Annotated in this window: 43 protein-coding genes (1 of these 43 running past the window's edge); 22 read left to right on the top strand and 21 right to left on the bottom strand. The window is 59.8% G+C overall.

Going from position 1 to position 57,671, the window contains the following annotated elements; genetic code table 11:
* The 7 genes from ROI90_RS15785 to ROI90_RS15755 all read right to left on the bottom strand — a co-directional run.
* Nucleotides 1–1,486, bottom strand: partial view of a xanthine dehydrogenase family protein molybdopterin-binding subunit gene (locus ROI90_RS15785; protein WP_315999323.1) — the 5' portion only. It extends 854 nt beyond the left edge of the window; the window shows 1,486 of its 2,340 coding nt (coding positions 1–1,486); its start codon is at nt 1,484–1,486; its stop codon lies beyond the left edge, outside the window.
* A gap of 61 nt (nt 1,487–1,547) precedes the next feature.
* Entirely contained in the window at nt 1,548–2,534 is a 987-nt protein-coding gene (locus tag ROI90_RS15780) for an FAD binding domain-containing protein (RefSeq protein ID WP_315999322.1), read from the bottom strand.
* Nucleotides 2,535–2,648: 114 nt separating this feature from the next.
* Nucleotides 2,649–3,269, bottom strand: a complete 621-nt coding sequence (locus ROI90_RS15775) for a (2Fe-2S)-binding protein (protein WP_315999321.1) — start codon at nt 3,267–3,269, stop codon at nt 2,649–2,651.
* A gap of 361 nt (nt 3,270–3,630) precedes the next feature.
* Nucleotides 3,631–4,545 carry a helix-turn-helix domain-containing protein gene (locus ROI90_RS15770; RefSeq protein WP_315999320.1) on the bottom strand — a complete coding sequence of 305 codons (915 nt, stop codon included), beginning with the start codon at nt 4,543–4,545 and terminating at the stop codon, nt 3,631–3,633.
* A 151-nt stretch (nt 4,546–4,696) separates the two neighbouring features.
* Complete coding sequence (locus ROI90_RS15765; RefSeq protein ID WP_315999319.1) at nt 4,697–5,548, bottom strand: aldo/keto reductase; 852 nt, start codon at nt 5,546–5,548, stop codon at nt 4,697–4,699.
* Nucleotides 5,549–5,750: 202 nt separating this feature from the next.
* Nucleotides 5,751–6,239: a cupin domain-containing protein gene (locus tag ROI90_RS15760; RefSeq protein WP_315999318.1), complete on the bottom strand. Its 489-nt coding sequence runs from the start codon at nt 6,237–6,239 to the stop codon at nt 5,751–5,753.
* A gap of 1,398 nt (nt 6,240–7,637) precedes the next feature.
* On the bottom strand, nt 7,638–8,933 hold the full coding sequence (locus ROI90_RS15755) for an MFS transporter (protein WP_315999317.1): 1,296 nt from the start codon (nt 8,931–8,933) through the stop codon (nt 7,638–7,640).
* 303 nt (nt 8,934–9,236) lie between these two features.
* Between ROI90_RS15755 and ROI90_RS15750 the strand changes: the two genes are divergently transcribed.
* From ROI90_RS15750 to ROI90_RS15740, 3 genes are all read left to right on the top strand, one after another.
* Nucleotides 9,237–10,253, top strand: coding sequence for an NAD(P)/FAD-dependent oxidoreductase (locus ROI90_RS15750; RefSeq protein WP_315999316.1), 1,017 nt, complete (start codon nt 9,237–9,239; stop codon nt 10,251–10,253).
* A gap of 92 nt (nt 10,254–10,345) precedes the next feature.
* A complete protein-coding gene (locus tag ROI90_RS15745) occupies nt 10,346–10,672 on the top strand; it encodes a 2Fe-2S iron-sulfur cluster-binding protein (protein ID WP_315999315.1) in 327 nt (108 codons plus the stop codon).
* A gap of 141 nt (nt 10,673–10,813) precedes the next feature.
* Nucleotides 10,814–11,653 (top strand): hypothetical protein, encoded by an 840-nt coding sequence (locus tag ROI90_RS15740; protein ID WP_315999314.1) that lies wholly within the window; start codon nt 10,814–10,816, stop codon nt 11,651–11,653.
* A 100-nt stretch (nt 11,654–11,753) separates the two neighbouring features.
* Here the strand turns inward: ROI90_RS15740 and ROI90_RS15735 are convergent, their stop codons facing one another.
* Together ROI90_RS15735 and ROI90_RS15730 are read right to left on the bottom strand one after the other, a co-directional pair.
* The gene (locus ROI90_RS15735) at nt 11,754–12,203 is read right to left on the bottom strand and encodes a hypothetical protein (protein WP_315999313.1); all 450 of its coding nucleotides are present in this window, start codon (nt 12,201–12,203) and stop codon (nt 11,754–11,756) included.
* A 150-nt stretch (nt 12,204–12,353) separates the two neighbouring features.
* Complete coding sequence (locus tag ROI90_RS15730) at nt 12,354–18,659, bottom strand: alpha-2-macroglobulin family protein (protein WP_315999312.1); 6,306 nt, start codon at nt 18,657–18,659, stop codon at nt 12,354–12,356.
* 322 nt (nt 18,660–18,981) lie between these two features.
* Between ROI90_RS15730 and ROI90_RS15725 the strand changes: the two genes are divergently transcribed.
* Nucleotides 18,982–19,788 (top strand): outer membrane beta-barrel protein, encoded by an 807-nt coding sequence (locus ROI90_RS15725; RefSeq protein ID WP_315999311.1) that lies wholly within the window; start codon nt 18,982–18,984, stop codon nt 19,786–19,788.
* Between the two features lie 8 nt (nt 19,789–19,796).
* Here the strand turns inward: ROI90_RS15725 and ROI90_RS15720 are convergent, their stop codons facing one another.
* The gene (locus ROI90_RS15720; RefSeq protein WP_315999310.1) at nt 19,797–20,369 is read right to left on the bottom strand and encodes a DinB family protein; all 573 of its coding nucleotides are present in this window, start codon (nt 20,367–20,369) and stop codon (nt 19,797–19,799) included.
* A 126-nt stretch (nt 20,370–20,495) separates the two neighbouring features.
* On the opposite strand from ROI90_RS15720, the gene ROI90_RS15715 reads away from it, so the two are divergent.
* Nucleotides 20,496–21,473, top strand: a complete 978-nt coding sequence (locus ROI90_RS15715) for a hypothetical protein (protein ID WP_315999309.1) — start codon at nt 20,496–20,498, stop codon at nt 21,471–21,473.
* 91 nt (nt 21,474–21,564) lie between these two features.
* Complete coding sequence (locus tag ROI90_RS15710; RefSeq protein WP_315999308.1) at nt 21,565–22,620, top strand: ComEA family DNA-binding protein; 1,056 nt, start codon at nt 21,565–21,567, stop codon at nt 22,618–22,620.
* 75 nt (nt 22,621–22,695) lie between these two features.
* Here the strand turns inward: ROI90_RS15710 and ROI90_RS15705 are convergent, their stop codons facing one another.
* Nucleotides 22,696–23,475: an XRE family transcriptional regulator gene (locus ROI90_RS15705; protein WP_315999307.1), complete on the bottom strand. Its 780-nt coding sequence runs from the start codon at nt 23,473–23,475 to the stop codon at nt 22,696–22,698.
* 204 nt (nt 23,476–23,679) lie between these two features.
* On the opposite strand from ROI90_RS15705, the gene ROI90_RS15700 reads away from it, so the two are divergent.
* The 8 genes from ROI90_RS15700 to ROI90_RS15665 all read left to right on the top strand — a co-directional run bounded on the left by ROI90_RS15700 (nt 23,680) and on the right by ROI90_RS15665 (nt 35,345).
* Entirely contained in the window at nt 23,680–24,087 is a 408-nt protein-coding gene (locus ROI90_RS15700; protein WP_315999306.1) for a CesT family type III secretion system chaperone, read from the top strand.
* 46 nt (nt 24,088–24,133) lie between these two features.
* Nucleotides 24,134–24,838 carry a PspA/IM30 family protein gene (locus tag ROI90_RS15695; RefSeq protein ID WP_315999305.1) on the top strand — a complete coding sequence of 235 codons (705 nt, stop codon included), beginning with the start codon at nt 24,134–24,136 and terminating at the stop codon, nt 24,836–24,838.
* 67 nt (nt 24,839–24,905) lie between these two features.
* Nucleotides 24,906–25,565 (top strand): OB-fold-containig protein, encoded by a 660-nt coding sequence (locus ROI90_RS15690; RefSeq protein WP_315999304.1) that lies wholly within the window; start codon nt 24,906–24,908, stop codon nt 25,563–25,565.
* 181 nt (nt 25,566–25,746) lie between these two features.
* Complete coding sequence (locus tag ROI90_RS15685; RefSeq protein WP_315999303.1) at nt 25,747–27,915, top strand: flotillin family protein; 2,169 nt, start codon at nt 25,747–25,749, stop codon at nt 27,913–27,915.
* Nucleotides 27,916–28,083: 168 nt separating this feature from the next.
* The gene (locus tag ROI90_RS15680) at nt 28,084–28,506 is read left to right on the top strand and encodes an endonuclease domain-containing protein (RefSeq protein ID WP_315999302.1); all 423 of its coding nucleotides are present in this window, start codon (nt 28,084–28,086) and stop codon (nt 28,504–28,506) included.
* A gap of 39 nt (nt 28,507–28,545) precedes the next feature.
* Nucleotides 28,546–33,540, top strand: coding sequence for a DNA repair ATPase (locus ROI90_RS15675; protein WP_315999301.1), 4,995 nt, complete (start codon nt 28,546–28,548; stop codon nt 33,538–33,540).
* 5 nt (nt 33,541–33,545) lie between these two features.
* Entirely contained in the window at nt 33,546–34,733 is a 1,188-nt protein-coding gene (locus ROI90_RS15670; protein WP_315999300.1) for a hypothetical protein, read from the top strand.
* Between the two features lie 75 nt (nt 34,734–34,808).
* Complete coding sequence (locus ROI90_RS15665) at nt 34,809–35,345, top strand: pyridoxamine 5'-phosphate oxidase family protein (protein ID WP_315999299.1); 537 nt, start codon at nt 34,809–34,811, stop codon at nt 35,343–35,345.
* A 152-nt stretch (nt 35,346–35,497) separates the two neighbouring features.
* On the opposite strand, the gene ROI90_RS15660 is transcribed toward ROI90_RS15665, so the two are convergent.
* Nucleotides 35,498–35,662 carry a hypothetical protein gene (locus ROI90_RS15660; RefSeq protein ID WP_315999298.1) on the bottom strand — a complete coding sequence of 55 codons (165 nt, stop codon included), beginning with the start codon at nt 35,660–35,662 and terminating at the stop codon, nt 35,498–35,500.
* Between the two features lie 345 nt (nt 35,663–36,007).
* Between ROI90_RS15660 and ROI90_RS15655 the strand changes: the two genes are divergently transcribed.
* Nucleotides 36,008–36,859, top strand: coding sequence for a hypothetical protein (locus ROI90_RS15655; RefSeq protein ID WP_315999297.1), 852 nt, complete (start codon nt 36,008–36,010; stop codon nt 36,857–36,859).
* Nucleotides 36,860–36,941: 82 nt separating this feature from the next.
* On the opposite strand, the gene ROI90_RS15650 is transcribed toward ROI90_RS15655, so the two are convergent.
* On the bottom strand, nt 36,942–37,853 hold the full coding sequence (locus ROI90_RS15650) for a hypothetical protein (RefSeq protein ID WP_315999296.1): 912 nt from the start codon (nt 37,851–37,853) through the stop codon (nt 36,942–36,944).
* 139 nt (nt 37,854–37,992) lie between these two features.
* Between ROI90_RS15650 and ROI90_RS15645 the strand changes: the two genes are divergently transcribed.
* The gene (locus ROI90_RS15645) at nt 37,993–38,184 is read left to right on the top strand and encodes a cold-shock protein (protein WP_315999295.1); all 192 of its coding nucleotides are present in this window, start codon (nt 37,993–37,995) and stop codon (nt 38,182–38,184) included.
* An 80-nt stretch (nt 38,185–38,264) separates the two neighbouring features.
* Here the strand turns inward: ROI90_RS15645 and ROI90_RS15640 are convergent, their stop codons facing one another.
* Nucleotides 38,265–38,756, bottom strand: a complete 492-nt coding sequence (locus ROI90_RS15640) for a gliding motility lipoprotein GldH (protein ID WP_315999294.1) — start codon at nt 38,754–38,756, stop codon at nt 38,265–38,267.
* Between the two features lie 9 nt (nt 38,757–38,765).
* Nucleotides 38,766–40,337 carry a PSP1 domain-containing protein gene (gene ricT / locus ROI90_RS15635; RefSeq protein ID WP_315999293.1) on the bottom strand — a complete coding sequence of 524 codons (1,572 nt, stop codon included), beginning with the start codon at nt 40,335–40,337 and terminating at the stop codon, nt 38,766–38,768.
* A gap of 404 nt (nt 40,338–40,741) precedes the next feature.
* On the opposite strand from ricT, the gene ROI90_RS15630 reads away from it, so the two are divergent.
* Nucleotides 40,742–41,545 (top strand): M57 family metalloprotease, encoded by an 804-nt coding sequence (locus ROI90_RS15630; protein ID WP_315999292.1) that lies wholly within the window; start codon nt 40,742–40,744, stop codon nt 41,543–41,545.
* Nucleotides 41,546–42,099: 554 nt separating this feature from the next.
* On the opposite strand, the gene ROI90_RS15625 is transcribed toward ROI90_RS15630, so the two are convergent.
* From ROI90_RS15625 to rsfS, 6 genes are all read right to left on the bottom strand, one after another.
* Nucleotides 42,100–44,709, bottom strand: a complete 2,610-nt coding sequence (locus ROI90_RS15625; RefSeq protein WP_315999291.1) for a S8 family serine peptidase — start codon at nt 44,707–44,709, stop codon at nt 42,100–42,102.
* 215 nt (nt 44,710–44,924) lie between these two features.
* On the bottom strand, nt 44,925–45,779 hold the full coding sequence (locus ROI90_RS15620; RefSeq protein ID WP_315999290.1) for a hypothetical protein: 855 nt from the start codon (nt 45,777–45,779) through the stop codon (nt 44,925–44,927).
* A gap of 64 nt (nt 45,780–45,843) precedes the next feature.
* Nucleotides 45,844–46,632 (bottom strand): UDP-2,3-diacylglucosamine diphosphatase, encoded by a 789-nt coding sequence (locus ROI90_RS15615; protein ID WP_315999289.1) that lies wholly within the window; start codon nt 46,630–46,632, stop codon nt 45,844–45,846.
* Nucleotides 46,607–47,269, bottom strand: a complete 663-nt coding sequence (locus ROI90_RS15610) for a LutC/YkgG family protein (RefSeq protein WP_315999288.1) — start codon at nt 47,267–47,269, stop codon at nt 46,607–46,609. Before ROI90_RS15610 ends, ROI90_RS15615 begins: the two co-directional genes overlap by 26 nt.
* Before the next feature lie 572 nt (nt 47,270–47,841).
* On the bottom strand, nt 47,842–49,956 hold the full coding sequence (gene ftsH / locus ROI90_RS15605) for an ATP-dependent zinc metalloprotease FtsH (protein WP_315999287.1): 2,115 nt from the start codon (nt 49,954–49,956) through the stop codon (nt 47,842–47,844).
* Between the two features lie 99 nt (nt 49,957–50,055).
* Entirely contained in the window at nt 50,056–50,451 is a 396-nt protein-coding gene (gene rsfS, locus ROI90_RS15600) for a ribosome silencing factor (RefSeq protein ID WP_315999286.1), read from the bottom strand.
* A gap of 93 nt (nt 50,452–50,544) precedes the next feature.
* Here rsfS and ROI90_RS15595 point away from each other — a divergent pair, with 93 nt between their 5' ends.
* From ROI90_RS15595 to rlmB, 5 genes are all read left to right on the top strand, one after another.
* Nucleotides 50,545–51,258: a biotin--[acetyl-CoA-carboxylase] ligase gene (locus ROI90_RS15595; RefSeq protein WP_315999285.1), complete on the top strand. Its 714-nt coding sequence runs from the start codon at nt 50,545–50,547 to the stop codon at nt 51,256–51,258.
* 235 nt (nt 51,259–51,493) lie between these two features.
* Complete coding sequence (locus tag ROI90_RS15590) at nt 51,494–51,970, top strand: T9SS type A sorting domain-containing protein (protein WP_315999284.1); 477 nt, start codon at nt 51,494–51,496, stop codon at nt 51,968–51,970.
* A 266-nt stretch (nt 51,971–52,236) separates the two neighbouring features.
* Nucleotides 52,237–55,227 carry a glycosyltransferase family 117 protein gene (locus ROI90_RS15585; RefSeq protein ID WP_315999283.1) on the top strand — a complete coding sequence of 997 codons (2,991 nt, stop codon included), beginning with the start codon at nt 52,237–52,239 and terminating at the stop codon, nt 55,225–55,227.
* A gap of 95 nt (nt 55,228–55,322) precedes the next feature.
* Nucleotides 55,323–56,534, top strand: coding sequence for a GWxTD domain-containing protein (locus ROI90_RS15580; RefSeq protein ID WP_315999282.1), 1,212 nt, complete (start codon nt 55,323–55,325; stop codon nt 56,532–56,534).
* Nucleotides 56,498–57,535 carry a 23S rRNA (guanosine(2251)-2'-O)-methyltransferase RlmB gene (gene rlmB, locus ROI90_RS15575; protein WP_315999281.1) on the top strand — a complete coding sequence of 346 codons (1,038 nt, stop codon included), beginning with the start codon at nt 56,498–56,500 and terminating at the stop codon, nt 57,533–57,535. The genes ROI90_RS15580 and rlmB overlap by 37 nt, the downstream gene beginning before the upstream one ends.
* The last annotated feature ends 136 nt before the right edge of the window (nt 57,536–57,671 follow it).

Genomic DNA, 57,671 nt, shown 5'->3' with positions numbered 1-57,671 from the left:
CCGCTACCTGCGTGATGATGGTGTAGGTGCCCGTGCCCAGGTCGGTGGCTCCGGCTTGCACCACGGCGCGGCCGTCGGCGTAGAGGCGCACGCGGGCATTACCCTGCGAGCTGTGCACCGGGTAGCTGGCCGTGGCCATGCCGTAGCCCACCAGGTACTTACCGTCACGGGTCTGGCCGTTTTTGGGGTTGCGCTTGCTCCAGCCGAACAGTTCGGCCCCGCGCTGGTAACACTCTTTCAGGCTCTTGCTCGACCACGGATGGCCGTTGGTGGGGTCCTTTTCGGCATAATTCAGCAACCGCACCTGAATCGGGTCGAGGCCAAGCTGGTACGCCAAATCGTCCAGGGCGCACTCGATGGCGAACGAGCCAGGCATGTCGCCAGGGGCGCGGGTGGAGGTCGGCGTCATCACGTTGGCCCGGCCCAGGCGGTACGTGCCCTCGAAGGTAGGGCAGGCGTAGAGCATGTTGATGATGCGGCCGTTGGTTTCAGCCCAGTCCTCCCAGGGCGAAGTCGTCGACGTTTTCTCATGCACCAAGGCCAGGAGCTTGCCTTCTTCGGTGGCTCCCACGCGCAGGGTCTGCTCCTGCTCTTCGCGCAAACCCATGCCCGTAAACTGCTGGGGCCGGGTGAGTACCAGCTTCACCGGCCGGCCTACCGCCTTGGCTGCCAGCGGAGCCAACACCACGTGAGGCCATACCCAGGCCTTGCAACCGAAGCCGCCGCCGAGGTATTTGGTTACCACGCGCACCTGCTCGGTGGAGAGGCCCAGCATGGCAGCCAGGGTTTTCTGCGTCTCCGACACGCCCTGTGTGGTGTCATAAACAGTCAGGCGGTCGGGGCCTTCCCAGTGGGCAATGGTCGCGCCCGGCTCCATGGGATTGTGATGGGTGGTGGCGTGAGAGTAAGTAGCCGTCAGTTGCACCGGCGCACCAGCAAACGCGGCCTGGGCGTCGCCGCGCTTAGTAACACCGGGCTGGTAGCCTCGGATGGTTTTCGGCACGTAGATTTCAGCCTTGGGGTCTTGGTAGGAAGCCACGGGGGGCTCCGGCACAATGGTCACCTTCAGCAGAGCGGCCGCGTGCTGGGCGTGCTCCAGCGTATCGGCTACCACCACGGCCACCGGCTGCCCGGCGTAGTACACCTGGTCCGATTCCAGCGGGAAAAAGCTCATCGGCGAGGAGGCGAAGGCCCGTCGGTCGTCGGGGTTATTGGGCGACTTCGCCAGTTTGGGTAGGTTCTGGTGGGTCAGGATGGCCAGCACACCCGGTTGCTGCTGGGCGAGGCTAGTATCAAACCCGGTAACGCGCCCCTTGGCTACGTCGCTGGTTTTGAGCACGGCATGTACTAGGCCCGGAATGCGGTTGTACTCGGCTGAGTACTTGGCCTGGCCCGTCACTTTGGCCCAACCATCCACGCGGTTGAGGGGCTGACCTACGACGCTTGGTGTCGCGTTAGTGTCAAAGAATTGGGGTTCCGTATCCATCGGGAGAGCGTAAGGCTTAGAGAAGAAACGAGTAAAGCACGCAGTAACCGGCCAGCTGGGACTAGCCAGCCGCCACCTGCTGGAGGGCGCGCACGAGCGTGTTTTGCGCCAGCTCAACCTTGAAGCGGTTGTGCTCCCGGGGCCGGGCTCCCTGCAGGGCGGCCGCAGCGGCAGCCCGGAATGAGGCATCCGTCGCCGGCTGGCCGACCAACGCCCGTTCTGCTTCGCGGGAGCGCCAGGGCTGGGCCCCTACCCCACCCAGCGCCACGCGGGCCGAGCGAATCGTACCTGCCTGTACCTCCAGGCCCACGGCGGCCGAGGCCAAAGCGTAGGCGTAGCTGCTCCGCTCGCGCACTTTCAGATAGGCGGAACGTTGCGCGTGCGGGGCAGTGGGGATAGTCACGGCCACAATCAACTCGCCGGGCTCCAGCACCGTTTCCAGGTGCGGCGTGTTGCCGGGCAGCCGGTAGAAGTCCGTGATGGGCACGCGGCGCTGCTTGCCTTTGGCGTTTTCCAGCGTGAGCACGGCATCGAAGGCGGTCAGCGCCACCGACAGGTCACCCGGGTAGGAGTTGGCAATGCACGATTCGCTCACGCCCAGGATGGCCAGGTTGTGGTTATCTCCGTCCAGGGCAGGGCAACCAGAGCCGGGTACGCGTTTGTTGCACGGGAAAGCCGGGTCGCGGAAGTAGCCGCAGCGGGTACGTTGCAGAATGTTGCCGCCGATACTAGCCATGTTACGCAGCTGGGGCGAGGCAGCCAGCAGCAAGGACTGGGACACGGCCGGAAACTGCTGCACCACCAATGGATGCTCACCCACGGCGCTCATGCTTTCCAGCGCTCCGACACGCAAGCCGTCCTTGGCCTGCTCAATGCCTTTGAAGGGCAGCAGGTTAATATCGACGAGCTGCGGGTGTTCCTGCAGGTTGGCCTTCATCAGGTCCAGCAGCGTGGTGCCGCCCGCAATGTAAGCAGCGGCGGGAGTATCCTTACGCAGGGCCGTCGCCTCTTTCGTCGAAGCGGCCTGGATGTAGCTGAAGTCGTTCATCCTCTCAAGTGTGAAATGGTGAAGTTGTGAGCTTGTGAAAGGTGAAGCGGGCGTTTTACAGTGTCTGAACTCTCCATTGAGAACTCACAACTTCACCATTTCACAACTTCACATTTACGCTTTGCCAGCCACGTCGCGCACGGCGGCCAGAATGTTGGGGTAAGCCCCGCAGCGGCACAGGTTGCCACTCATCCACTCGCGGGCCTGGGCATCGGTGCTGGCGTGGCCTTCCTGTACGCAGGCGACGCCCGACATGATCTGGCCCGGCGTGCAGTAGCCGCACTGAAAGCCGTCGTGCTTGATGAAGGCTGCCTGCATCGGGTGCAGTTGTTCTCCCTGGGTCAGGCCCTCAATAGTCGTGATTTCCTTGCCCTGGCTCATTACGGCCAGGGTCAGACACGACAGGGTACGCTGGCCGTTGACATGCACAGTACAGGCCCCACACTGGCCATGGTCGCAGCCTTTCTTGGTACCCGTCAGGTCCAGCCGCTCGCGCAGGGCATCCAGCAGGGTCACGCGGGGCTCCACACGTACGGAGTGGGCCTTCCCATTCACCCGTAGTGTGATGTCGGTGGCACCCTGGATAACTTTAGAGAAGGCCGTCAGGCGCTCGGCCTGGCTGACCAACGGTGGAGCCAGCACCAGGCCCACGATGCCGCCGGCCTGTTTCATAAACGAACGACGGGAATTGTCAGCTGGCGGCGTACCCGCGTTGGGAAACAAGTCGGATTCCATAGGGTAAGGGGTAGTAGTAAAGTCAGCAGGAGTTTTGCTGGCAACGTGAACCGGCACCAGGTACCAACAGGCAAAAAACGAGAGCCTTCACTCTGACGCTGTATCCCAGCGCAAACACCTGACACCAGCGTAGCGAGGGTGGGACGAGCTTTACAGAGGAGCGCACAGCTAGCGCTGCCAATCATGTTCACCAGCGCCCCAGGTCGGTGCCTTAGTAGGAATATACCACCGGTTACGGGCGAAGTTGTCGGTGGCCCCGGTATTGTTTGAAACCCTTACTGATTTGTTTGATTCGTGTACTCCAGCACCTTCTGACAACCTGACGGAGGTGTATGTCAGAGGTTAACAAGGCCTCGACGCGCTAGGCATCCGCCACCCGTTCCGTATCCCGCCGAAAGGCCAGCGGAGTGGTACCCGTGTGCTTCTTGAAGAAGTTGTTGAAGTAAGTAGGGTACTCAAAACCCAGGCTGTAAGCAATTTCGGCCGTGCTCCACGAGGTATGATGCAGCAACGCTTTTGCCTCGCCGATGAACCGCTCAGCAATGTGCGTCGTGGTGGGCTTGCCAGTGACCTCCTTCACGGCCCGATTCAGGTGGTTGACATGCACTCCCAACTGATGAGCAAAGTCCTGAGCCGTTTTCAGCGGCAGGGACTGACCCGGGCTTTCCACCGGAAAGAACCGTTCCAACAGCTCCAGAAACAGCGCCGTGATGCGCGACGAGGCATTTTTATGCTGCACGTAGCTTTCCGTGGGCTGCATGCGCAAGGCCTCATGAATGAGCAGATGCAGGTAGGTACGAATCAGGTCTCCCTTGTACAGGTACTCGGTGCGCTGCTCGGCCAGAATCTTCTCAAAGATGCTTTGGGCGTATGCTACCTGCGCCTCATCCAACTGAAAAACGGGGGTACCACCTACTTTAAACAGCGGGGACTGCTGCAGACTTTCTGACCGGTCGTTCTCCTTCATGAACGCCTCCGTGAACAGGCAGGAGTAGCCCGTCAGGCGCGGATCATGCAGCTCGATGGAGTAAGGAATGTGTGGGTTGGCAAACATCAGACTAGGGGTACTAATCTCAATGCTGCGGTCCGCATAGTGAACGGTGCAGGGGCTGGTCACCAGGGCTACCTTGTAGAAGTCCCGGCGGCGGTACGCATGACTCGGGCCGGCGGCCGTGTCAACCTGATAGGCCTTGAACCCTTTGAGTTTGAGTTCTTGCGGGTTCAGGTCTTCGTGGCTGCTGATGGGTTGCGTGGTGGGGGCTGCTCCGGGATTCATAGCGTGTAGTCGGTATGTAGTCGGTAAAGGCATTTGCACGCGGAGGCTGCGTCAGGGAAGGTACTCCTTTGTGCCCACACCCAAAAAACGGTAGCGTCAGCAGGTACGGGTTGCGTACCTGTTGACGTCCTGAGGTGTGTACAGCGCCGACTTAGTCGTGAATTTTCCGCTCGCCGATCCACTTGACCATGTTCGGGTCGCGGTGGTCGAAGAAGAGGCTGGCCTTCGTGTCGAGCGTTTTGATGGCCTCCATGTCCTCCGCGCTCAGCTCGAAGTCGAAGATGTTGAAGTTTTCAGCCATGCGCTCAGGGCGTACCGACTTAGGAATGGCCACCACCCCACGCTGAATGAGCCAGCGCAACACTACCTGCGCCACCGATTTTTGGTACCTGCCGGCAATGCCCTTCAGCAGCTCATTGTGGAACAGGTCATTCTTGCCCTCAGCAAACGGCCCCCAGGACTCAATCTGCACCTGGTGCTCGGCCATAAACTTCTGCTCCTCCACCTGCTGATGGAACGGGTGGGTTTCTACCTGGTTTACGGCGGGCTTCACCTCGTGGTGCACCAGAAAGTCCATAACCCGGTCGGGCGCAAAGTTGCTGATGCCGATGGCTTTGATGCGGCCGGCTTTGTAGAGTTCTTCCATAGCGCGCCAGGCTCCGTGCACGTCCCCATAGGGCTGGTGGATGAGGTAGAGGTCCAGATAGTCGAGTTGAAGCTTGCGCAGGGACGTTTCAAACGCCTGTTTGGCTCCCTCATAGCTGGCGTCCTGCACCCAGAGTTTGGTGGTGATGAACAGCTCTTCGCGCGGCACACCGCTCTTTTTGATGGCGTTGCCGACAGCTTCCTCGTTCGTGTAGGCCGCCGCCGTATCAATCAGTCGGTAGCCGGCCTTGATGGCTTCCAGCACGCTACGCTCGCACTCGGCCGGGTCTGGCACCTGAAAGACGCCAAACCCCAGTATGGGCATCTTCACCCCGTTATTCAGTTCTACAGTCTGCATACGTGTTACCTAAAGGTGTAAGAGAAGGACGTTGGCCGATGTTGCGCCCTGAAGTAGTTCGGTGCATCCCGGAGCATCGAACAGGCTGAATCAGTACGAATTCGCTCTGCAAAGGTCCGGCAGGGGTATTCGACCGGAAAAAGAGAATCAAACCAATGAGTACACAATTCAAACAATTCTCTCGCGAGCAGGACCCACGCCGTTAGTTCTCGCTCTGATACTGCTGGGCAGTGACCGGCTGCAGCCAGATGGCCCCACCCTTCTCGGTGTTGGGCACAATAGCCACATGGGTCATTGGCTGGTGGGCAGAAGCTCCGTGCCAGTGCTCCACTCCAGGCAGCGCCTGGATGACATCACCTTTGCGCACCAGCCGCTTAGGCTGCCCCTTCTCCTGGTAGAAACCCATTCCATCCGTTACCAGCAGAATCTGCCCGGTGGGGTGGCGGTGCCAGTGGGTGCGCGCCCCAGGTTCGAATACGACGTTGCCCACCACGCACTGGAAGGTGCTGTCGCTGTTTACTAAAGATTTCACCCACACGGTGCCTGTGAAATGTTGCGCCGGGGCTCGCTCGCCCTGAAGAAAGATGGGACCAGGCGAACCAGCCGTAGCCATGGGAGTGCCAGTTTGCGCATGGCCGGGTAGGGCAAGCAGGCCGAGCAACGCACTCAAACCAAGAGCAAATCGTGTCATCGTGTGGTGGAGTAAAGGCCAAGTACCTGGGTTGCGAAGCAGTGTACTTAACGATGTAGAAGGCTACAGCAGTCGACGTTGACGGTTTCGCCAGACGGAACCGGGTACACCGCCCGCAGGTCCTGGCAAGCGCACATAGCAGTGGAATACGCGGGCGGGCGTAGGCAAGCGCAGGAGCTCGTGGAGAATCAGGCGCAGGTAGCTGCGGAGTAGTTCGTGCTTGAAGAGGTAGGCCGATTGTTGCTCAGCCAGCATTAGCCCAAACAGACTGGTAGGTAGGCAGCCTGCGGACCTTTAAGAAGAAAAATACGGTTGTCCCTTCCATTCAGCAGATGGTCCAGTTCCCGGCCACCATCCAGGCCGCACGCGTGCACAAAGGCCTCTGTGAACAGGCAGCCGTAGCCCGCCTGCCGAGCCGACAACCAAGTAGAAGCTGTCCTGAGGGCGGGAGCACCCAACAGCAGGTACGTGCTGTCCCGTTCGGCTTCCCGGCCGACATTCCGTAGCTGGCGCTGGTCGGAAAGCAGATACATCGTGTAATAGTCGCGGCGGCGGCAAGCTGGAACCGGACCCGAAGTCGTGTCTATCTGGTAAGCTTTGAACCCTCTCATAATCATCCTGACAGCACCCAAACGTTGGTCGTTAACTACCCCGCTTCCCCGACGCATGTGGCAGGGAGTCACCTCCTACTGGTACCTGGCTAAAAGTATTTCTCGCACCTGTCACGTCCTGATGAGGAAGACCGGATACGATGTGCGCAGCCTGTAGTACTTGCTCAGCAAAGGTCCGCCCTCCAGACCACGTCAAACAATGGAAATCAAACGAATAGGTATGAGATTCAAACAGATGGTACCAAGCCACTCTGTTGCCCCCTCGTGTTACTCCATTCCTTTGGTGCTGCTCCGCTTTCCATGAAGCACCGAAGGGGCTTTGAGTGCTTGGCACCAGACCTGATTATTGGAGTTGTGCCAGCAACGCTGCTGCTCACGGCTGTGGCTACGAGTCGACGCTTCTTTGCTGTACCTGTGTGGCGCAACGGAATTAGCCATCTATAGATCATCGGTGAGTGTATTCACTGCTGAGCGTTAGACTTCCTTTCATGGTTTAGGGAAGAAACTGTTCACGCTCACACCATTTCGGGATTCCCGTTTGCTGCGTCACTCACTTCCTCAACTTGCGTAGCGGGGGAGCAGACAGGTTGGGCATCTGCTTTAAGTTGGCCATATCGGATGTGTCAACTTAAAGCAGATGCCCAGGTCGGGGTAGTGAGCTTCACCTAGCGTTACCAATACTAATCGTGACGTGGTGTGTGGTGACTTTGCTAGCTGCACTACTGATTTAGAAGCAGATGAATTACCCAGTTCGTTTTGCTCGTAACCGGGTTCCGTACTGAGCAGCTTACTCCTCTGGCTTCAGGAAAGCGGTTTCGGGCATGGTGAGCACCACTGGCAATACCAGCAGCGCTACCAAGGCAATCATGGCGCCGGGCACAAGTGGCCAGCCAGTGCGGGTAATGAGTAGCTCCGCAATAAAAGGCGTGAGCCCACCGAAAACGGCCGTTGCGGCGGTGGCACCTAAGGCCAGGCCACTCAGACGCCCTTCGCCGGGAAATTGCTCGGCGGTTGCCGCTGCCCCCACGGCGCTTACTCCACCGGCCACGGCCGCTAGCAGTACTGCTCCGCACACAGCTTCCACTGAAGTGCCGCCGCGCATCAACGAAAACAGCGTAATGGGCAGCAAGGCGCTGGCCCCGGCCAGTACCGCCAACACTGGCTTGCGGCCCCAACGGTCGGAAAGAGCACCCACGAAAGGCGTTACCAGAATTACGATAACTGCGGCAATAGTTGAAAGGCCCAGCGCTTCGCTTTCCTGGCGCTGCCCGGTGGTAGCCAGAAAGGTGGGCACGTAGGTGATACCCACGTAGTAAGTGATGGAGCCTAGCGCTGATATACTGAATGTGCGCAGAATTGCTGGCCGGTGGTGGCGAAGCGTGTGGCGCAGAGGAGCCGCTGGCACTGTACCGGCCTCTTGCTGGCGCTCAAAATCCGGCGACTCCTGCATGGTGGAACGAGCCAGCCACACGCCGCACGCCAACACGGCCCCCAACAGAAAAGGCAACCGCCACCCCCACGTATCGACGCTGGCAGCGGGCAGCCCATACACCAGCAGGGCGCACACTCCCACGGCCAGTAAAGCCCCAACTTCGCTGGCAGCAGCGGCCAGGGAGGTAATTAGTCCCCGCCGGTTTGGCTGAGCACCTTCCAGGAGGTAAGCCACTACTCCCGTGTACTCCCCTCCTACCGAAAAAGCCATCAGGCAGCGCAGCAGCAGTAGCAACCAGCCGGCTAAGCCGCCTAGCTGCGCGTAGGTTGGCAGCAGAGCCGTAGCCAGCATTGCCCCCGTCATGAGGGCCATTGATAAGAGCATCATCCGGCGGCGGCCATACCGGTCGCCGATGTGGCCGAAGAACAGCGCCCCCAGCGGCCGCATCAGGTAGGACACGGCAAAACCACCCAGCGCCGTGAGCAACGACGCTTCGCCCGGCCCGAAAAACACCCGTGAAAGCACCGTGGCGAAGTAGAGGCAGAGCGTGAAGTCGTACCACTCAATGATGGTGGAACACGCCGCAACTAGGAGCGAAGTGCGGGAAAGCCCAGCGCGGGGCGAAGCTCGAACGGGTAAAGAAGACTGCACAGGCTGGAAGCTTGGTTACGGGGAAAGCGCTGAATGGACAAACCGGTTTTGGCAAGCTACCAGATCAGCCGTAAATATCCGCTCATCTGCCTTCAGCACACTATTTTCACAACTACACCAGCCCCGCAGGTGCATAGTTTTGCTCCGGTACTACGGGCTGATGGATAGCTCCCTATCTTTGCGCCCGCATAACGCCCGCCACGTAGTCATTTTGCCGCTCAGGTCAACGATTTGTGGGGGTTGGCTGTTTAGCCAGTGGCTTGGAGTATGCAGGCCAATTGTTCCGTTTTTCGCTGTTGTTGCATGACTAATTCTATTTCCACCGATATCTGCATTATCGGGGCGGGCCCGGTAGGGCTGTTTGCTGTATTTGAAGCCGGCTTGCTGAAACTGCGCTGCCACGTGGTAGATGCCCTGCCCCAGGTGGGCGGGCAGCTGTCCGAAATCTACCCCAAGAAGCCGATTTACGATATTCCGGGCTTCCCGGAGGTATTGGCCGGTGATTTGGTAACCAACCTCATGCGGCAGATTGAGCCCTTCCACCCCACCTTTACGCTGGGTGAGCGGGTAGAAGGTTACCGCAAGCTGGAAGATGGCTCCTTCGTAGTTACTACCATCGACGGCACCGAAATTAACTGCAAAGCCATTGCCATTGCCGGCGGCCTGGGTTCCTTCGAGCCCCGCAAGCCCGCCATTGAAAGCCTCACCGATTTTGAAGGCGGCAAGGGCGTGTACTACATGGTGCGTGACCCGGAAACCTTCCGCGACCAGCGCCTGGTAATTGCCGGCGGCGGCGACTCGGCCCTCGACTGGACTATCTTCCTGGCCGACGTGGCCAAGGAAGTAACCCTGGTACACCGCGGCACTACTTTCCGTGGCGCCGCCGACTCGGCCGAGAAAGTGCAGCACCTGCACGAGGCCGGCAAGGTGAAGCTGGTACTGAGCAGCAACGTAACGCACGTACACGGCAACGGCCGTCTCAACGCCGTGACCATCACGGCTAACAACGGCGAAGCGGAGCAGGTAGATGTGGACTCGTTCATTCCGCTGTTCGGCCTCACCCCAAAGCTGGGCCCGATTGGCGACTGGGGCCTGGAAATTGAGAATGACGCCGTGAAGGTGAATACGCTGGATTACTCCTCCTCGGAGCCCGGCATTTTCGCCATCGGCGACATCAACACCTACCCCGGCAAGCTGAAGCTCATCCTCTGCGGCTTCCACGAAGCCGCCCTCATGTGCCAGGGTGCCTTCAAATACATCTACCCCGACAAAAAGTACACCCTCAAATACACTACTGTAAACGGGGTGCCTACTTTGTAAGCAGTTGTTAGTTGTCGGTTGTTAGTTGTCAGATTGTTCTTCGGAATACCTGCACTAACAACTGGCAACTACCAACTGACAACTAATTGCTTATGACTGAAGACGTACGCGTATATGTAGAGGAAGCGCCTGGCCAGCGGCGCGAAATTCAGGCCCCGACGGACATGGGGCTGAGCCTGATGGAAGTGATGAAGGCCGACGGCTACGATATTCAGGCCACCTGCGGCGGCATGGCCTTGTGCGGCACCTGCCACGTAGAGGTGCTGGCCGGCCCTGAGTTGCCCGACCCCTCCGATGACGAGCTGGCCATGCTGGAAAGCCTGCCGGTGATGACCCAGGGCAGCCGCCTCTCCTGCCAGATCCGTCTGCACCCGCGCATGGATGGCCTAGTAGTGCGCCTCATGCCCCAGGACGCGTAACGGCTTCCGTCTGCTTAGTATAAAGACTGCCGGCTATTCAACAGTTGCGCCTTACGCGGGCCGACTGTTGAATAGCCGGCAGTCCTTATACTAAACACCAGCACTTTAGCGTTGACTGACCTGTCACGGTTATCCGCTATTATGATGCGTTTTATCCAGTCGGTTATCGGCCTTTATCTACTGTCCGGACTATCTACCATTACTTACGGCCAGCACTATCCGGAACTGGCGCTGGGCGGCGGCCTTACGCGGGCCCACGCATCCATGCAGCGGGAGCAGCTGCCTAACCGTTTTCGCACCGTATCCGATTTGGCCGTGGGTGGCACGGTACGGTTGCTGCTACCCCTGCAACCCCGGTGGATGGTGGAGTCGCAGCTGCAGATAAGTAATCTGCCGGTTGGGCTGGGCTACCGGGAAAAGGGCACCAACTATTATGTTAGCGGCAGCAGTGGTTTGCCGCTCACCGGAATGATTCAGGCGGGCGTAGGATTGCGGCGGCTGGAACTGCTGCAACTAGGGCTGCACTGGACGCTGGAAGCCGCGCTGCACGCCTCGTACGCCTGGGCTGCACCCGCCGTTGTTCGCCAGACCGGCCAATGGGGCAGTCCGGGCAACGGACAAGCAGGAGCATCCTGGGAGCAGCAACCCAAGCGCCAGGGTACTCCCGTAACAGGGGCGGAAGTCGCCTTCCGTTACGAGTTTGCCGAACGCCAATTCGCGTTATTCTCCCTGACTTATCACTACGGCCTGTTCCCTCTGGCCGAAATACGCTCTACCCAAATCAGCTATTATGACGCTGGTCAGCTGCGCACCGATGGCCGCTTTACGGTGCCGCTGCGCATCTCGTATGCAACGCTGCAAGTATGCTACGGCTGGCGGCTGCAATCCACGCAGGAACGCCCCACCCGCTGGCGCACCCCGCGCTACCACATAGCCCCACCCGACCCGGCGGAAGAGGACAGCGCGGACGTGAATCCGTAACGCCCTTACCGGCCGCCCCGAAACCAGCCCATTCATCACGCAGCAAAAAGCCCCGCTGACTTCCTGCCAGCGGGGCTTTTTCAGTTGAGGCCGGCTGCCATTAGCGGCGGCGGGTGGGCTTCCTTTTGGCGGTTGATTTCTTCGCCGTAGCCTTTTTGCGAGAGGAAGTCCGGCTGCTGCTGCGGTGCGTGGACGAGCTACGGCGGCGGGTGCTGCTGGTGCGGTAAGGCGCGGCGGCCGGGGCAGCTTTGGTTTCGGGAGCGGCTACCGGAATCAGCTTTTCGGCTTCCGGCACGGTTTCCAGGTTCTGGATGGTGGCCTCCAAAGCGGGCTGATGCACGCCAGCTTCGTCGGCGGCAGCCCGCAATTTGGCGGCTTGCTTGCGGCGCACGGGCATCAGAAAGTCCCGCTCGGCGCGCTCCTGGGGCGAGAGTTTTTCCTCGCCGGGAAGGTTGGTAGGGGTGGCAGGGACTTTGGCCTCATCCTGGGCCCAGGCGGTGGCAGCACTCAGCAGCAACGCCAGCAGTAGAAAAGCAACTCGTTGTAACAACTTCATCCTTACTTAAAACCAAACGGATTGCAAATGTACAATCCGTTAACGGGCAGGGCAACCCCAACCACCAAAAGGCCGGACTCCTTCGCCACGCAGCGTAGCTGACCCAGCAGAAAGAATCCGGCCTTACGTAGCACTTGCGCTAGATTATTGCCCGGCAATTTGCACCCGCGTGCCGGCCGAATGCGCCGTAAATTCCGGAGCGTACAGGCACTGTAGCTGGGACAGGCCGCCGGAGAAGTTGCCGGCCTGGGCCGCCCGCAGCCGGTACTCGAAGGTGTGAGTGCCCTTGGGGAAGTAGCTAATGAAGAAGTTGGTGGCCGCGTCGCGGGGGCTCTCGTAGTAGCCCAGGCCACTCTGGTAGCGGTAGCCCGAGGTCTGGCTGATGAGCTCCAGGCCGGCGGCGCGCTGGTCTTTGAGGTGCACATATTCCAACGCCCGGTCGGCGCGCAGCACCAGGCGCACCACCAGCACATCGCCCACGCGCAGGGGCGTGGCGGCGGTGAGGGGCTCCAGCACGGGGCCGGCGGCGGTGCGCTGCTCCCGGTACAGGCGGCGCTCCAGTTGCAGCCCGCCCACGGCGGCCGTTACTTTATCGGGCTGCTCGAAGTACTGCCAGTACAAACCGCCCCAAGCCACGCCGGCGTCGGGTTTCTGCACCGTTATGCGGCCCTGGGCGGGCTTGATGTCGGCGGCAGGCCAGGTTACTTTGTAGTAGCCGGTACCGGCCTGCTGGCTGGTGGGCTGTACGGGTTTCCCTCCTACCGCTACTTGCAGGGGCTGGGTGGACTGCAACCAATTGGAGCCGCGCAGCAGCAGGGCGTAGCAGGCATCGGCGGTGGCACGGGTGCTTTCCCAGTTCTGCACGCGCTTCTGGCTGAGCAGCCACAGCTTCATTTCATCCACCGATTTCTGGTCGCTGAGCATTTCATCGAAGGCCTCGATGAGCGTGGCCTGGGTTTCGGTGGGGGCTTCGCGCCAGTAGTAGCCGCCGCGCACTTCCTTCCAATACATGCCCAACTCAGGCGAGTGCAGGGCGTTTTCCTGCAAAGCCGTAAGGATGTTTTTGACGGCAGTGGGCTGGGTTTTGGCGCGGTGCAGGGCCAGGGCCACTAGCGCCTGCTCGTAGCGGGTACGGCTTAGCCAGTAGGTGGCGGCCTGCTGCTGGTAGTAGGCTTGAGCCGGTTGGGCTTCCTTGCGCACGGCCAGCGCGGGCCAGAAGCTGCGGGCGTACAGGGCCTGCACCTGCAGGTCGGTGAGGTGGTCCTGCTTCAGGTCAACTTTGGGCTGCTTGCGGAGCTGGGCGTAGTCGTCCTGCAACTCCCCATCCAGATACGCCACGGCGTTTTGCAGGAGTTGGCGGGCGGTGGGGTCCTGTTGGGCATCGAAGGCGCTCAGCTTCTGTAGCTTGCCGAAACCGGCCACGATGAGCTGGGTGATGTACCGGTCGGCGGGCATGCGCTCAAACCAGGGGAAGGAGCCGTCGGGCAGCTGCATCTGGCGGAGCTTGGTGAGGGCGCGGGCAGTTTCGGCCTTGAGGCGGGGCTCGTCGAACAGCTCGGCGAGGCGGCGCATCCGCTCGGTTTCGTTCTGGGCGTCGCGCACCCAAGGCGTTTCCTGCAGTAGCAAAGCCTTCAACTCCTGGTTTTGCTCCAGCTTACTGGTGAGGGCGACTTGGTCGCCGGACTGGGCGGCGCGCTGCCATTCGGCCAGCGTGGTGCGCAGCTGGGGGTTGCTCTGCAGAATTTTGGCGGCCAGCAGGTTGGCGTAGAGGCGGCTGAAAGTCTGCTCGGAACACTCGTAGGGGTACTCCATCAGGTAGGGCAGCGCCTGCACGGCGTACCAGGCCGGGTTGGGCGTCATCTCCAGCGTGAGCGAGTAGTTGCGGCGGGTGCCGGAGGTGGTGCTGGTGAGTTTTTTCAGCTCAAACTCCCGGGTAGCCGGCCCCACCACCGCCAGCGGCAGCGTTTCGGTAATCAGCACCCGATTCGGCAGCACTGGCAAGGTGTTTTCCTCGCCATCTTCTACAGTTGTTAGTTGTTGGTTATCAGTTGTCCGGTTGTTCTGACGGCGCTGTTTGCGCTGCTCTTTCTTGTCTTTGCCTGACAACTGGGAACCGGCAACTGACAACTGACCGCGCGCTACCACGCGGTATGTTACAGCCTCTAGGGGCATTTGGCCCTCGGCGGTTTCGGGGATGGTGAGGTTCCAGCTTACGGCCTGGCTCTGGTTGCCATTGAGGCTGAACTTTACCTGGGCCGGGCTTTTCAGCATTTGGCTTTCCAACGGTTGCTGGGTGCGGGCGTCGAGTAAAATGAGTTGGGCGGTGCCGCTGAGGGCCTGGGCAGTGAGGTTGCTGAGCTTGGCTGAGAAGGTCAGCTGGTCGCCTTCCCGGAAGAAACGGGGGGCGTTGGGCGTTACCTGGAGGCTCTTTTGCGTCACCAGCTCCCGGCGCAGCAGGCCGGTGCGCAGCTGCTGGTCGTGGGCCAGAGCCAGCAGCTGCCAGCGCGTCACGGCTTCGGGCAGCTGGAATTCCAGCACGGTTTCGCCCTGGGCGTTGGTGCGCACGGCGGGCATCCACAAGGCCGTTTCGCGGAAATCCTTGCGGGCCTGCACGGTGCTGAGGTCGGGTTGCGGGGCCTCGGGCGGGGACACGGGAGAAGGCGCGCCGAACTTGGCCGAGCGGGCCATTTTAGCATTCTGGGCCATTGGAGCCGCAGCCGCCATCGGGGCCATTTCCCGGTCAGTCGCAACCACAATGCCCGAGCCGGGCTCTAAGCCGACTAAGTCGGCCGGGTTATCCGTGTTGCCCTTTACGGTTTCAGAGGCTACTACCTTATCCCTCAACTCTTCCTGGTCCGGAATTTCATCATTTCCCCACAAGCCCCACATATTCAGATGCGGGTAGCGGATAGCGTCGGGGTAATAATCAGCGACGTACCGGTTGAACAGCTCCTGGCCATCCTCCGTGCCGAAGCGACCCTGCCAGGCCAGCGTGGGCGGGAAGTAGGGTCGGTAGAACTCCGGGGCGGCGAAATCGTGGGGACGGAATACATCCAGCGACTTATCATAGAGCGTGGCCAGCAGCTCAGCGTCGGCGGGTTGGCCGTTGGTCTGGTGGATGGTGACGCGCCAGGTTTCCTTCTGGCCGGGCTGCAGCTTGTCGCGGAAGGTGGCAATGCTGAGCACCAGCGGGGCGGGCGGCGTGGCCACCTGCACCGGGGCCGTGTGGGTGTAGAGGCGGTTGTCGCGCACCTGGGTGAGGTGCACGTAGAGCTGGGTTTCGCCGAGGGCGGCAGGCACGGATACTTCCACCACGCGCTGCTCGCCGGCTGGTAGCGTCAGCCACTCGTGGCGCAGGGTCTGGCCCTTGGCCTCGGCTTCCAGCAGCACGCGGGCCCCTTCCTCGGAGCTGCCCACCAAAAAGCGGGCGGTCTGGCCGGGCGCTACGCTGTCCTGTAAGGGCACAACCCAATCAGCCGTGGGTATGGGCAACCTGGTAGCGGCGGGGTCGAACAGGGTGAACCGCTGCTCAGCGCGGGCTTCGGGCTGACTGGCCGCGGCCGGGGCGGCGGTGGCTTCCAGCAGGTAGCGGCCGGGCTGCTGGGCGGCCAGGGCCGTTTGCAGGGCGGGCAGCAGCGGGGTTTTGTCGGTGTCGAAGTCCTGGGTAAGCACCAGCGTGCGGGCCCAGGTGCTGTCGTTGTCTTCCCGGCCGTAGGCATCCAGCGGGAAGCGGCGTTTAAATTCGTCCTGGCTCAGAGCCTCCCGTTCGGGCTGCTCCCAGAGGCGGGGACGCAGGGCGCGGGCGGGCGGGGTGAGGCGGTAAAGGCGCAGCTGGCCCCGGGCGGGCTGGGCCTCGCCGGCGGCGTTGGTGCTGAGGAGGCGGGGCGTGGGCAGCTCGGCGCGGTTGAGTTGCTCGGGCAGCTCCAGGCGCAGCGTCAGGGCCTCGGTGCCCAGGCTCACGCGCTGGGTACCGGTGCGGGTTTCGCCGGCGGCGTCCGTCACGTCGGCCGTCACCTCGAAGGCGTAGCCGGGGCCCCAGTCGCCGCGCTTATTGGCCGCTACGGCGTCGCCTTTGGCCACGAAGGTGATGGCGAAGCCCCCGGCCGAATCGGTACGGGCGGTGCCGCTGAGGATTTCCTGCTCGGGCCGGCCGCCGCCGTAGCCGCCCCGGCCGAAGAAGGGCCAGAACGTGCGCCGCACCACCCGGTAGCTGACCGTGGCCCCATCGATGGGCTGGCCGGCGTAGGCCGTGGCCTTGCCGCGCACCGTTACGGACTGGCCCAGCACCGGCGTGCCCTTCACCGGCTCAAACGTCACCTGGAACGTGGGCCGCTTGTAGTCCTCCACGGCAAAGCTCTGGCTGCCGTACTCCGTTTGCAACGACATTTCCCCATTCAGCAACCCTGTGGGCAGCACGAAGGAGCCGTGGAAGGAGCCAAACTCCGAGGTGACAAAATCAAGCAACTTGACCATCTGCCCATTCGCATCCACCAGCCGCAAGCTCACGGCCCGCTTGGTCAGCAACTTCGATTTTCCGGCCAGCGTTTCCGTCAGAATTCCTTTGAAGTATACCGTCTGGCCGGGGCGGTAGATGGCGCGGTCGGTGTAGAGGAACGTGTGACGCTGGACTTCCTCCTGGCGGTCCAGCTGATTACGGCGGGGCATGAAGTAGCCCAGGCTCTCCGCCATCAACAGCGAATCAGCCCCCTGGGTGAACAGGGCGGCTTCAATCTGGGTGTTTTCGCCGGTGAACTGGCCCACTGGAATCTGGGTCTGGCCCTCGGTGCTGGTGGTCAGTAGCTCACCGCGCCGCTGCATGTATTCGCGCTTTTTCTGGTCGTAGTATTGAAAGAACGGCAGCACCCGCACACCAGACTGGGGCGCGCCGCTTTGGCGGTGCAGCACCAGCAGCTCGGGCCCCTCGGTACGGTCGGCACTGCGGCGCACGTAGCTCAACTCGCTCACCTGCACTTGGCCATACGACGTTACCGCGCCGGCTTGCTCTTTGGTAGGGTTGCTGGCGCTGGTGCTTAGTACAATGATATACTGCCCCAGCGGCAAAGCCGAACCAGCGTGCTGCACGGTGTGGCTGCGGAAATCCCGGGGGCCGGGCAGGTCGAGCGTCCAGGTGGCAACCGGTTTGGCGGCCAGGGCGCGGGCGTAGCGTTGCTGCCAGGTTTTGTTCTGGTACAGCTCCGGCCGCTCCAGCTGGCGCAACATCTGGGCGCTGCTCACGCGGTAGGCCGTGGCGTAGAGGCGCGGGGCATTGCGTACCGTCAGGCGCAGCTGCCAGGGCTGATTCGGCAGCAATACGTCCTCGGTGGTAAAGCTCACCTCCATTCGCTCCAGCCGTTGGCGCATGGCTGCCGCCATCCGGCTGCCTCTGGATTTAGGAAACTGCTTCTCGGCCGCTACGGCCAGCGCGTGGGCTTTAGCGGGGTCAGTTTCCTCCCAGGTACCGGCCTCCAGCACCCGCAGCTCCGCACTAATGGGCAGAGCCTTATAGGTTTCGGCGGCACGGGCCAGGGCGGCGCGGTACAGCTCGGTTTTGGCGGGCAGCTCCGCGTGCTCATGCACGAATGCCAGCCGCAGCCGGTCGGCGTCGGCCAAGGCAGCAGGGTTGGCGGCATCCGTGAGGCGGAACGCCAGCAGCTGCTGCAACACCTGCAACGCGTGGAACTGCCCGTTTAGCGAATCGGCGGCCGGCGCCTGCAATTTCAGGCGGGCAAACTCTGGGACGGGACCGAACAAAGCGGCATCCGTCAGCTCGAACTGCTGGGCGGGTTTGGTGATATACAGCTCGTCGTTGCCGAGAGCTTCCACGGCGCGGTGGGCCAGCAAATCGTAGAGCGTGGGGCGCAATGTGCGGCCTTCGGTGCTGCCGCCACGGCTGAGGTAGCCCAGCGTGGCCAGTTTCAGCTGCTGCTGGCGGCGGGGCTCCTCCTGCACCGAGGCGCGGTAGTGCTGCACCACGGCCGCGCCCAGGCGGGCCGCATCCCAGGTGCGCAGGTCCTGGCGGCTTTGGTCGGCGGTGTCGGTCTTGGTCCGGGTCCGGTCGTAGAGCTGGTAGCGGTGGGCGTCGTAGTACTGTGCGTAGAGCTGGGCCAGCAGGCTGTGCAGCACCGGCCGGGCCGGAAAATGAGCCGTTTTCAGGTCCTGTTCTACCAGCTGAATAGCCTGCACGTCAGATTCTTCTTCCCGGGCTTCCAGCAGGCGCAGCTTGTACAGCAGAGCCCGCAGATGCTCGGGCGTGTTCTGCTGGCGGCGGGCCTGCTGATAGAGAGGCTCCAACAGCTTGGCGGCAGTGGCCGTTTGCTCTTTGGCCAGTAGCTGGTCAATTTTTTTCCAGGCTGCCGGGTTGGGGCCGCCCGCGCCGGGCGGGGTGGTCTGGGAGGAGCCGGTGGCGAAGAACATCAGCAGGGCAAGTAAACTCAACAGGAATGGACGCATGCAGCAGGAACGTATAAGCGGGGCAAGTTGATAAAAACCCAGATGCCGACTGCGGGTAAATTCCACATCAGTAGTAGAAAAAAACGCACACCAATTAGACTATACTATTGCCGCTGGGCATTGACACAAGCCTCCGCTTACTCTAGTAAAACCTCGTCATCAGCACATTAAGCGGTACAGCCGCCTACCCGGCCAGAAGCAAAAGTCAGACTTTCCAGCTCCTTCCCAGCAGTAGCCCTAGCTGCTTATTTCAGATGGCTTCTACCCTATTTTGCCGCCACATTAGCGCCCGACATTATTACCCTACTCTATTCCTGCCGGTATGCATCACCCATTCAAGTTACCCGGTGCGAGCCTACTCCCAGGTCTGTTGCTAGGTCTGCTGACCGGCACCGCCGCCAGGGCCCAACACCGCACGCAGTATGGCATGCAGGCGGGCGGGGGCGCGGGCTGGGTACACCTACGCGGAATGGCATCCTACGCAACCAGTGCCCGGCAAACCTGGCAGTTGGGCGTAGTGGCTGAAACCCGCCTGGCCTCACACTGGGCGCTACAATATGGCCTGAGCGGAGCCATGCGCGGCTACCGTTTGCGGGAGGATGTCACGTATGAAGCCGACCAAGGAGGCGTGCCAACAGTGGGCCACTACCGCAGCCAGGATGCTTACCGGCTTACCTATCTGCTGGCTCATACGCTGCTGGCGTACCAGCCAGCCGGAGCCGGCAAAGGCTGGCAACTGCTGGTAGGCGGCTATGCCGGACTAGGAACGCGCGGGCGCTACCGATACCAGTACACCGATAATTGGGGCACCATAACGCGGGAGGTGTCGGGGCGGCAGCGCCTGGTGTATGGCTATAGGTCGGGTAGTGGTCGGGGCTTCGGTATTTTGGGAGGTGGCTCCAGTGCTGATATCCGCCCCATTGACGCCGGGCTGCAAGTTGGTGGGGGCTACTGCTGGCAAAGGGTGCACGTTCAGGCGTGCTATCAGGTCAGCCTGACGCCCCTTTTGCCGGGCTACCTGGAGCGCCAGCTGCAGCACCGGGAATACCTCCGGGGCGCAACTATTGCCTTGTCCTACTTCCTGCCTTACTCGCCCAAGCACTCGGGTACCCCTGTGGCGCTGCGGTAATTTATTTGCTACAGCTCCCGGCTTTCCAGCACGCGCTCCGCCTGCCGAACGTGGCGCTTGATGTGCTCCACCAACAGCTCCAGCACGTCGGTGAGGCGGGGCAGCAGCAGCGGAATGATGGGGTTGGGGATGCGCACGGCGTTGGCATTTACACGGCGGGCCTGCTCAATCAGGTTGCTCAGCTCATCCAGCTGGCGGCTGAACACCTCAATAACTGTGCGAGGTAGCCGGGACCCGCTGGGCGCGTACTGCTGAGGCGTTTTCATGGGCTTCTCCGAGGCGGGGGCGCGCATGGCTTCCGTCATCTTGTGCCCAAAATAGCCGTGTACTACCGTGGCGGCCGGCGAGGAGCCCCGCTCTTTAGCCGCCTTCACCTTGCGGCTCATGACCGGCAGATACAGCCCGCCCACAATGTTGAGGTGTTCCAGACACTGACCCACACTCCACTTACCGGGCCCGGGGCCCCGGTTCAGCTGGTCGTCGGTGAGGGGGCGGAAGCGGCGGTTAGCAATTTCGCGCACCCGCTCCACGTCGGCAGCCAGGGCATCCAGAAAATCGGTGGTACGGGTGGCAGTAGGCATCGGAGCTAGCTAATGGGTAGGCAGAATATGGTGTAATGATACGGGCCCCGCGCGGTTTCAGCAACGGGCAGCAGTATTTGGCCCGGTGATTTGCTGAATTTGCCCCGTAGGCGGTACTTTCGGCATATGGTATTGTCTTTTCTGCGGGCGGTGCGGGGCCTGCTTCCCCTGGTTTTACTGAGCAGCGCGCTGGGGGCGCAAGCCCAGGCCGTACCCAACCCCGGCGAAAACGTTGCCTTCCTGGTTACGTTTGGCAGCCAGGCCGATAAAAGCTGGGGCGACGATGATTTCACCCAGACGTTCTTTTTCCTTATTCCCAAGGAAAACCGCCAGCCCGTGTACATTCGCGTGTTCGACCCCGACTGCGGCGGCCAGCACGACGAGGCGAAGTACGGCTGGAATACCACCACCGAGTTCAGCCTGTACGGCGGCCCCGGCTCCCACTCCACGCCCGACGCCCGGGCCACCGAGCCCAAAGGCCAATTCCGGGCCGGCACCTTGCTAAAACAGGTGAAATTCGGGGCCGATAAAGCTTACGACAACAAGTGGTACACCTTCGGGCCGCTGAACCCACTGGAGGGCGAGTTTGTGCCGGAATTTGATGGCTATGTATTCAAGCTGGTAACTCAGGGCAAATCCGGTGACGACGGCAACCTGTACCGCTACTTCCTGAGCACCTCTCCTACCCAGAATGTGGCCGTGGAGGGCGGCAACGCCTTTACCTATGAGTACAGCTTCCGCCTCTCGCCCCAGAAACGGGCCAAAACCCACCTCTACCCCTTCGTGAATGACCGGGTAGTGAGCATCAAGCAAAGCAACTTTGACGTGGATGGTGATGTGGCGCTGAAGATTTTCAGCGTGGCCAAAAACGGCCACCCAGCCAAGGCCAGCGGCGACAATGCCTGGGCCAGCAGCACCCACCTCATTGCCGATAAAGAGCACGGCCTGTCCTTGGATTTGCAGCTGACTTCCCTCTCCAAAGCCACCAACGACCTGGTATTTTACGTGACCGACCAGTACGATGTGGCTCTGCCCTTCTTTGCCGTGCCCCTGGGGGGCCCACCCCGCTACCGCTACGAGGTAGATGTGAAGATCAGAAAGTAAGGCCGGACTAGCCTGGGCGCGGCAGGTTTGGTTTTATCCGGATTTCCCGCTAAACTCAACAGTAATATCCGTTACTGACGCGTATTCTGTTATGCCTGTTCCCGCCCAGCGCCCGGTGCCCGCCCAGCCGCCCGTATCCCGCCGCTCCGTGCTGCACCCAGTGCAACGGGCCGTGCGCCGCTATTTCGGCTTTTCCCGCCGCGAAACCTCCGGCTTGGTCGTATTGGTGCTCTTGATGGTTGTGGCGCTGGGGCTGCCGAGCCTGCTACGGCCGGCCTTGCCCACGTATGAGCCTCGTGCCGATGCGCAAAGGTTGAATGCCTGGGCCGCCGAGCTGGCTGCCCGGCGCACTACCCGCCCGCAGTTTAGCAGCCGTTATCCGCGCCGCACCTATGCCGCCCGTACCCGGGTGCCGCAGGTGGCGCTGGCCCCTTTCAACCCCAACACCTTTACTGCCCTGGATTGGCAGGCGCGGGGCCTCCCGGCCTGGCTGGCCGAGCGGCTGGTGAAGTACCGCAGCGCGGTGGGCGGCTTCCGGGCCAAAGAGCAACTCCGCAAAGCCTACGGCCTCTCCGACACTACCTACGCCCGCCTGGCCCCTTACATCCAGCTGCCCGACCAACTGCCGCCGCGGGAAGCCCGGGAGTACGCGCGCAACTCATCAGGACCGGGCCAGTTTGCCGACCGGAAGCCGTTTGCAGCCGCTACGAGCCGCTTCAAGAGCAAACCAACCAAGCTGGCAGCCTTCGATGTGAATACGGCCGACACTACCCAGCTTATGCAGATTCGGGGAATTGGCCGGGGCTACGCGCGGCGGGTAGTGGAGTACCGGCAGCGGCTGGGTGGTTTTCTGCGCGAAGATCAGCTCATGGAAATCTACGCCCTGCGCGACGCCCCCGACCTGGTTGACAGCCTGCGCAAGTACACCTTTGTGGCGGCTGGCTTCAGCCCGGCCTTGGTTGATGTCAATACTGCTTCCTTTGAGGTTTTGCAGGCGCACCCCTACGTGGGCAAACGACTGGCGCGCGTGCTGGTGGCCTTCCGCCAGCAGCACGGCCCCTTCCGCCAACCCACCGACCTTCGTCAGATTCGGGTACTGGATGAGGCCACGCTGGAAAAGCTCCAACCCTACTTGGTGCTACGGTAGCGACATTAAAAGGCGAGAATGCCACTTTCATTCTCCCTCCGCAGACTTCGCCCGCAGACCACTGAAACCGGGCCCCTACCCCAGCCGGGCCAGCAGTTCCTCCACCTGCCGCTCCAGCCGCGTTACGCGGTCCTCGATGCGGGACGGGGGGCGCAGGTGGGTGGTGAATACGGCCTTTACCTCCCAGATTTCCAGGGCCTGGTCGAGGGCAAACTCCTGGGCGCCGTAGTCGGGGTTGTCGGCGCGCAGCTTGAGCGTAGTAGCGGTAAGACGCTCGGCCAGCCGCCGCACCAACAGGCTGTTTTGGGTCACGAAGGCATAGATGCGGCCCGCGCGCAGTCCGGCCACTGCCGCCTTATCTACGCGGCAGCAGAGCACTACGTCCTGGTGGCGCAGGCCTTGCTGCTGGTGCTGCATTTCGGCCCCTACTATCTCAAAAGCGCGGGTAGTGGGCCCTAAATCATGCGGAAACGTGAGGGAGGGCAAGGCATCCACGAAAGCCGAGTTGTGGTGCTGCACAATGTATTCGAGCAGGCGGGTAGCGGGTACGAAGGGCGTCAGGGCCGCTTGCTGGTCGGCGCGGGCGGAGTTGGGTGCTTGAGTTGGGGCGGCTTCCTGCTTGAAAATATCGAAGTGGTAGAGTTCATTTACCGTCAGCTCTTTCGTAAGTAGCAAGTCCACGGATAAGCCAAAATGCTGAGCAATTTGAATAAGCGTTTCCATTTTGGGTTCCGACCGGCCCTCCTCATATGCCCCCACACTAGGGCGGGCCAAACCAAAAAGCTCCGCAAAAGCGGCCTGACTGAGCTTCTTGACCGTTCTTATCTTCCGGATGTTCTTGCCAACGTAGGACATAGCGCAAAAAATTATTCGCTCATAATTTGAGCATATCTCAAACTTTGAGTACACTTGCATCGTAAAGCTACTACAATACCGCCAGCCGCTCGTATCCTCCGCTCTTTTTTTGAGCAACTGACTTTTTACCGCTTCCGGTCCCAGCCAGTTAAGCCCGGGCTTTTATTCCATCTTGGCCGCTCCTACACTCTCTTCCTTCACCATATGGCCAACCACTACTTTCCCAAAATTCAGGGCTACCTGTTGGAACTGGGTTTCGACATTCAGCACCAGGACCCAACCAACAACCTGCTGGTGGTGAGCAAGCCGGAATTGGGCATCGACCATTTGGTGCTGGGCTGCGGGGAGCCGCTGCTGATTCTGGAACAGTACCTGCTGGATTTGCCCGCCCCTAACTGTGACATCTACCAGCGCCTGCTGCAGAAAAACCGGGATATTATCCACGGGGCCTTCGTGCTGGATGAGTCGGGCCGCAAAGTCATCTTCCGCGACACCTTGCAGCTGGAGCACCTCGACCGGCCCGAGCTGGAAGCCGTTGTCAACTCACTGGCACTACTGCTTAGCGAGTTCAGTGACGAGCTGATTGCGTTTTCGAAAGCGCCCGTTGAGTAACGATTTTATCCTTGAACAGCCCCTGGGCTCTTATCGACAATACGCCATGAACCTCTTCAACCGCATCTTCAAAATCGGGCAGGCCGAAGCCCATTCCGCCGTCAATCAGCTTGAAGACCCCATCAAAATGACGGAACAGGGCCTGCGCGACCTGCGCCAGGACCTCGACAAAGCCCTGCATGCGCTGGCCGAAGTGAAAGCCCTGGCCATCCGGGCCCGCAACGAAGGCGAAGCCGAACGAAACCGGGCCCTCGACTACGAAAACAAAGCCGTCCTGCTGCTGCAGAAAGCGCACCGCCAGGAAATAGAGGCCACCGAAGCCGACCGCCTCGCTACCGAAGCCCTGCTCAAAAAAACCCAGCACGAAGCCCAGGCCGCCCGCGCCGCCCAGGACCAGCAGAAGTTTGAGGCTTCGGCCCAGCAGCTCGACCAGAACGTGCAGCAGCTCAAAAGCACCATTTCGCAGTGGGACAACGAGCTGAAAACGCTGAAAGCCCGCGTGACGGTGAGCACGGCCACCAAAACCATCAACCAGCAGCTGGCCCAGCTGGATTCGTCGGGGACGGTGGCCCTGCTGGAGCGGATGAAGGAAAAAGTAGCCACCGAGGAAGCGTTGGCCGAATCGTACGGGCAGATTGCCCAGGAAAGCAAATCCATCGACCAGGAAATTGACAAGGCCCTGGGTAAAGACGGCAGCGGCCAGGCCTCGGCCGAGTTGCAGGCCCTGAAAACGAAGCTGGGGCTGGAATAAGCACTAATACCTTCCCCCTGTTCGGCGCTGGCACCTTACGTATACCTCTATCTTGCCCAATATGCCTATGACCGAACTTTTGCACGCGGCCGTTTCGCCGCCCAACGTGCTGGCTACCGGCCTGCTGGTGTTCGTGCTGCTGTACTGGCTGGTGGTTATTCTAGGCCTGCTCGATTTCAAAACCCTGGATATCCAGACCGGGCATGATTTCGATTTACCCCACGATGCGCATGTGGGGCCCGACGCTTCCGGCATGGGTGTAAGCTGGCTGAACCACGCGCTGGCGTTTTTCAACCTGGGCCGGGTGCCGCTGATGGTGTTTTTGAGTTTCGTGGCCCTGCCGCTGTGGGTAGGCAGTATCCTGCTCAATTACTACCTCGGCAACTCGTCGTTTGGTTTGGGCCTGCTGTTACTGGTGCCATTGTTCATTAGCAGCCTGCTGCTGGCCAAGGTGCTCACGCTGCCGTTTGTGCACCTGTTTGCCGCCATGGAGCGCAACCACGATGAGGGCGCGCGGCCGCTGGGCAAAGTGTGCACCGTGCTGCTGCCCGCCACCCACGAGCGGCTGGGCCAGGCCAGCGTGCAGCTCCGCAGCGGCGCCCCGCTGATGCTCAACGTGCGGGCCGCTTCCGCCGCCTCCGAGCTAAAAAAAGGCGACACCGCCCTGATTATCGACTACGATGCCGCCCGCCGCTGCTACCTTGTGGAGCCGTATGACGCCCTCTGAGCAATTATGCCTACCGCACGAGGTAGAGACGCAATATCTTGCGTCTCGTCGTTGAACGGCCCGTCTGAACCAGTGTACACAACATCAGCAACGATGAGACGCAACATATTGCGTCTCTACATCAGACACACATCCCCTTCTTTTCTCTCCCAATCTGCCTCTACTCCTACTCCTTACTTCCATGTTAGAACAACTTTCCCTGGTGGTGATTGTCATTATTGCCATCCTCGTGCTGGGTTTCCTGGCCATTGTGGCCCGCATGTACCAGAAGGCCGTGCAGGGTGAGGCCCTGGTCCGCACCGGCCTCGGCGACACCAAAGTATCGTTCAGCGGTATTTTCGTGGTGCCCATTCTGCACAAGCTGGAGGTGATGGACATCAAGCTCAAAACCATCGTTATTGCCCGCGCGGGCTCCGAAGGGCTGGTGTGCAAAGACAACCTGCGGGCCGATGTGAAGGTGAACTTCTTCGTGCGGGTCAACAAAACCGAGCAGGACGTCATCAACGTGGCCCAGAGCATCGGTGCCCACCGCGCCTCCGACCCGGCGGCTTTGGAAAGCCTCTTTGACGCTAAATTTTCCGAAGCCCTCAAAACCGTAGGCAAGCACTTCGACTTCATCGAGCTGTATAACTCCCGGGAGCAGTTCAAGCAGGAAATCCTGCGCATCATCGGCACCGACCTCAACGGCTACGTGCTCGATGACTGCGCCATCGATTACCTGGAGCAAACCCCGCTCACGGCCCTGAACCAGGACAATATTCTGGACGCCGAGGGTATCAAGAAGATTATTGCCCTGACTTCGGAGCAGAAAATTCAGGCCAACGCCATTCAGCGGGAGCAGCAGAAAACCATCAAGAAGCAGGACGTAGAGGCGCAGGAAACCATTCTGCAGCTGGAAAAACAGCTGATTGAAAACCAGGAAAAACAGAAGCGCGAAGTAGCCAACATCAAGGCCCGCGAGCTGGCCGAAACCGAGAAAGTAACGCAGGAAGAGCGCCTTAAAGGCGAAAAAGCCCGCATTGCTACCGAGGAGGAAGTGGGCATTGCCGAGCAGAACCGGGACCGGCAGGTGCTGGTGGCCGAGCGCAACAAGCAGCGCACCGACGCCGTGGAAACCGAGCGGGTAGCCCAGGCCAAAGCCCTGGAAATAAACGAGCGGGAGCGGATTGTGGCCCTCGCCCAGATTGAAAAGGAAAAGGCGCTGGAAGAAGAGAAAAAGAACATCCAGACCATTATCCGCGAAAGAATTACGGTGGAGAAAGCCACCGTGGTGGAAGAGGAAAAAATCAAAGACACCCGCGCCCAGGCCCAGGCCGACCGGGAAAAGCTGGTGGCCATTACGGCGGCCAAGCAGCAGGCCGAAGCCGCCACCGTTGCGCTGGTCGGCAATGCCGACATGGAGCGCCAGGCCGCCGAGTTCCGCGCCAAGCAGGCCCTGATTGACGCCGAAGCCGAAAAAACCTCGGCCGAGTTCAAGGGCCAGGCCATCCGCACCCTCGCCGAAGCCGAAGCCAGCAAAGCCACGGCCGTGGGCCTCGCCGAAGCCCAGGTGATGCAAGCCAAAGCCACCGCCCGCCAGAAAGAAGGCGAAACCGAAGCCACCGTACTTCAACTCACCGCCACCGCCGAAGCACAAGCCATTCAGGCCAAAGCCGGCGCCCAGGCCGAAGCTGACGAGAAGCTGGGTCTGGTAGCCGCCAAAATCAACCGCGAAAAAGGTCTCGCCGAAGCCGACATCATCCAGGCCCGCGCCGACGCCGACCAGAAGAAAGGCCTGGCCGAAGCCGCTGTATCGGAGCAGAAATTTGCGGTGGAAGCCAAGGGCATCGAAGCCAAGGCCGACGCCATGAAAAAGCTCGACGGCGTGGGCAAAGACCACGAGGAGTTCAAGCTACGCCTCGACAAGGAGAAGTCGGTAGAGCTGGCCCAGATCAGCATCCAAAAGGACATTGCCGCGAGTCAGGCCGACGTTATCGGCGAGGCCCTCAAAGCCGCCAAAATCGACATTGTGGGCGGGGAAACCATGTTCTTCGACCAGATTATCGGCTCAATCACCAAAGGCAAAATGGTGGACCGCGCCGTGCACAACTCGGAAGTGCTGGGCACCGTGAAAGATGCCTTCTTCTCCCTGGACGGCGGTGGCGACTTCAAAACCAACCTGCGACGCTTCGTGGATCAGTTCGGTTTGAGCTCCGAGGAAATCAAGAACCTGAGCGTGTCGGCTTTGCTGCTGAAGATGATGAACCAGGCCGGCGACGATGCCACCCGCAACACCATCACGGAGCTAGCCAGCACCGCCGTAGCCCTGGGCATCAGCGACAAACCCGCCCGGATGCTGGAGCTGAAGTAAGTATCCGCTGTCCAAGCTAGGATTAGAAACTAGCTCCCCTCCTCAGATGAGGAGGGGTTGGGGGTGGTTGACCAGCTCGTCTGCACGATTAGCTATAGTTTCTAATTCTAGTATTTCAACCACTCCTAGTCCCTCATCATCTGAGGAGGGGAATTAGCTTTAGCCTTTATGCCTGATACGAGCCATGTCCACAATCTAGGGTATCAAAAACCCATCCGCCGCACGCTTCGCAGCAACCTTACGTCGGCTGAAGCTTTGCTCTGGAAGGCGCTCCAGCGTAGCCAGCTGGCTGGTCGCAAGTTTCGCCGCCAGCACGGTGTTGGGCCGTACATCGTGGATTTCTACTGCCCTAGCGAAAAACTAGTGGTAGAACTAGATGGTGCCGGGCATTTCACGGCGAGTGGTGAGGCGCAGGACCAGGAACGGGATGCTTACTTGGTCAGCCTAGGGCTGAAAGTGCTGCGGTTTGAGAATAAGCTAGTAGCGCAACATATAGAAAGTGTATTGGCAGCTATTGAAGCCGCTTTTCAGAGTACCGTTCTACCATCATCAACCACCCCTGGCCCCTCCTCATCTGAGGAGGGGAACTAGTTTCTAGCCTTAGCTCTAGCTGATGCACGGGCTGCTTTTATGGAACAGACTACCCAACTCGAAACCGGTACCTACGAAATCCTGCGCAACCGCCTGCTAAAAAGCAGCACCGACCTGCGCCAGCGCTTGGACCTGCTGAATACTGAGCGCAAGCAGGTATTTGGGGCCGTGGATACCCGTCTGCTGGGCACTGGCCGCATTACCACCGAAAACAACTGCGTGCCCTGGGACATGGTGCCGGTGGGGCAGCAGTTCATTTTTGGGTATAATGTGGTGCTGGGGCTGAAGGCCGAGCCGGACTTGGCCGACGTGTTTGGGGTGTACGAATACGCCGAGCACGACTTCCGGCCGCTGGGGCTGGAGCTGTTGCAGAATCCGCAGTTTCTGGAGGAATTCCGCAACCTGTACCGCTACTACAAGAACACCCAGTTCGTGAAGTTTGCGGTGATTGGCGTGCACCTGTTCATGGTGTTTCGGGTGGGCAAGAGCGCCTCGGATGTGAAGACGTTCAAGTGGCTTATCCAGGGTGATACGATCACCTACCTCGACAACCGCTCCGACCACGAGTACACCTTCCCGCCCCAGCACGAGTTCCAGTGGAAGCGCGCCACCCGTGACATGCAGCGCGGCGGCAAGCACCCCCACATCAGCATTGAGGACAAGGTGTTCGTGGAAACTATCGGCGGCGACCTTACCATCAAAGTTGAGGATAATACCAGCACCGGGCAGGGCATTCTGAGCGAGTCGGTCGACGACAAGGACCAAACCCTGGACGATTCCGAAATCTACTTTGCGGTGGTGGGCAACCTGATTCTGCTGAAGATCCGGCCCTACCAGGAGCAGCAGTACCGCTACTTCATCTTCAACCACAAGCTCAAAACGGCCCAGCGCCTCGATGCCCTTGCCGATGCCTGCGTGCTGCTGCCCGACGGCCAGGGCCTGATTTTTCCGCACGGCTTCTACCTGCAAACCGGCGACAACAAGCTGTTCGACAACGGCCTGCGCGACATGCTGTTTGAGAAGCGCGTGGCCTCACCGAACGGGGAGGATTTCCTGTACGTGTTCTTCCAGAAGGAAGCCGGTATTTACCTGCTGCTGAGCTACAACCGCATTGCCCAGCGCGTGGATAACCCCATTGTGTGCCACGGCTACGCCCTGTTCGAGAACGGGGAATTGTGCTACTTCCGGGCCGACGACGAGCCCAAGAAGCACCACGCCGTGCAGATCTGGCAGACGCCCTACACCGCCCCCGATTTCCAGCTGCCTGTCACCTCCGATTCCTACCTCTACAAGCTGGGCAACAAGGAAATCGTGCGGGCCATGAGTGAGGTGCAGGAAGTCCTGACCCTTACCGGCAAAGACGACTCCTACGCTGGCCTCTACCTCGACCTGATCCGTCAGACCACCGCCCTCACCGACGCCTACCACTGGCTGCGCGAACCGGCGGCTCAGGCCCTGGCCGAGCCCCTGAGCGAAATCCGCCAGACGGCCACCGCCGCCGTGGAGGAGTTCGAGAAGGTGCAGAGCATCCGCAAGAACACCGCCCAGCAAACGGCGGCCGTGTTCCAGAAAGCTGACGAGCTGACCGGCCGCATCCGCCGCTCGGCGCCTGATACCGTCACGGAGTTTGTGCAGCTGCTGGGCGAGTTGCGCGGGGTGCGGGGCGAGGTCATTTCGCTGAAGGAACTGCGCTACGTGGAGCTGCCGGCCGTGGAAAAGCATGCCGCTGACCTCGAAGCCCTGAGCAAGGAAGTGGCGCTGCAAACCGTGGATTTCCTGCTCAAGCCCGATGCCCTGGCGCCCTATTCCCAGCGCGTGCAAGCCATAGCCGACGGGGTGGAGCAAGTCCAGAAAACCATCGAAGCCGACCAGCGCGAGCAGGAAACGGCCGCCGTGGCTCAGGAGCTGGAACTGCTGATTGAGGTAGTGAGCAACCTGCCCATTCCCGACCCGACCCAGACCACGGCCATCATCGACAACATCTCGACGGTGTACGCCCGCTTCAACCAGATTCGGGCGGCGCTGAAGCGGCGGCGGCAGGCGCTGGCCGGCACGGAGGCCCAGGCCGAGTTTACGGCCCAGCTCAAGCTGCTGGAGCAAGCCCTCACCAACTACCTCGACCTGGCCGACACGCCTGCCAAGTGCGACGAGTACCTGACCAAGCTCATGGTGCAGCTCGAAGAGCTGGAAGGCAAGTTCCCCGACTTCGACCAGTTCATCGAGCAGCTCACCACCCGCCGCGAGCAGGTAGTAGAAGCCTTCGAGTCCAAGAAAACGTCCCTGGTAGCCGCCCGCAACCAGCGCGCCACGGCCCTGCTGCAAAGCGCCGAGCGGCTGCTGAAAGCAGTGCAGAGCCGCGTCAGCCGGCTGGAATCGGTGGCGGATATCAACGGGTACTTTGCCGCCGACGTGATGGTGGAAAAGGTGCGTCAGACGGCCCAGGAGCTGCTCAGCCTCGGCGACTCGGTGAAGTCGGACGACGTGCAGAGCCGGCTGAAAACCCTGCGCGAAGACGCCGTGCGCCAGCTCCGCGACCGGGCGGACCTCTTCGCCGACGACGGCCAGACCCTCAAGTTCGGCCCGCACTCCTTCACCGTGAACACCCAGCCCCTAGAGCTGACCGTGGTGCTGCGCGACGGCGACCTGCACTACCACCTCACTGGCACCAACTTCTTCCAGAAGATAACCGACCCGGCCCTGCTGGCCTCCAAGCCCGTCTGGGAGCAAACCGTGGTGTCGGAAAACCAGGACGTGTACCGGGCCGAGTTTCTGGCCTGGCGCATCCTGCAAGCCGCCCAGCACCCTGCCCCGGCCGATGCGGAAGCGGGCCGCGCCGCCGTGCTGTCCATACCCGAGCTAGGCCACCTCAGCCCCGCCGAGCTGCTAACCTACGTGCAGCAATTCATGGCCGCACGTTACCAGGAGGGCTACCTCAAAGGCGTGCACGACCACGACGCCACCTTGCTGCTCACGGCCCTGGTGCGCCTCACGCGCACGGCAGACTTACTTCGCTACCCCGCCGACACCCGCGCCGCCGCGGCCCTCTACTGGCTGCGCTTCGCCGACCCCGACCAGCGCGCCCACTGGGAACGGCAGCTCCAGGGCATTGGGGTGCTGCTGCAGGTATTCCCCGATTCGCAGGAGTTCGACGCGCTCAAAGCCGAGCTACAAACGGCCGTGGACCGTTTCGCGGAGCAAACCGGCCTCTTCATCCCTGCTCAGGTTGCGGAGGCTGGCGACTACCTGTTCCACGAGCTGACCCACACCGGCACCTTCATCATTGCCGCCGAAGCCGCCGAGCTGTACCAGCAGTTTCAGAAGCAGCTACAGGAGCGCCAGGCCACGGAGCTGTTTCAGCAGTCCATCGACCAGCTGAAAGACCAGCCGGTGGCGCAGTTTCAGCTGGTGCGGCAGTGGGTGCATAGTTGCCTCACCCCCCGGCCCCCTCTCCTTCAGAGAGGGAGAGCCACAGCGGCGCTAGACACTCTTTCCTCCACAACGCAGCAGCCAATAGAACTATCGTCAGGCTCCCCCTCTCTGAAGGAGAGGGGGCCGGGGGGTGAGGCCCTCGAAACCGCCGTCCTTCTGCTCACCCAAACATACGACCCGGCCCGCGTCGTGCATACCCCTACCCTCGAAACGCTGGCCGACTTCCAGGGCACCCACCCGCGCATAACCAACGACCGGACCTACCACCTCAACTTCCCCGACTTCCGGCGCCGGCTGCTGCACTACGACCGCGCCACGGTGGCGCAGTACGAGCAGTTTCAGGAGGTGAAAAAGCAGCTGCTGGCCCGGGCCGCCGAGGACATGCGCCTGGAGGATTTCCGCCCGCGGGTACTCACCTCGTTTGTGCGCAACCAGCTGATTGATAAAGTGTATCTGCCGCTGATTGGGGCCAACCTGGCCAAGCAGATTGGTACTGCCGGTGAGGGCAAGCGCACCGACCTCATGGGCCTGCTTCTGCTCATCTCGCCGCCCGGCTACGGCAAAACCACGCTCATGGAGTACGTAGCCAACCGGCTGGGCCTCATCTTCATGAAGATCAACGGGCCGGCCATCGGGCACGCCGTAACCAGCGTGGACCCCGCCCAGGCTCCCAACGCCGGGGCGCGGCAGGAGCTGGAGAAGCTGAACCTGGCCTTCGAGATGGGCGACAACGTGATGATTTACGTGGACGACATCCAGCACTGCAACCCCGAGTTTCTGCAGAAGTTCATCTCCCTCTGCGACGCCCAGCGCAAGATTGAGGGGGTATACCAAGGCCGCCCCCGCACCTACGACTTCCGGGGCCGCAAGGTGTGCGTGGTGATGGCCGGCAACCCCTACACCGAAAGCGGCGACGTATTCCAGCTGCCCGATATGCTGGCCAACCGCGCCGACATCTACAACCTCGGCGACATTCTCACGGCTGGCTCCGAAGACGCCTTTCGCCTCTCCTACCTCGAAAACGCCCTCACCAGCAACGCCGCCCTGGGTCGCCTCGCCACCCAAAGCCCCCAGGACGTGCCCGCCCTCATCCGCCTGGCCGAAACTGGTCAGCAGGACGGCCTCAGCTTCGAGGGCAACCACACGCCCGAGGAGCTGAACGAGTACGTGGCCGTGCTGCAAAAGCTGCTGCGCCTGCGCGACGTGGTGGCCCGCGTGAATGCCGCCTACATTGCCAGCGCCGCCCAGGCCGACGCCTACCGCACCGAGCCGCCGTTCAAGCTGCAAGGCTCCTACCGCAACATGAACAAGCTGGCCGAGAAAGTGCGCCCCGTGATGAACGACCAGGAAATAACCGACCTGCTGGCCGCCCACTACGAAAGCGAAGCCCAAACCCTGACCAGCGCCACCGAGGCCAACCTGCTCAAGCTGCGCGAGCTGCTGGGCTGGCTCAACCCCGCCGAGCAGACCCGCTGGCAGGAAATCAAAGCCACCTTCCGCGACAACCTCCGCAACTCCGGCGCCGGCCAGCTCCTGCAGATGCTGGATAAACTAGAAAGCATTGCAGGCGGCCTAAGCGGGATTCGGGAGGCGTTGAAAAAGTAACACATATGACTTCTATCAATACACTTGAACAGTGGTATAAGAATGCCCTAGTTATATCCTCGCCTTACCTTATCAAAGCGAATGTTTCTAGAGAAAAAATAACTTTTATATACGAACAACTGAAAGCTGGCTTCGGAGAAAAGTTTTTCTATCTAAAAACCGGGGTTGATATTCCACTCGATAAAACAATATGGATACATCAACTTTTGGCTAATATGAACCACTTGGGAAGTATCGGAGCGCTGTACCATATAGCCTTATTGATACAGTATGCCAATACACTAGAGAGTAATATATACAATGAAATACGCAGAGTAAAAAACAATCCCAGAAACCTCAGAACATTTTTCTATGAATTATTCATATTCAACATATTAGACAGAGGCAAAATCGAAAATAAAAAGAAATTTACTGTTGGAATACAGGAAATAGAGGGAATAGAGGGAATATGCACCATCAACAATAAAGTATTTCTATTTGAATGCCGAAAAGTATTTATGCCTAAAATAGAAGAATTAGATATAAAGAAAAGATTAATGGAAGTTTTCTATATCAAATCTAGAAACATGAACAAAGGCATAGGCATGATATGTGGCATTAAAATGACTAGACCTATTATTGGTAACTACCGTTCTTCATTTGAAGAAAAGATTAGCACTTATTTTGATAACTTCAACAAACACACTGGATTTAATGAAATAGATTACACAGTTGAAGATGAGACGGGAATTTTTACAGCAACGAATTATACCGATGCATCTTTAATCGAAGCAAAGGAATTGAAAAACTATGATGTGCTATTCTATCTATCCCCAAAGGAAAACAAAGGCGAGATGTTATATTTGACTGGCGGCACACAAGGCGTATTCCAAGTTCCTCAGACTGCGCTATATAAGAAACTAGAAAGCATTCTTAAAGAGAAGAAAAAGCAGCACACTAATTCCATTTATAAGAATAAGATAGTATTTATTGACACTGAAATATTTCCAAGCTTAGACATGGATATATTTCAGACAGAAACATCTTTCGATATAGATATGCTCAAGAACGTATATAACAAAGTATGTAGAGACACTATCCTTATCATTACAAGAAGAATTTACCTTAAGGAAGAACCTGAAATTAAAGTAGCAGCTATTTATACTAAAGCTCTTGAATCTGAGGCTAACTATCTGCTATCTAGATTTAACTAGCTGTAATTAGCCTTATATAGTTTTGGCACTAACCCGCCGTAGCACTACTTTACTGCTCAGCTAATTCCTTCCCACATGGGCAAGCAATACCCCGCCATCAGCGCTGACATTCAAACTTTTATCGAACAGCAGCACGTATTCTTCGTGGGGACGGCCGCCGCGGATGGGCGCGTCAATATCTCGCCTAAAGGTCAGGATACCCTGCGCGTGCTCGATGCCAACCGCGTGGCCTGGCTGAACCTGACCGGTAGCGGCAACGAAACGGCCGCCCACCTGCTGGAAGTGAACCGCATTACCTTAATGTGGTGCGCCTTCGAGGGCAAGCCCAACATCCTGCGCCTCTATGGCACCGCCACCGTGTACCATCCCCGCGACGCGGAGTGGGCCGAGCTGCTGCCGCTGTTCCCGCCCCTGCCCGGCTCCCGGCAAATAGTGGTGGTAGACGTGGATTTGGTGCAAACCTCCTGCGGCATGGCCGTGCCCTTCTTCGAGTACCAAACTGAGCGCAACGAGCTAAACCGCTCCATGGAAAAGCGCGGCCCCGCGCAGGTGGAGCAGTACTGGCACACCCGCAACGCCCACAGCCTCGACGGCAAGCCCACCGGTATCTGAGCAGACTTGCAACAGCAGGACCTCTCACGCTTTCCCGGATGCCTTTAGCGCACCCAGCTGACGGTAGCGCTTCATTTAGCTGAAGCACCGGGTGGCCCCCACTGCTTTGCACTTAAGCCCTCATCAAGGGGAATACTGCGGCTATTGAGGTGCTAGAGCGAGATACGCACGTGGGTGAGCGGTTCGCGGGCGTGCTGGTGACGCTCCGGCAGCTGGGCGGCCTGATGCGCCAACCCGCCGCTCTGGGGCGAATCTGTGTGCTGAATGAGGCTGCGTTTGAAAAGCGGCAACCATACCCGGTGTTGAGCTGAAGGCATGTGAAGAGAACAGGAGTGAGGGGAAGGCAAGCAGCAACTAGCTCACCCGATAGGCTTCGGGCTGGCTGGTACCCTCCTGGGAGCATTAGCACCGCGCCAGGGCGAGGAAGCTGGGCCGCAACAGCGGAGTGCAGTAGGCGGCCCACCGGACGCGCTATAAAAATGGCAGCTAGTGCAAGCATCCAACGAAGGTGGGAACGTGGTTCTTCTCAACAAGGTACCCCTTAGCTTACCCCTGCCCTAGCGTACGGAACCAGGAAAATCCCCAATTTCGGCGGCCGAATTCCCCTGCTCGGCGTAAGCCGGCAGAAACTCGGTTAGTTCTCGTCACGGGTTCCGCTTCTTATGGTTGTTTTCTTACGCATTGTTCTGGTTTTGCTGGTAGTTACCGCCGGGGGCTGCACCTCCAACCAAGGGCGGGGCACTTTCGCCGATGCCTCTGGCCAGTATACCATCACGCAAATTGGCCGCATCAATGCCAAAGCCCAGGAAAGCTCGGGCCTGGAAAACGCCACCACCCAGGGCGACCTATGGACCCACGCCGACGGAGGCAATACGGCCCGCCTCTACCGCATTACCCGCCAGGGCGACCTGCTGCAAACCCTCGACCTTGAGCCCCTGCAGAATATCGACTGGGAATCATTGGCTCAGGATGAGGAACACCGCCTCTACGTGGGTGATTTCGGCAATAACAAAAACAAACGCCGCAACCTGCGCGTGTATCGCCTCAGCGGCCCCGAGTTCCGGCAGGTGGATACCATTATCTTCAACTACCCCGATCAGCGCGTATTCCCTCCCCGCAAGGCCCAGCGCAATTTTGACTGCGAAGCGTTTTATTACCACCAGGATAGCCTCTACCTCTTCACCAAAAACCGCGGCAACAGCGGCATAGTAAAGCAATACGTGCTACCCGCCCGGCCCGGCCGCCACACGGCCCGCCTCGCCGACAGCCTGGCCCTGCCTACCTGGGTTACCGCCGCCGACATCAGCCCCGATGGGCACCGGGTGGCTTTGCTGGGCGAGGGGCAGGTGTATCAGTTTGAGCGCCTGCCCGGCCGCCGCTTATTCGATGGCCTGAAAACTACCATTCCGCTAGCCAAATCAGGCCAGGCCGAAGCCCTGGTCTTTATCAACGACCGGGACTTTATCTTCAGCAACGAGAAAGGGGCATTGTATCTGGCTACCTACCACCCATAACGCCCGATTACAGCTGCCGAAGCAGCCCCAATCGGGCGTTGGAGAACACAAGTAGCAACAGGAGCCGCGCGCTGACGAACTCTTAGTCAGGCGAGCCAGTGCGGCCGGGAGTAGGGCCATAGTCCGGCGACTGTTCCGCCTGGGTCTGGTCGTCGGAAGCGGCTCCGTAGTTGCGGGCCGCGTCCTGGCGGTCGAAGCTGCCCTGGGCCGGTGAGCCCCCGGCTTGGCCTGCTTCCGCCGAATCGTATTCGTCGTTGTAAGACCCTCCTTTCGAGCCGAAGCCCGTAGCTGCGCCACCCTGCGCATCCGGGGAACCCGCGGCCGTGTAGCCACTGCGCGGCCCGTTGTTGGGGGTTGAGTCGGCCTCGCCGGCAGCATCATTAGCGTTGGTAGGCTCGGCGCCGGTATGCAGCCCCTGCGGGCCACCCTCCGGATGGTTGGGCGTGTAGTCTTCGTGCTGGTTGCGCTGGCTGGTAGCAGGCTGACCTTGGCCCGAAAGGCTGCCCCCCAGGGAGGAAGTCCCGTAGTCGGCGGCGTAACCCGAGTCTGGTCCTTTGGGAGCCGCATTGTCGTTGGCGAAGTGCGTGCCCACCGCTGAGCCGGCAGGGAGGGCCGCCCCTACCGCCTGCGTACCGAAGCTGCCGTTTTCCTCGGAGGGCAACCCAGCGGGCCGCTGCTCCCGCTCCCCCACGTAGCCCGTGGTGGCGGCCGGCGTTTCCAGGGGGCCGGCGTATGTGTTTTCGCCCCGGCTGGCTTCGTTGCCGTAGCCGCCCTGCGTTACACCCTGCCCCGACTGGCGGCCAAACTCTCCGCGGCTGGCGCCGGCTACTTCATTTTGTTCGTGGTTGAAATCATCGGCGAATGGCTGCTGCCCGGTGGTGTTGGCGGGGGTTTGCAACTCAGCTGGCATACTGTTCTGCTCCGGCGTACGGGAGTGGTTTTGCTGGGCCGCCGGCTCGTTGGCGGGCGAGGCAGGAGTGGGTGAGTCGGGCATTGGAGGGCAATGTGAAGTGAAGAGGTGCCTGTTCATACGCAGCCCCGGCAGCGGCGTTCCACACGTAGTTCTTTTACCAGTCTGAAAAACCATGTAGATTTACCCCCATTCTTTCAACCCACAACCGCTTACACCCGCTATGAAAACCGGCAAAGTGAAGTTTTTTAATGAGTCCAAAGGCTTCGGCTTCATCGTTGATGACGAAAACGGCCAGGAAATTTTCGTGCACCAAACGGGCCTGGTACACGAAATTCGCGAAAACGACCGGGTGTCGTTTGATTTGATTGACGGCCGTAAAGGCCAGAACGCCGTGAAAGTGGAGCGCATTTAAGTTTCTACTACCAGCAATAAAAAGGCCCGCCGGAATATCCGGCGGGCCTTTTTATTGCGTATGTGGCCGCAGCCAGCAGCTTACTGCGCGTGCTTTACTACCCGCACGCCTACGGCCATAATACCCCGCAGCTGATCCTGGCGCATGTACTGCTCCAGCACAATTTTGTACGGGCCCGTCTGGGAGAATTTCTGGTTGGGCAGGGCCAGGAACCGGTGGTCAAAAATGTCGCCGGAACCGTCGCCGCGGGGCTCCCCGGTTTGCGGATCCATCAGCAGCATCTGGTGCAGCAGCCGCGAAATTGGCTTGCCATCGGGTCCGGTCAGCGTATGCCGCACGTACAAATTGTAGTACTCATAGCCGGAAGCATTCCGAACGTTGAAGTACACGTCGTAGCGCTGCGTTGTATCAGGAATTTCAAATTCAAAGGCCGGTTTCTCCTGCACCGCCCACACGTAGGGCTCCCCCAGCGGCGACTTCAGGTCCGTGTTCTTTTCGTATACCTCATTGGGGTTGCAGGCAGCCAACAGGCCAAGGCCCAGCACCGGCAGCAAACGGCGGAAAAAACGCATACGCAGCAGTTAGGAAGCTGAGGGGGTAGAACCATCCGGCGTAGTACCCCGGCCCGAGCGGCCGCCACGCCGCCCGGAGCGGCCACGGCGGCTTTCGCCGGCATCACCAGCTGCCGGGCTTGGCCCCTCCCCACCCGGAGAGGCGGCGCGTGGAGGCCGGTTGGCCCCTTCCCGGCCGGGCCTGCCAGCTTCAGGAGCCGGGCTGCCCGCGTCGTTGCGGCCGGCTTCAGGGCGGCGGCCTTCGTTGCGGCCCCGGCCCCGGCGGTTGAGCGGGCGGGCGGCGGCTCCACGGGGCCGGGCACGCTCTTCGGTTGCCTCCGGGCCAGCTGCCGCCGGGCTTGAAGCTGTTGGGGCATCTTCCGCTGGTGCAGGGCGAGGCTCGGAGGAAGCAGGACGGGCGCTACGGCCCGGGCGCGGCGCTATCGGTAGCGCCGAAGTGGGCTCGTCGCCTTTCTTCTTCTTGCCGCGCTTGCTGCGCTTGGCCGATTTTATTTTATCGTCGAGGCGCTCCAATGAGCCTTCTACAATGGCAGTTACCTCCGGGGCCTTCTCCTCCTCGCGGATGGGCACCAGCAGGCTGTCGGGCTTTTCGCCGCGCTTGTTCATTTCCTGCACTTCCCGCACGCGCTCCGTGGGTACTACCACCCAGTTGTTGTCGCCGCGTACGGCAAACCACATTTTGCGCCGGAATATGTCGGTTTTCTGCAGGGTGTAGTCGCCTTTTTCCGTGAGCAAGGGGCGCTGCACCTGCGGAATGTCCTTGAGGGCATCCAGGTAGGTATCCAGCTCATAGTTGAGGCAGCACTTCAGGCGCCCGCACTGCCCCGAAAGCTTGGCGGGGTTCAGGCTCAGGTTCTGGTAGCGGGCGGCGGTGGTGCTTACGCTCTTGAAGTCGGTAAGCCAGGTAGAGCAGCACAGTTCCCGCCCGCAGCTCCCGATACCGCCCAGGCGGCCGGCCTCGTGGCGCAGCGAAATCTGCCGCATTTCTACCCGCACCCGAAACTCATCGGCCAGGCGCTTGATCAGGTCCCGGAAATCTACCCGGTCATCGGCCGAGTAGAAGAACGTGGCGCGGGTACGGTCGGCCTGGTACTCCACGTCGGAGAGCTTCATTTTCAGGCGCAGCTCATCTACCACGGCCCGGGCCCGGAACATGGTACCGGTTTCCAAGTCGCGCACGGCCTGCCACCGCTCGGCATCCTGGTCGGTAGCCACCCGGAGAATGGGGCGGATATCCTTGGAGTCGAGCGGTACTTTCTTCTTTTTCATCTGCAGGCGCACTAGCTCACCTTTCAGTGAGACGTGGCCCAGATGCCAGCCATTGCCGGCAGCTTCCACCACCACGGCGTCCCCGGTAATAAGCGGCAGGCGGCTCTGGTTGCGGAAAAAGTCTTTACGCCCGCCCTTGAAGCGGACTTCTACGAGGTCAAATTCTTTAAAATCACTGGGAACATCCAGGTCGTGGAGCCAGTCGAAAACATTGAGGCGGGTACAGCCGCTGCTGCAACTGCCTTTGGAGCCGCAGCCCGAGACAGATGAAGTAGAGCAGCCCCCACCGGAGGAGCAGGATGAGCAAGCCACGGCTTGAAGGATCTATAGTAAAGCGGCCGGAAAGGCTGGCCGCGCGGAATGGGTTGTTTACAAAGATAGAGAATTAGCCGGGGCCATGCTTGGCGGCTAATTCAGGCAACGGGTATGCACTTTTTACTTCGCTTGCTACTGCTCAGCCACACCTGCTGGCGGCCCAGAAGAACTCTTGCGCGCTACCAGCGCGAATGTGGGCTGATACGCTGAAAATGCATTTTTCATCAAAAATTCACAAACTATTATAGTCCTATTGCGCCTTCTCTGGCCAAGCTAGTAAAGCTCATCAGATGCAAGATGTTTCGTATATAATTTTGATAATTTAATAGGCATTGTTTTGAAATATCACTAACAAAAACCTATGTTTGTCACGTTCTTCAACCAATCCACAACCAAAATTCATGAAAACTTTCAAAGTACTCACCCCGCTTGCCATGCTGGCAGTTACTGGTTTGTCGCTCTCGTCATGCCAGGAAAAAGCCAATGTAGAAGTAAAGAATGAAGTGTCGGAAGCCACCGTTAACCAGATTAAAGCATTGGGCTTTACTGCTGCCGGTGCCCAGAAAGTAGAAGGTGGTGTGCTGGTTGAAGGCGACATTATGCTGACCAACGAAATGCTGGCTAGCTCCCCCGATTACAGCATGCTGCGCGTAGGTCAGGATGAGCAGTACCGCACCACTAACCTGGTGACTGGCCTGCCCCGTACCATCACCATCCGCGTGGCCAGCAGCCTGCCCTCAGCCTACATTACGGCTACGGACGAGCTGATTCGTCGCTACAATGCTGAGAACCTGCGCATCCGTTTCTCCCGTGTTACCTCGGGTGGCAACATCGTACTGAGCGCGGCTCCTTCGGGCTCTAGCTACCTGGCTTCGGCTGGCTTCCCTTCGGGTGGCAACCCTTACGGCTCGGTATCGGTTAACTCGGCTGCCATCGGTACGGCCAATGCCTCTACCTACATTGCTACCATTCTGGCCCACGAAGTTGGTCACTGCATCGGCTTCCGCCACACCGACTACATGAGCCGTCAGTACAGCTGCGGTGGCTCGGCCGTGAACGAAGGTGCTAGCACGGTTGGCGCCATCCTGGTACCCGGCACACCTTCCAACCCCGATCCAAACTCCTGGATGCTGGCTTGCATTGGCTCGGGTGCTAACCGCCCCTTCAACACCAATGACCGCACGGCTCTGAATTACATCTACTAAGCTCCGGCTTAGCTGATAGTTGAAAAGCCCCCGCTCTTCGGAGTGGGGGCTTTTTATTTATTCACTACTTGGTAACTCAGTATTAGCAGCATTTCCAGCACATGCCTTTGCTGGTGGTAAGGCTGATACGCACAGTGCCGCGCAGCACGTCACTTATGTGAGATGGAGCCAAGCAATTGGGGCCGGTCTAGAGCAAGCTTTAACGCGTAGAGTATTCAGCCTGAACTACTGCTCATTACCTACTCCATCCACGCCGATTAGGTGCCGGAGCATTAACCGTGTACCGGCTTATTCGCGCAGTCTAGGATTGTAATTTTCGTCTAGCAACACCAAGCAAACAGGCAGTAAGAATCCGGCAGTTGTGCCACCTGCTTTTTTCTAGAGCACCAATTTTTCCCTGTAAAGTAGCCTCATTTTAGCCTCCTGCCTAGCGGGAAAAGCCCTGCGCCCTGCGGCCACTCGTACCCGTTTTTGGGAGGTGTGGTAGCATGAGCCAACATTCCTTTACTCCGTGTTTCCGGGGCCAGCTGGCTATTTGCGGGAACTGGTATGCCTTACATAACTACCACGCGGCGTGTTACTTCCCGGCTGCTGCCCCGTGCACTTACCCGCAGAAAGTATATTCCGGGCTTCAGGCCTTGCGTTTCCAGGCTCTTGATGACGCCGGTATCGGTGAGACGCTCTAGCAGCAGCCGGCCGGTAGCGTCGAACAAGCGCAAACGTAGCTCCTGGTCCTGGGGGCCTACGATGGTGAGTGGCTCGCCGGCAGCTACTGGCACTGGGTACACCAGCACATCGGCCGTAGCAGGCACGTAGTAGATTTCCTGCAGCTGGCTGTAGAGTACCCGGCCACTGGTGAGTTGCAGGCGTGCCCGGTATTCGGCCCGGCCCACTACGGGCTGGGCATCCGTGAGGAGTACGTTCAGCGCAGTTACCGGCATTACGGTTTGTACCAGTTCAAAGCTACCATCGGCGGCGCGGCGTTCCAGTCCTAGTGTCTGTACCCGGAAGGTGGAGCCCAGCATCAGGTCGAACTGAACAGTATCCGTAACTAGCTGACGAGCCAGAAACGACCGGAGGTAACAGCCGTATTCCGGCAGCGTTACATCGATGGTACTGCCCCGCTCCCCCACCCGCCCCTGCAGTATGGGGGCCACGGCATAGTAGCGGGCTGCCGCCTCGGCGGGCGTCAGCAGCAGGGTAGTATCGGTAAGCAAGCGGTAGGGCTCCAGGTGGGTAGCGCCCAGCACGTACACCTGGTAGTGCGTGGCACCGGGCACCCGGCGCCAGTTCAGCAGGGTTTCCTCGGGGCAGCTGTAGGCAGTAGTAAGAGCCAGCGGCCGGGCCACGACAAACGTATCCGAAACCGTTGCGCCCGCGCTAGTAAGCAGACGCAGCTGAACCGCCTCCGCAGTAGCGGGGGGCGTCCAGCGGAAGGTTTGCTGCGCCAGGTCCACGGCGGAATTAACGAGGCTCCAGGCAGCTTGCCCGGCCGGCTTGTACTCCAGGCGGGCCGTAGTGGCCGGCCCGGCCCACTGCCAGCGCAGTAGTGCCGACTCGGCGGCGCGCAGGTTACGGGCTTCGGATGGATGCACCCAGGTTAGGCCACTTTCCAGCTCATAGGCGATACTGAAGGGCTGCGGCCCCTGCCCCAGCTGGTACCCCTGCACCCGAATGATCCAGTCGCCGGCCGCCGGGTTATCGATAGTAATCTGCTCCACATTGTCGCGGTGGTTGGGGCGGCGGCGGGCAGGCTGGGCCAAAGAATCGAGGTGCGGGAACGTGCTCAGCGTCCAGGGCCGCCAGACCTGGCCCCGGTCCATATCAAGCAAAGTCAGGTCCAGGTCGTTGATAAGCGTGGTGGCCGCGTTGGCGGCGGCGGCGGGGTCCGTCCAGGTCAGGGTGACTTTCACGCGGTGCGTACCGGCCGGGATGGGCAGAGAAAACCCAGTGCCCTCGCCCTGTCGGGCAAGGCCTTCCCCAAACCGGCCTTCGAGCATGGTTGTCACCGCGCCCAGAGCATCAACCTGGCCATAACCCGCCACAAAATCTACGTTGGGCCGGCCCGTATCGTCGGCGGTATTCAGCAGCACGGCTTTCACCAGCGCCGCCGAGGGCAGGTTGCCAGTGCGCAGCTTGTGGGCGTGCTGAGTGAGCAGGCTGACGCCCGATACCAGTGCGGCCGCATCGGAAGTGCCCCCGTCGCCGAAGGCAACCAGTTCCGGCTTCACCCGGCCGTCGGCGGCAGGCCCCCGGGAGCTCAGGGGCGCAACCTGCCCCAGGGCATCAGTAGCGCCCACACTCAGGCTGTTTTTAGCGTTCTTGAATTCTCCGGTAAGGTTGGCCGTGCCGGCTAAGCCGGTGTAGGGGCCAGCCGGAGCGGGCCGGTTGCCGGAATTGCCCGAAGAAAAAATATGGAGCAGGTTGGGGTATTGAAAGGTCTGCTGGTCGTAGGCCCGGGCTTCGAGGCCGTAGAAGTTTTCCACGCTCACCCCGTAGGAATGGTTCTGCACCGATATACCCTGGGCCGCGAGGCCGGGCCCATCATCGGGCAGCAGGTTATCGTAGCTGGATTGCGCAATGCGGGCTTTCCAGGCCGCTCCTTTGCCGTTGTGCGAGGAGTTGCCGCCGCCCGCAATAAGCGTAGCCATGATGGTGGCGTGCGAGTTTAGCAGCGCGGCCTGGGGGTCGGGGTTGATGAGGCGGCCCTTGAAGTCAATATCCTGGATATCAAGCGGGCTTTCCTTCACTGAAACCGCCAAGCCCTGACCCGTTACCTGGGGGTAGCGGGCATGCGTGGTGGTTACCTTGTTAACGGTGAAGTCGGCGCCGTTGAGTTGGCGCTCAGGATGGGCCTGCCGGTCGGCAGCTTCCACGAAGGTTACCGCCGGGCACTCCGCCAGCGCCGCCGCTGCCAGGCCCCGCACCCGCCATAACCGGGCATGGCCGGGTTCGGGCTGGGCCTGAGCCTTGGGGTGCCGCTGTGCCAGCCACTGCCGGAAAGCTGCTTCATCCGTGACGCTTACCCGCAGCAGGTGGCGGGTGCTCTTGTTGTCCATTCCAGGAGCCAGCCGACTAAGTTGCTGCGCCGGGGCTACCACCGAAGTGCCCAGCATGAGTACAACCAAGAGCAGGCCAGCGGAACGGAATACGGGAAGGAGCATACGGTAGAAATGGCTGTGGAGGGCAACAGAGCGGCAAATACCCCCTGAAGGGGCTATTCCCAAATGTAACCAGAAATCAGCCGACCCGACCCACAGCGCCCTTCCCTGCGAAGATGAAATTTTGGTATGTACAGCATCTGGCAAAGGGCAGCAGCTCACCAAAAAGCCCGTCGCTAGTTCTCCTTTTGCTGCTTCAGGCCAGCCGACGTTTTCTATTACAGCTTGTATACCTGCACGCCCTCGGGCAGCAACAGATAAGCATATTGTTCCCCTACCAGCACCTGCGTGGCCCCGGCAGCAGGCAGGGTTACCAGCCGCTCCGTTAAGTTGTAGAGGTGGAAGAAGTGAAGCCCATCGGCGGCCGTGTAATACAGCTCATCACCCCGAAAACCCACAACAGACGCTCCCCGAAACGGCAGCTTTTTGCGGTAATTGCCTAGGTTATCGAATACGTATACCCCGCCGTTATAGTCCACCAGGTACAGGTTGTTCTGGTACTCCCGCAGAAACCGAAAGTCGGGCCGGGTGCGGCCAATCAGCAGGTCCAGCGGCGTGGTAATGGTAAAGCGTTTCTGCGCCACATCCAGCTGGCGCAGGGTCAGGTCCGATTCGTTTAACAACCAGTACCGGTCGTCGGGAGCTAGCGTAGCCACGCGGGCCTGCCCGTCGAGGTAATCGGACAAATTCAGCTCCGAAATGGGGGCCAGAAACCGGTCCAGCAGCACTACCTGCTGACGGTCGTCATAAAACACCAGCACCTTGGCCGTATTCCAGGCTTCTACCTGCATGGTGTGGCCGGGCAGCGTGGGAGAATAGGTGTTCAACGCCTGCCCATCGGGGCTGTATTGATGCAGGTTATTTTGCGCATCCGTCACGTACACATTGCCCCGCCGGTCGAGGGAAGCGGCACCGGGCCGCGCCAGCTTAACAGTGCGTACCAGCTGCCAGCCAACCGGTGCGGCCTTGGGAACCGGCGCGCTAACTACTGGCGCAGCCTGCCCGGCAGGCGCCACTGAGCCTGCGGCCGGAGCCGTAGTCTGGGCCGCCACCAAGGATGGAATTGATAGCATGGTACTTAACATTACCAAGCCTATTGTTACCCGCTTCCTGGCTTTCGGCACCGTATTCGCCGCTCTATTTCTGTTGCTCATAGTGCCGAAGGGCCAGTTGCTCACCGTTATATACGCCATAGGAGCAATAATTGACCCATTCGCCCAGGTTCACGTACCGGCTGCCCGGAGCTACGGCCACATCCAAAGGCAGGTGGCGGTGCCCGAACACGTAATACTCGTGCGGAAACTCCCGCTGCACCTCCCGGCAGTAGGTCAGCAGCCATTCATCCTCGCCAAAGTACTGCTCGTCGGCCGCGCCGTTTTGCAGGCGGCTGCGGCGGCTCCAACGGTTGGCTATGCCTATACCCAGGTTGGGGTGCAGGCGCGCAAATAGCCACTGCGCTATCGGGGAAGCGAATACCTGCTTGAGCATTTTGTAGGTGTAGTCGCCAGGGCCTAACCCGTCGCCATGCCCGATGTGAAACTGATGCCCGCCAATGCGCTGGCTCACCGGATGGCGCAAGATGGGAATGTTGAGCTCCTGGGTAAAGTAGTCAAACATCCACATGTCGTGGTTGCCGGTGAAAAACGTAACGGGAATACCGGCATCCGTCAGTTCGGCCAGCTTGCCCTGCAACCGCACAAAACCGCGCGGAATGGCGTGGCGGTACTCAAACCAGAAGTCGAAAATATCACCCAGCAGGTACACCGCGGCAGCGTCTCGGGCGGCCTCGTCCAGCCAGCGCACAATGCGCTGCTCCCGCTCCCGGGAGCGGGCGGCGTCGGGGGCACCCAGGTGAAAATCGGAGGCGAAATATACGCGGCGGCCGGGCGGCAGCGCCAGATCAGGTAGTTGCGGCGGGCGCGTCATCCAGTAAAAACAATACGATACTGCGCGGGCCATGCGCCCCCAGCACCAACGTTTTCTCAATATCTGCCGTGCGGCTAGGCCCCGTTGTCAGCGACACCATTGAGGGTAGCTTGTCAGGGCCGTACTTCTGCTGAACCAGTTCCAGCGCATCTCCAATGTCGGTGACTACCTGAGAGGTGCGGGCCAGAATCAGGTGTTGATCGGGGTAGATGCTTAAGCGCCGGCCGCTGCTCGTAGCCGCCGATACCAGCACACTACCGGTACGGGCTATTAAGGCCTCGCAGGTGGTTAGGCCAGCATCCGCCTGAGCAATGAAGTCGGCCTCGTCTCCCTGAAACCCAATGTCGCCATCGTGCAGTAGTTTCTTCAGCTCCGGCTCCCACACATACAGGTGCTCTAGCTCCCTCTCTTTTTTATAGGCAAACAGCTGATCATAAAAGTGCTCAACCGACTCACAGAAAAAGAACACGCCCCCCACTCGCACGAAGCTTTGTGCGAATAAAACGGCCAGGTCGTCGGTGGGTGCGGGGCGCGGGTGCAGGGGGGCCGCAAAGTCGGGACGCCCCGGCTGGGGAGCCGGCTTACGTAGCGACTCCCGAATCCGGCGCAGAATAATATCACGCGAAGTATCCGACATGGCAGTAAAGGTAAGAGGAATTACGCTCCAGTCTGGCGGGGGCTAGGCGGGTGGCGCAGGCACGCCCAGAGTAGTTTAGAGGAAACCAAAATTGAAATGCAGTACAAAACTATGGCTTGGAGCTACATCAGAATGTGCCTTCAATCTGGTAAAAGGGCTTTCATTGGCAGCGAGTATCTGGAGTGGTATCGGGCAAAATTGAACATTCCCCAGACTGCTGATAGTTGGCATTTTTTTCGTATTCACCAAGAAAAACTCGTTGAATATGAGCAACATACTTCCGGAGGCGGATTCTTTGGCGGTTCCTCACGCACCAGCAGCACCTGAAGCTACAGAAACTGATTTTGCCCAGTGGCTGACGCAACTGTTACCGGGTATAGGGACGGCAATAGCTCGACATGGTTTTGCGAAAGGCCAGAACTTAGCGGCATTTCAACTATTTCTGCAGGAGCGTAACCCGCCTGACCTGTAGCGGATTCTGGTTGGTATGCGGTTACTTATTGCTCCTAAACGTAACCGCCCGGCTCCTCTGCACGAAGAACCGGGCGGTTACAAAACTCATTTCTATACCCTTACACTGGCGTTACAGCGGAGCCGCTTGGCTCGGAGGGTGCAGCGCCTGAAGCGTCGGTACCATTGTCAACACCCGGCAGGTTCAAGTCGGGCAAATCATTACCCAGAGGCAAGCCAGCGTGTTCCTGCTTCCGTTCACTCAGGGTTTCCGAGCGGTCGGTGCCGGCCATGTGGGCCTGGTAGGTAGTTTGGCTGTCGAAGGGCCGGGGCCCTACCAGCCGCACCAAATCATCCTGGAGCAGAATTTCTTTTTCCAGTAGCTCTTTGGCAATTACCTCCAGCTCGTGCCGACGTTCCGTCAGTAACTCCTTGGTGCGCACGTAGGCCTGCTCAATGATGGTGCGTACCTCCTCATCAATCATCTGCGAGGTAGCTTCTGAATACGGCTTGGTGAAACCGTATTCATTCTGGCCTTTCGAATCGTAGAAAGACACGTTGCCGAGCTTGGCATTCATGCCGTACATCGTTACGATGCTGTAAGCTACCTTGGTAATGCGCTCCAAGTCGGACAAAGCGCCCGTTGAAATCTTACCGAACACCAGCTCCTCGGCAGCGCGGCCGCCCAAAGTCATGCACATTTCGTCCATGAGCTGCTCGGTATTGTAGAGGAACTGCTCCCGGGGCAGGTACTGCGCGTAGCCCAGCGCAGCCACGCCGCGCGGTACAATGCTCACTTTCACCAAGGGGTCGGCGTGTTCCAGAAACCAGCCGGCAATGGCGTGGCCGGCCTCGTGGTAGGCCACAATCTTTTTCTCGCCGGGGCTGATGATTTTGTTCTTCTTCTCCAAGCCGCCAATCACGCGGTCCACGGCGTCGGTGAAGTCCTGCATGGTTACCATCTTCTTGTCGCGGCGGGCGGCAATAAGGGCGGCTTCGTTGCAGACGTTGGCAATTTCGGCACCGGCAAAACCGGGCGTTTGGGCAGCCAGCTTCTTGGCTTCCACGTCAGGGCCCAGAGTCAGCGGCTTCAAATGCACGTTGAAGATCTGGGTGCGGCCGTTGATGTCGGGCTTGTCGATGCTGATTTGGCGGTCGAACCGGCCGGGGCGCAGCAGGGCCGAGTCGAGGGTATCGGGACGGTTGGTGGCGGCCAGGATGATAACGCCGGAGTCAGTCCCGAAACCGTCCATTTCCACCAGCAAGGAGTTCAGGGTGTTTTCCCGCTCGTCGTTGCCACCGGGCACGTTGCCGCGGCTACGGCTGCGGCCAATGGCGTCAATTTCGTCGATGAAGATGATGCAGGGAGCCTTGGCCTTGGCTTGCTTAAACAAGTCACGCACCCGGGCCGCACCCACACCCACAAACATTTCCACAAAGTCGGAACCCGACAAAGAGAAAAAGGGAACATCAGCTTCACCAGCTACAGCCTTGGCCAGCAATGTTTTACCCGTACCGGGAGGACCTACCAGCAGAGCGCCTTTCGGAATTTTACCGCCGAGCACAGTGAATTTTGATGGGTTCTTGAGGAACTCTACAATTTCTTGTACTTCCTCTTTAGCCTCCTCTAGGCCCGCTACATCCTTAAAGGTGATTTTCACCTTGTCGCCGCCTTCAAAAAGGGCCGCGCGGCTTTTGCCGATGTTAAAAATCTGGCCGCCGGGGCCGCCGGCTCCACCCATGCGGCGCATGAGAAACCAGAAACCCACGAACAGCAGAATCATAAAGCCCCAGGTGGTCACAAAGTCACCGTAGCCCCGGTCTTCAATTAACTTCAAAGCTACTTGGCGGTCGGCGGGCAGAGCAGCCTGGGCCTTGTCGAGGTCTTCCTTGAACGTTTTGCCATCTACTACCAGGAAACCATACTGGGAACCCTGGTTGAGGGCCAGCGGCCCCCGACGGCTCAACTCCGTGCTGTATGGCGGCTTACGGGTAGCTTCCGGCTTAAGAGTCACCTCTACCTGACGGCCATTGAGGGTTACGTCGCGCACGTCGCCGTTCACGAGCATTTGCTCAAAGCGCTTTTGCGTAATATCAATGGGCGGGTTGCTGCGCGAGACGTACACCATCCCGAGGATGAGCACGACCAGGCCTACCAGCACCCAGAGCTGCATACCTGGCCGGGGGGCCGGGTTAGGCAGCGTCGGTTTTTTCTTTTTGGGCGTCGTATCAGACATGTATTAAGGTTGCTAGAACAAAAAACAAAGGCGGAACACACCAACCGCACGTTTGTTGGCGTGCCCACCTGCCTATGGGTAGACGCAAACGGCTGCAGTTTACCTTACAGCCGCCGGAGTTACTTCGTCTTCCACGTACGTAATTTGGGCATCACCCCACAGTTCCTCCAGCGCGTAGAACTGGCGACGGTCGCGCAGGAAAACGTGCACGACTACATCCACGTAATCCAGCAGCACCCACTCCCGGTTCATGCGGCCTTCCGTCTGCCAGGGATTCTGGCCGGTAAGCTTTTCAACTTCTTCTTCGACCGAGCGCGCAATGGCGTCAATCTGGGTATCTGAGGAAGCCGAGCAGATGATAAAATAATCCGCAACGGCGTTTTTAAGGTCTTTGAGGTTGAGCACCACGATGTCGGAGGCTTTCTTCTCCTGCATGCCGCGCACTACTACATCTGCCAACTTGTCCGAATCCTGCCGAACCAGGGTACTTTTCATGGGGTATTATTAGGTTTGAACGTCACAAAGTACGAAAAACGAGTGGAGGCACTATCCCCCCAAACACTCTTCACGGGCCAACAGCTTGTCTGGTTGCCCGAATGTCCCTCCACCAACACGGAGGCGCAGCAACTGGCTGTCCAAAACCGGGCCACGGATGGTTGCTGCGTTATAACCGACAAACAGACCGCTGGCCGCGGCCAACGTGGCAACCAGTGGGAAGCCGCCGCCGGCGAAAACCTGACGATGTCGGTGGTCTGGAAACCGGCCTTTCTGCCCGCCGCCGACCAGTTTTTACTAAGTCAGGCCGTGGCACTAGCCGTACACGACTGGCTTACGCAGCTACTTGGTGAGAGCCTACAACTGCGCGTGAAGTGGCCGAACGATATTTTTTTTGGCAGCCAAAAACTGGGGGGTATTCTGATTGAGAACACGCTTAGCGGCGCAAAAATTCAGCACAGTGTAGTCGGTATAGGATTAAATATTAATCAACAACAATTTGCGGTGCCCACGGCTACTTCCCTGGCTGCCATAACTGGTCGTAGCTACCACTTGCCAGCCTTGGTGGCCCGCCTGCTAGAAAGCCTGGAACGGCGCTACCTGCAACTGCGTAGCGGCCGCATTGGCGCCCTACGCACAGAATACTTGCGGGTGCTATACCGCTTCCAGGAGGAGCACGAGTATGAGGCCGATGGGCAGCGCCTGCGGGGCCAGATTGTGGGAGTAGATGAAGCCGGGCGCTTGGCACTGGCTTCGGGCAACAGCCTGCGTTATTTTGATCTGAAGGAAATTAAATATTTGCACTAAGAAAATACCGTCGGGCCCCTAACTCAACGGTCTGCCAACCTGTTCCGGCCCGGGCGGGTATGCCAGCGTAGCAGGCCAGATGCAACGGTTTCGCCCGGTTTGGCGTCTGGCTGGTATACGCCGGCCGGAACGGGCACGATGATTGTCCAGGATGCTTGGTCGACGCGGTCAATTTTGTACCTTGCTTAGGTAGCGGCCCATTTTCCCGGTTGTTGCATCTTCTTTTCTCTTCGCCATGAAACTTTCTACTCGCCTTGTACTGGTACCGTTGCTGCTGCTGGCGCAGTTGTCGGCCCTGGCCGCTACCATTACCATTCAGCTCGGCGACAATCACAAGCTGACATCCCACGCCAACGCCCAGCCCAGCGGCGTAGTAACCTGGAAAGCCCCTCAGCAAAGCCGCATCGGCTTGGCCAACTACACGGCCCCGTCGCTCACGGCCCGGGCGTTGGCCCCTGTTCTGTCGGTGTACCCCAATCCGGCCCGAGGCCAGGTTACGGTTTCTGTGAGCCAGCTTACTGTCAAGAATGACCTGAAGCTGCGCCTGAGCAACATTATTGGTCGGGAAATCCGGACGGTGGCCATGCGCCCTGAGGCAGCCGATGGGGGCATGAGCATTAACCTCTCCGATTTGCCTGCTGGTATGTATTTCTATAGCTTGGTGCAGAACGATAAGGTACTAAGCACGAAGCGGCTGGTTTTGCAGAACTAACCAGCAACCTGCTCATTTTCAGATTTTAAAAGACCCGGCCGGTTTGGCCGGGTCTTTTTGCGTAGTGCGTTGCCGGGTTAGGCTAGTGGCAGCAATAGGCGGCTGGTTTGGTGGGTTGGTTGAAGCCGGGGCGGGTGTTGGTTGATTTAAGGATGCGCGGCTCAGTACTTATTCTCTATTTTTGACCTTTCACTGGTTTCCTTTCCGACTTACATCCCGTCGTTCAGCAACGGGCCGGCCGTGGTCGGCCGCCCCTACCCCCACTTATGCGGAGTTACACACGCCTGAATAATCTTACCGGCTGGCTGATTTTTGCCATTGCCACCCTCGTTTATTTCCTTACGCTGGAGCCCACGGCCTCGTTCTGGGACTGCGGGGAGTTTATTGCCTGCTCCTACAAGCTGCTGGTGCCCCACCCCCCGGGCGCGCCCACCTTCCTGCTGCTGGGCCGCCTTTTTTCTTTGCTGAGCTTCGGCGACGTAACCAAGGTATCGGTGCTGGTGAATGCGCTGTCGGCTCTGAGCTCCTCGTTCACGGTACTGTTCCTGTTCTGGAGCATCACCATGCTGGCCAAGAAGCTGGTGCTGCACCGCCCCGGCCTGCACGATGACCGTCAGCTGGAACCAACCTTCGGGCAGAGCCTGCTGATTTTGGGCGCGGGTGCCGTGGGTGCGTTGGCTTATGCTTTTTCCGATTCGTTCTGGTTTAACGCCGAAGAGGCCGAGGTGTACGCCATGTCGTCGCTGTGCACGGCAGCGGTGGTGTGGCTGATGCTGAAGTGGGAAAACCGTGCTGACGAGGCCGATTCGGACCGGTGGCTGGTGCTCATTGCCTACGTCATCGGCCTCAGCATTGGGGTGCATTTACTGAACCTGCTGGCCATTCCGGCTCTGGGCTTCATCTACTACTACCGCCGCACCCAGAACCCTTCCGTAGTGGGCGGCATCATCACGCTGGTGGTGAGCAGCGTAATTGTGGGCCTGATTCTGGCCGGTATCATTCCTGGTCTGCCCACCTTGGCGGGCGCCTTTGAGGTATTCTTCGTGAACAGCGTGGGACTGCCCTTCAACTACGGGCTGGTGATTTTCCTGCTGCTGTTCGTGGGCCTAATCTGGGTGGGTTTCCAGCAGTCGTTTAAGCGCCGCAGCCGGTTGCTGAACACGGTGATGCTGAGCTTCGTGTTCATTCTGATCGGGTACTCATCCTACCTGATTGTGCCCATCCGCAGCAGCTACCACCCCACCATCAACGAAAACAACCCGGAGGACGTGCTGAGCTTCGTGAGCTACCTGAAACGGGAGCAGTACGGGGACCGTCCGCTGCTGTACGGCCCGCAATTCAACGCCCAGCCCATTGCCCAGGAAGACGGCGCCCCCCGCTACGTGCGCCAGGGCGACAAGTACGTGGTGGCCGAGTACCGCCCCGTGCTGCAGTACAACCCCGAGGACAAAATGCTGCTCCCGCGCCTGTACAGCAACGACCCGCTGCACATGTACAACTACAAGAAGTGGGTGGACATTCAGGAAGGCGTGAAGCCCACGATGGGCCAGAACCTGAGCTTCCTGACCAAGTACCAGATGGGCCACATGTTCTGGCGCTACTTCATGTGGAACTACGTGGGCCGCGAAGGTGACATTCAACAATCCGGTATTCTGTGGGGTAGCGGCAACGGCGCCGGCCTGCCCGAACGAGTAGCCGACAGCCCGGCCCGCAACGCCTTCTTCGCCCTGCCGCTGCTGCTGGGTGTGCTGGGTTTGTTCTTCCACGCCCGCCGCGACGGCCGCAATGCCTTCATCGTGGGCCTGCTGTTCCTGTTCACGGGTCTGGCCATCGTCATTTACCTCAACCAGCCGCCCATCGAGCCCCGGGAGCGGGACTACACGTTTGCGGGCGCCACGTTTGCCTTCGCCATCTGGATTGGTCTGGGCGTGCTGGCTTTGGCGGAGCTGCTGGAGAAAGTAGTTAAATCGGATGCGGCGCGGGCCGGCGTGGTAACGGCCCTGGGCCTGGTGGTACCCGGCCTGATGGTGACGCAGGGTTGGAACGACCATGACCGCTCGAACCGCTACAACTCCGTGGATTCGGCCAAAAACCTGCTGAACTCCTGCGCCCCAAACGCCATCCTGTTCACCAACGGCGACAACGACACCTTCCCCCTCTGGTACGCCCAGGAAGTGGAAGGCATCCGGACGGACGTGCGCGTGGCGGTACTGAGCTACCTGAACACCGACTGGTACATCGACCAGATGAAGCGCAAGGCGTATCTGTCGCAACCGCTGCCTATCTCCATGCAGAATGGCAACTACAAGCAGGGCACCAACGACTACCTGCCCTACGCCGAAAACCCCTCGGTGAAGGAGGTGAACGTGAAGGAATTCATGCAGCTGGTCAACCAGAACAGCCCCCTGCTCCAGGTGAGCTACGGCGACGGTTCGAAGTCTTTGCTGTCCTTCCCCACCCGCAACTTCTTCCTGCCCATCGACACGGCCGCCGTGGACAAAATGGGCATCATTCCGGCCGAGCGCCGCAAGCAGTTAGTGCCGCGCATGGAGTGGCAGGTAGGCAAAAGCGCCATCGAGAAGAAAAGCCTGGTGATTCTGGACATTCTAGCCACCAACAATTGGCAGCGCCCTGTGTATTTCAGCAGCACCGTGGACTCGCGCGACTTTATGGGTCTGCAGCCCTACTTCCAGCTGGAAGGCATGGCCTACCGCATCCTGCCCGCCAAAGACCCCAACTACGACCCCAAAGGCGGCCAGGAGGAAGGCTACGTGGCCACCGGCCTGATGTACGATAAGCTGATGAACAAATTCGCGTACCGGGGCCTCGACAACGCCAACATTTTCTACGACGAGAACAACCTGCGCTTCCCGGCCAATTACCGCGACAAATTCTCGCGCCTGGCCGATGCCCTGCTGGCTTCCGGCGACAAAGCCCGCGCCAAGCAGGTAATTGATAAGTGCTTCGAGGTGATGCCCGACAAGGCTGTTCCTTATGACTACTACGTACCGCAGTTCATTCCGGCCCTGGTAGCAGTGGGTGAGCAGCAGCGGGCCAATGAAATCATGGACACCATGACCGGCCGCGCCGAGCGGGCCCTGGCCTACTACAGCACCCACAACCAGTCCCTGTTCGACCAGGAGTTCCAGACCTACCTGCTGGGCCTCAACAGCATCGGTCGCGCCGCCGACGCCATCGGCGACCAGAAGCGCGCCACCCGCGCCCTCACGTTGCTGCAGCAGTATTACCGGCAGTAAGCCGCACGGTTTTTGCCTGCTGAAAAGCCGGCTCCGGAAACGGGGTCGGCTTTTTTCGTAGAATCACGTTATATCCAGCGTTACTGCCTTTGCCCGTGAAATACGCTCTACTCCTTTCCCTGCTGTTTACGTGGGCAACTGGCGCGCTCCACGCCAACCCCCGCCGCGACTTCGCCACCCAGTACCGGCCGGAGCGGCGCATTCTGGTGGACACCCGTCGGGAGGACGACAGTGTGCGGGTGTACCTGCGGTTTACTAATCCCAGCGACCAAGCATCTATCCGCTCAGGCCAGCCTTTGCATGTATTGATCTGGCCATCCGTTGATGCAAAAAGGCCCTTACGGCAACTGGTCATCGAGCCTATGCGCATCAAACGATTTTCAGTTACTACCGTGGCATTCCTCTTGCCGGTTAGCTACCTGCGGGCGGGTTGGGATATGAGTGTGGGCATTAGCACGGCGGAAAACGCCGCCTCGGGTGATGCTGCCTGGTTGCACCTCTCGCCCGAAAGCCTCACGCACCCTTTCATTCTTATTGATACGTTAAGCCAGCCACTTATGCGCCGCTATGTGCATGCACAGGAGGTATTTTGCGTAGGAGCGTATTTCCCTGAGCAGACTTTGCTGACTGTATATAGATATCCCCTTAGCTCGGTAGCGGCAGCTCCACCTATGGCAGCCAGCAGCACCCAGGGCACATCGTCGCGCGTTTTACGTGTGCAGGATTCCGCTGTATTCCAGACTAATCTGGGCATGAAACTACCTGCTGGGCTATTCTTGCTGCGCTTGAATGGCAGCCCGGTACGGAGCGGCTTGCTGGTGGAGGAAAACCAGTTTCCGGAGCTGACCACGGCCGACGAGCTGATTGCCCCGCTGATTTACCTAACGACCTCGCAGGAGCGGCAGAAACTCTTCGATGCTCCCGACCCCAAAAAGGCCGTGGACCAGTTCTGGCTGACGGTGGCTGGGAATAGTCAGCCCATTGCCCGTCAGCTTATTCGCACCTATTATGGGCGGGTAGCGGAGGCCAGCCAGTTATTTTCGGCCCACAAAGCGGGCTGGCTCACCGATAGAGGCCTGTTATATCTGGTGCTGGGGCCGCCGGAAAGCGTGTATCGGGAGGCGGGCACTGAGCGGTGGGTGTACCGCGCCGATGTGGAACGCAGCGGCACGTTCATCTTCCGCGCGAAACCCAGTACCTTTGCCCCAGACAACTACGAACTGGTGCGCCGCCCCGAGTACGAACAACTCTGGTATGCCGCCGTGGAGCAATGGAGAAAAGGACGAACCGCCCGCCCCGGCCGCTAACGGAGCGCCGCCAATTTTATGATTCCGAAAACCGCCCGGTGCCCAACCGTCGCCCCGGTGGGCGCGACGATGATGCGCGCTCCGAAGGTGGCCGGTATGAAGGCAGCCGCGCCGAAGGAGGTCGGTTTGAGAACAGCCGCGCTGAGGGTGGCCGTTTCGAGGGCAACCGCCCGGAAGGGGGCCGCTTTGAAGGTAACCGCTCTGAAGGTAGCCGCAGCGACAAGAGCCAGTACCACCGCCCGCCCCAGGACCGTAGCATCGACATGATTTTCGGGTTGCGCCCCATTCTGGAGGCGTTAAACGCGGGCCGCACGCTGGACAAGATTTTCCTGCTGCGCGGCACCAAAAACTCCATGACCCAGGACATTACCGCGCTGGCCAAAGCCGCCAACGTGCCCGTGTCGATGGTGCCCGTGGAGAAGCTGGACAACATCACCCGCAAAAACCACCAGGGTGCCGTCGCCTTCGTGTCGCCCATCGACTACATGCCCCTGGACAGCATTCTGGCCGGCTTGTATGAGGAGGGCAAAACGCCGCTGCTGCTGGTGCTGGACCGCATTACCGACGTGCGCAACTTCGGTTCCATTGCCCGGAATGCCGAGTGTATGGGCGTGCACGCCATTGTGGTGCCCAGCCGCGGGGCCGCCCAAATTAACGGCGACGCGCTGAAAACCTCCGCCGGGGCCCTGAACCTGATTCCGGTGTGCCGGGAGCCTAATCTGAAAGAAACTCTCACGTTCCTGCGCGAATCGGGCGTACAGATTGTGGCCTGCACCGAGAAGTCGGATGCCAGCCTGGAAGCCGAAGCCGTAGACCTCTCCGGCCCTCTGGCTGTGCTTATGGGCTCCGAAGAGGACGGCATTAGCCCCGAATATCTTCGCCTAGCCGACCACAAGCTGCGCATCCCCATGGCCGGCCAAATTAGCTCCCTTAACGTGAGCGTAGCTAGCGGTATTATGCTCTACGAGGTGCTGCGCCAGCGCCTACGCGCGGAAAAATAGTATTTCCAAACTCTTACTAGGAAGTGTTAACAGTGGCTAGTATGTTTGGGAATGGAGTACATGTTGACCGACGCGCAGTGGGCGCGCATCGCGCCGTTACTGCCGGGCCGGGAAGGCACGAGCGGCGGGCGGGGCC

It is taken from the genome of Hymenobacter endophyticus, assembly GCF_032464715.1.
GTDB lineage: Bacteria > Bacteroidota > Bacteroidia > Cytophagales > Hymenobacteraceae > Hymenobacter > Hymenobacter endophyticus.
The sequence above is the reverse complement of the archived record's forward strand: the minus strand, read 5'-3'. Positions and strand labels throughout refer to the sequence as shown.

Excerpts from the sequence above, each read along its gene's own strand:
- ROI90_RS15780 (WP_315999322.1), bottom strand. The coding sequence starts at position 2,534 with ATGAACGACTTCAGCTACATCCAGGCCGCTTCGACGAAAGAGGCGACG.
- ROI90_RS15775 (WP_315999321.1), bottom strand. The coding sequence starts at position 3,269 with ATGGAATCCGACTTGTTTCCCAACGCGGGTACGCCGCCAGCTGACAAT.
- ROI90_RS15770 (WP_315999320.1), bottom strand. The coding sequence starts at position 4,545 with ATGAATCCCGGAGCAGCCCCCACCACGCAACCCATCAGCAGCCACGAA.
- ROI90_RS15765 (WP_315999319.1), bottom strand. The coding sequence starts at position 5,548 with ATGCAGACTGTAGAACTGAATAACGGGGTGAAGATGCCCATACTGGGG.
- ROI90_RS15760 (WP_315999318.1), bottom strand. The coding sequence starts at position 6,239 with ATGACACGATTTGCTCTTGGTTTGAGTGCGTTGCTCGGCCTGCTTGCC.
- ROI90_RS15750 (WP_315999316.1), top strand. The coding sequence starts at position 9,237 with ATGACTAATTCTATTTCCACCGATATCTGCATTATCGGGGCGGGCCCG.
- ROI90_RS15745 (WP_315999315.1), top strand. The coding sequence starts at position 10,346 with ATGACTGAAGACGTACGCGTATATGTAGAGGAAGCGCCTGGCCAGCGG.
- ROI90_RS15740 (WP_315999314.1), top strand. The coding sequence starts at position 10,814 with ATGATGCGTTTTATCCAGTCGGTTATCGGCCTTTATCTACTGTCCGGA.
- ROI90_RS15730 (WP_315999312.1), bottom strand. The coding sequence starts at position 18,659 with ATGCGTCCATTCCTGTTGAGTTTACTTGCCCTGCTGATGTTCTTCGCC.
- ROI90_RS15725 (WP_315999311.1), top strand. The coding sequence starts at position 18,982 with ATGCATCACCCATTCAAGTTACCCGGTGCGAGCCTACTCCCAGGTCTG.
- ROI90_RS15720 (WP_315999310.1), bottom strand. The coding sequence starts at position 20,369 with ATGCCTACTGCCACCCGTACCACCGATTTTCTGGATGCCCTGGCTGCC.
- ROI90_RS15715 (WP_315999309.1), top strand. The coding sequence starts at position 20,496 with ATGGTATTGTCTTTTCTGCGGGCGGTGCGGGGCCTGCTTCCCCTGGTT.
- ROI90_RS15710 (WP_315999308.1), top strand. The coding sequence starts at position 21,565 with ATGCCTGTTCCCGCCCAGCGCCCGGTGCCCGCCCAGCCGCCCGTATCC.
- ROI90_RS15705 (WP_315999307.1), bottom strand. The coding sequence starts at position 23,475 with ATGTCCTACGTTGGCAAGAACATCCGGAAGATAAGAACGGTCAAGAAG.
- ROI90_RS15700 (WP_315999306.1), top strand. The coding sequence starts at position 23,680 with ATGGCCAACCACTACTTTCCCAAAATTCAGGGCTACCTGTTGGAACTG.
- ROI90_RS15695 (WP_315999305.1), top strand. The coding sequence starts at position 24,134 with ATGAACCTCTTCAACCGCATCTTCAAAATCGGGCAGGCCGAAGCCCAT.
- ROI90_RS15690 (WP_315999304.1), top strand. The coding sequence starts at position 24,906 with ATGACCGAACTTTTGCACGCGGCCGTTTCGCCGCCCAACGTGCTGGCT.
- ROI90_RS15685 (WP_315999303.1), top strand. The coding sequence starts at position 25,747 with ATGTTAGAACAACTTTCCCTGGTGGTGATTGTCATTATTGCCATCCTC.
- ROI90_RS15680 (WP_315999302.1), top strand. The coding sequence starts at position 28,084 with ATGCCTGATACGAGCCATGTCCACAATCTAGGGTATCAAAAACCCATC.
- ROI90_RS15675 (WP_315999301.1), top strand. The coding sequence starts at position 28,546 with ATGGAACAGACTACCCAACTCGAAACCGGTACCTACGAAATCCTGCGC.
- ROI90_RS15670 (WP_315999300.1), top strand. The coding sequence starts at position 33,546 with ATGACTTCTATCAATACACTTGAACAGTGGTATAAGAATGCCCTAGTT.
- ROI90_RS15665 (WP_315999299.1), top strand. The coding sequence starts at position 34,809 with ATGGGCAAGCAATACCCCGCCATCAGCGCTGACATTCAAACTTTTATC.
- ROI90_RS15660 (WP_315999298.1), bottom strand. The coding sequence starts at position 35,662 with ATGCCTTCAGCTCAACACCGGGTATGGTTGCCGCTTTTCAAACGCAGC.
- ROI90_RS15655 (WP_315999297.1), top strand. The coding sequence starts at position 36,008 with ATGGTTGTTTTCTTACGCATTGTTCTGGTTTTGCTGGTAGTTACCGCC.
- ROI90_RS15650 (WP_315999296.1), bottom strand. The coding sequence starts at position 37,853 with ATGCCCGACTCACCCACTCCTGCCTCGCCCGCCAACGAGCCGGCGGCC.
- ROI90_RS15645 (WP_315999295.1), top strand. The coding sequence starts at position 37,993 with ATGAAAACCGGCAAAGTGAAGTTTTTTAATGAGTCCAAAGGCTTCGGC.
- ROI90_RS15640 (WP_315999294.1), bottom strand. The coding sequence starts at position 38,756 with ATGCGTTTTTTCCGCCGTTTGCTGCCGGTGCTGGGCCTTGGCCTGTTG.
- ROI90_RS15630 (WP_315999292.1), top strand. The coding sequence starts at position 40,742 with ATGAAAACTTTCAAAGTACTCACCCCGCTTGCCATGCTGGCAGTTACT.
- ROI90_RS15625 (WP_315999291.1), bottom strand. The coding sequence starts at position 44,709 with ATGCTCCTTCCCGTATTCCGTTCCGCTGGCCTGCTCTTGGTTGTACTC.
- ROI90_RS15620 (WP_315999290.1), bottom strand. The coding sequence starts at position 45,779 with ATGCTATCAATTCCATCCTTGGTGGCGGCCCAGACTACGGCTCCGGCC.
- ROI90_RS15615 (WP_315999289.1), bottom strand. The coding sequence starts at position 46,632 with ATGACGCGCCCGCCGCAACTACCTGATCTGGCGCTGCCGCCCGGCCGC.
- ROI90_RS15610 (WP_315999288.1), bottom strand. The coding sequence starts at position 47,269 with ATGTCGGATACTTCGCGTGATATTATTCTGCGCCGGATTCGGGAGTCG.
- ftsH (WP_315999287.1), bottom strand. The coding sequence starts at position 49,956 with ATGTCTGATACGACGCCCAAAAAGAAAAAACCGACGCTGCCTAACCCG.
- rsfS (WP_315999286.1), bottom strand. The coding sequence starts at position 50,451 with ATGAAAAGTACCCTGGTTCGGCAGGATTCGGACAAGTTGGCAGATGTA.
- ROI90_RS15590 (WP_315999284.1), top strand. The coding sequence starts at position 51,494 with ATGAAACTTTCTACTCGCCTTGTACTGGTACCGTTGCTGCTGCTGGCG.
- ROI90_RS15585 (WP_315999283.1), top strand. The coding sequence starts at position 52,237 with ATGCGGAGTTACACACGCCTGAATAATCTTACCGGCTGGCTGATTTTT.
- rlmB (WP_315999281.1), top strand. The coding sequence starts at position 56,498 with ATGGAGAAAAGGACGAACCGCCCGCCCCGGCCGCTAACGGAGCGCCGC.